40 protein-coding genes, 3 tRNA genes, 1 other RNA gene and 1 pseudogene are annotated in these 48866 nt (G+C 65.4%); 20 read left to right on the top strand and 25 right to left on the bottom strand.

Annotated elements, in window-relative coordinates; all coding sequences use genetic code 11:
• From cas3f to RBR29_RS01055, 4 genes and pseudogenes are all read right to left on the bottom strand, one after another.
• The coding region (gene cas3f, locus RBR29_RS01070) for a type I-F CRISPR-associated helicase Cas3f (RefSeq protein WP_320346375.1) at positions 1-1900 on the bottom strand (1900 nt) is incomplete at its 3' end.
• Positions 1897-2904, bottom strand: coding sequence for a type I-F CRISPR-associated endonuclease Cas1f (cas1f, locus tag RBR29_RS01065; protein WP_320346373.1), 1008 nt, complete (start codon positions 2902-2904; stop codon positions 1897-1899). The genes cas3f and cas1f, both read right to left, overlap by 4 nt.
• 125 nt (positions 2905-3029) lie before the next feature.
• Entirely contained in the window at positions 3030-3842 is an 813-nt protein-coding gene (locus RBR29_RS01060; protein ID WP_320346371.1) for an OPT/YSL family transporter, read from the bottom strand.
• A 76-nt stretch (positions 3843-3918) separates the two neighbouring features.
• Positions 3919-4323: pseudogene (locus tag RBR29_RS01055) on the bottom strand (OPT family oligopeptide transporter); the annotation flags it as partial.
• Positions 4324-4506: 183 nt separating this feature from the next.
• Between RBR29_RS01055 and mutS the strand changes: the two are divergent.
• From mutS to cysG, 5 genes are all read left to right on the top strand, one after another.
• The gene (gene mutS / locus RBR29_RS01050; RefSeq protein WP_320346369.1) at positions 4507-7104 is read left to right on the top strand and encodes a DNA mismatch repair protein MutS; all 2598 of its coding nucleotides are present in this window, start codon (positions 4507-4509) and stop codon (positions 7102-7104) included.
• A 62-nt stretch (positions 7105-7166) separates the two neighbouring features.
• Positions 7167-8366: a cupin domain-containing protein gene (locus tag RBR29_RS01045; RefSeq protein WP_320346366.1), complete on the top strand. Its 1200-nt coding sequence runs from the start codon at positions 7167-7169 to the stop codon at positions 8364-8366.
• A gap of 151 nt (positions 8367-8517) precedes the next feature.
• A complete protein-coding gene (locus RBR29_RS01040) occupies positions 8518-10323 on the top strand; it encodes an assimilatory sulfite reductase (NADPH) flavoprotein subunit (protein WP_320346364.1) in 1806 nt (601 codons plus the stop codon).
• Between the two features lie 60 nt (positions 10324-10383).
• On the top strand, positions 10384-12102 hold the full coding sequence (gene cysI / locus RBR29_RS01035) for an assimilatory sulfite reductase (NADPH) hemoprotein subunit (protein WP_320346362.1): 1719 nt from the start codon (positions 10384-10386) through the stop codon (positions 12100-12102).
• Positions 12099-13538, top strand: a complete 1440-nt coding sequence (gene cysG, locus RBR29_RS01030) for a siroheme synthase CysG (protein ID WP_320346360.1) — start codon at positions 12099-12101, stop codon at positions 13536-13538. Before cysI ends, cysG begins: the two co-directional genes overlap by 4 nt.
• A gap of 125 nt (positions 13539-13663) precedes the next feature.
• On the opposite strand, the gene bamC is transcribed toward cysG, so the two are convergent.
• The 4 genes from bamC to RBR29_RS01010 all read right to left on the bottom strand — a co-directional run bounded on the left by bamC (position 13664) and on the right by RBR29_RS01010 (position 17123).
• Positions 13664-14788 (bottom strand): outer membrane protein assembly factor BamC, encoded by a 1125-nt coding sequence (gene bamC, locus RBR29_RS01025; RefSeq protein WP_320346377.1) that lies wholly within the window; start codon positions 14786-14788, stop codon positions 13664-13666.
• A gap of 2 nt (positions 14789-14790) precedes the next feature.
• Positions 14791-15693, bottom strand: a complete 903-nt coding sequence (gene dapA, locus RBR29_RS01020) for a 4-hydroxy-tetrahydrodipicolinate synthase (protein ID WP_320346358.1) — start codon at positions 15691-15693, stop codon at positions 14791-14793.
• Positions 15694-15775: 82 nt separating this feature from the next.
• Positions 15776-16429, bottom strand: a complete 654-nt coding sequence (locus tag RBR29_RS01015; protein ID WP_320346356.1) for a site-2 protease family protein — start codon at positions 16427-16429, stop codon at positions 15776-15778.
• A gap of 67 nt (positions 16430-16496) precedes the next feature.
• Complete coding sequence (locus RBR29_RS01010) at positions 16497-17123, bottom strand: L-threonylcarbamoyladenylate synthase (protein ID WP_320346354.1); 627 nt, start codon at positions 17121-17123, stop codon at positions 16497-16499.
• 115 nt (positions 17124-17238) lie between these two features.
• Here RBR29_RS01010 and RBR29_RS01005 point away from each other — a divergent pair.
• From RBR29_RS01005 to RBR29_RS00985, 5 genes are all read left to right on the top strand, one after another.
• A tRNA-His gene (locus RBR29_RS01005) sits at positions 17239-17314 on the top strand.
• 88 nt (positions 17315-17402) lie between these two features.
• Positions 17403-17831, top strand: coding sequence for a multidrug/biocide efflux PACE transporter (locus tag RBR29_RS01000; RefSeq protein ID WP_320346351.1), 429 nt, complete (start codon positions 17403-17405; stop codon positions 17829-17831).
• 50 nt (positions 17832-17881) lie between these two features.
• Positions 17882-18106 carry a hypothetical protein gene (locus RBR29_RS00995; protein ID WP_320346350.1) on the top strand — a complete coding sequence of 75 codons (225 nt, stop codon included), beginning with the start codon at positions 17882-17884 and terminating at the stop codon, positions 18104-18106.
• The gene (cls, locus tag RBR29_RS00990; protein WP_320346348.1) at positions 18103-19557 is read left to right on the top strand and encodes a cardiolipin synthase; all 1455 of its coding nucleotides are present in this window, start codon (positions 18103-18105) and stop codon (positions 19555-19557) included. Before RBR29_RS00995 ends, cls begins: the two co-directional genes overlap by 4 nt.
• A 74-nt stretch (positions 19558-19631) precedes the next feature.
• A complete protein-coding gene (locus RBR29_RS00985; protein WP_320346346.1) occupies positions 19632-20843 on the top strand; it encodes an aminotransferase class I/II-fold pyridoxal phosphate-dependent enzyme in 1212 nt (403 codons plus the stop codon).
• A 27-nt stretch (positions 20844-20870) separates the two neighbouring features.
• Here the strand turns inward: RBR29_RS00985 and RBR29_RS00980 are convergent, their stop codons facing one another.
• Entirely contained in the window at positions 20871-22589 is a 1719-nt protein-coding gene (locus tag RBR29_RS00980) for a cation acetate symporter (protein ID WP_320346344.1), read from the bottom strand.
• Positions 22586-22894, bottom strand: a complete 309-nt coding sequence (locus tag RBR29_RS00975; RefSeq protein WP_320346342.1) for a DUF485 domain-containing protein — start codon at positions 22892-22894, stop codon at positions 22586-22588. Before RBR29_RS00975 ends, RBR29_RS00980 begins: the two co-directional genes overlap by 4 nt.
• Before the next feature lie 201 nt (positions 22895-23095).
• Between RBR29_RS00975 and RBR29_RS00970 the strand changes: the two genes are divergently transcribed.
• The 5 genes from RBR29_RS00970 (at position 23096) to RBR29_RS00950 (ending at position 26986) form a co-directional block, all read left to right on the top strand.
• Positions 23096-23172, top strand: a tRNA-Arg gene (locus tag RBR29_RS00970).
• Between the two features lie 91 nt (positions 23173-23263).
• On the top strand, positions 23264-24511 hold the full coding sequence (locus tag RBR29_RS00965) for a phospholipase A (RefSeq protein ID WP_320346340.1): 1248 nt from the start codon (positions 23264-23266) through the stop codon (positions 24509-24511).
• A gap of 12 nt (positions 24512-24523) precedes the next feature.
• Positions 24524-26416, top strand: coding sequence for an LTA synthase family protein (locus RBR29_RS00960; RefSeq protein ID WP_320346338.1), 1893 nt, complete (start codon positions 24524-24526; stop codon positions 26414-26416).
• 61 nt (positions 26417-26477) lie between these two features.
• Positions 26478-26554, top strand: a tRNA-Pro gene (locus RBR29_RS00955).
• 21 nt (positions 26555-26575) lie between these two features.
• On the top strand, positions 26576-26986 hold the full coding sequence (locus RBR29_RS00950) for a DoxX family protein (protein ID WP_320346336.1): 411 nt from the start codon (positions 26576-26578) through the stop codon (positions 26984-26986).
• Positions 26987-27077: 91 nt separating this feature from the next.
• Here the strand turns inward: RBR29_RS00950 and RBR29_RS00945 are convergent, their stop codons facing one another.
• Genes RBR29_RS00945 through RBR29_RS00935 form a run of 3 tightly spaced genes read right to left on the bottom strand, consistent with a single transcriptional unit; the run spans position 27078 to position 29460 of the window.
• Positions 27078-28445, bottom strand: coding sequence for an ATP-binding protein (locus RBR29_RS00945; protein WP_320346334.1), 1368 nt, complete (start codon positions 28443-28445; stop codon positions 27078-27080).
• Positions 28439-29107 (bottom strand): response regulator transcription factor, encoded by a 669-nt coding sequence (locus RBR29_RS00940; RefSeq protein ID WP_320346332.1) that lies wholly within the window; start codon positions 29105-29107, stop codon positions 28439-28441. Before RBR29_RS00940 ends, RBR29_RS00945 begins: the two co-directional genes overlap by 7 nt.
• Positions 29107-29460: a PepSY domain-containing protein gene (locus RBR29_RS00935; RefSeq protein ID WP_320346330.1), complete on the bottom strand. Its 354-nt coding sequence runs from the start codon at positions 29458-29460 to the stop codon at positions 29107-29109. Before RBR29_RS00935 ends, RBR29_RS00940 begins: the two co-directional genes overlap by 1 nt.
• 163 nt (positions 29461-29623) lie before the next feature.
• Here RBR29_RS00935 and RBR29_RS00930 point away from each other — a divergent pair, with 163 nt between their 5' ends.
• On the top strand, positions 29624-31258 hold the full coding sequence (locus tag RBR29_RS00930; protein WP_320346328.1) for an acyl-CoA synthetase: 1635 nt from the start codon (positions 29624-29626) through the stop codon (positions 31256-31258).
• On the opposite strand, the gene pstB is transcribed toward RBR29_RS00930, so the two are convergent.
• The 5 genes from pstB to ppk1 all read right to left on the bottom strand — a co-directional run bounded on the left by pstB (position 31239) and on the right by ppk1 (position 37188).
• Positions 31239-32027 (bottom strand): phosphate ABC transporter ATP-binding protein PstB, encoded by a 789-nt coding sequence (gene pstB / locus RBR29_RS00925; protein WP_320346326.1) that lies wholly within the window; start codon positions 32025-32027, stop codon positions 31239-31241. The two genes, RBR29_RS00930 and pstB, sit on opposite strands and share 20 nt — an antisense overlap.
• A gap of 13 nt (positions 32028-32040) precedes the next feature.
• Positions 32041-32901: a phosphate ABC transporter permease PstA gene (gene pstA / locus RBR29_RS00920; protein WP_320346324.1), complete on the bottom strand. Its 861-nt coding sequence runs from the start codon at positions 32899-32901 to the stop codon at positions 32041-32043.
• On the bottom strand, positions 32901-33842 hold the full coding sequence (gene pstC / locus RBR29_RS00915; protein ID WP_320346322.1) for a phosphate ABC transporter permease subunit PstC: 942 nt from the start codon (positions 33840-33842) through the stop codon (positions 32901-32903). Before pstC ends, pstA begins: the two co-directional genes overlap by 1 nt.
• Before the next feature lie 129 nt (positions 33843-33971).
• Positions 33972-35018 carry a phosphate ABC transporter substrate-binding protein PstS gene (gene pstS, locus RBR29_RS00910; protein WP_320346320.1) on the bottom strand — a complete coding sequence of 349 codons (1047 nt, stop codon included), beginning with the start codon at positions 35016-35018 and terminating at the stop codon, positions 33972-33974.
• A gap of 118 nt (positions 35019-35136) precedes the next feature.
• Entirely contained in the window at positions 35137-37188 is a 2052-nt protein-coding gene (ppk1, locus tag RBR29_RS00905; RefSeq protein ID WP_320346318.1) for a polyphosphate kinase 1, read from the bottom strand.
• Positions 37189-37286: 98 nt separating this feature from the next.
• On the opposite strand from ppk1, the gene RBR29_RS00900 reads away from it, so the two are divergent.
• A complete protein-coding gene (locus RBR29_RS00900; protein ID WP_320346316.1) occupies positions 37287-38777 on the top strand; it encodes a Ppx/GppA phosphatase family protein in 1491 nt (496 codons plus the stop codon).
• Positions 38778-38844: 67 nt separating this feature from the next.
• Here RBR29_RS00900 and RBR29_RS00895 read toward each other — a convergent pair whose 3' ends face one another.
• From RBR29_RS00895 to RBR29_RS00875, 5 genes are all read right to left on the bottom strand, one after another.
• On the bottom strand, positions 38845-39594 hold the full coding sequence (locus RBR29_RS00895) for a GNAT family N-acyltransferase (RefSeq protein WP_320346314.1): 750 nt from the start codon (positions 39592-39594) through the stop codon (positions 38845-38847).
• Positions 39595-39702: 108 nt separating this feature from the next.
• The gene (gene glmM / locus RBR29_RS00890; protein WP_320346312.1) at positions 39703-41043 is read right to left on the bottom strand and encodes a phosphoglucosamine mutase; all 1341 of its coding nucleotides are present in this window, start codon (positions 41041-41043) and stop codon (positions 39703-39705) included.
• Positions 41040-41879, bottom strand: a complete 840-nt coding sequence (gene folP, locus RBR29_RS00885) for a dihydropteroate synthase (RefSeq protein ID WP_320346310.1) — start codon at positions 41877-41879, stop codon at positions 41040-41042. Before folP ends, glmM begins: the two co-directional genes overlap by 4 nt.
• A gap of 17 nt (positions 41880-41896) precedes the next feature.
• Positions 41897-43798 carry an ATP-dependent zinc metalloprotease FtsH gene (gene ftsH, locus RBR29_RS00880; RefSeq protein ID WP_320346308.1) on the bottom strand — a complete coding sequence of 634 codons (1902 nt, stop codon included), beginning with the start codon at positions 43796-43798 and terminating at the stop codon, positions 41897-41899.
• A 96-nt stretch (positions 43799-43894) separates the two neighbouring features.
• Positions 43895-44596 (bottom strand): RlmE family RNA methyltransferase, encoded by a 702-nt coding sequence (locus tag RBR29_RS00875; protein WP_320346306.1) that lies wholly within the window; start codon positions 44594-44596, stop codon positions 43895-43897.
• Between the two features lie 17 nt (positions 44597-44613).
• Between RBR29_RS00875 and RBR29_RS00870 the strand changes: the two genes are divergently transcribed.
• Positions 44614-45183, top strand: coding sequence for a YhbY family RNA-binding protein (locus RBR29_RS00870; protein ID WP_320346304.1), 570 nt, complete (start codon positions 44614-44616; stop codon positions 45181-45183).
• Between the two features lie 85 nt (positions 45184-45268).
• On the opposite strand, the gene greA is transcribed toward RBR29_RS00870, so the two are convergent.
• Together greA and RBR29_RS00860 are read right to left on the bottom strand one after the other, a co-directional pair.
• Positions 45269-45745, bottom strand: a complete 477-nt coding sequence (gene greA, locus RBR29_RS00865) for a transcription elongation factor GreA (RefSeq protein WP_320346303.1) — start codon at positions 45743-45745, stop codon at positions 45269-45271.
• 313 nt (positions 45746-46058) lie between these two features.
• Positions 46059-47387 carry a solute carrier family 23 protein gene (locus RBR29_RS00860; protein WP_320346300.1) on the bottom strand — a complete coding sequence of 443 codons (1329 nt, stop codon included), beginning with the start codon at positions 47385-47387 and terminating at the stop codon, positions 46059-46061.
• Between the two features lie 138 nt (positions 47388-47525).
• Here RBR29_RS00860 and ffs point away from each other — a divergent pair.
• Together ffs and dnaX are read left to right on the top strand one after the other, a co-directional pair.
• Positions 47526-47623: signal recognition particle sRNA small type (ffs, locus tag RBR29_RS00855), an RNA gene on the top strand.
• A 24-nt stretch (positions 47624-47647) separates the two neighbouring features.
• Positions 47648-48866: DNA polymerase III subunit gamma/tau (dnaX, locus tag RBR29_RS00850; protein ID WP_320346298.1), on the top strand; the 1219-nt coding region annotated here is incomplete at its 3' end.

The following is a 48866-nucleotide window of genomic DNA, read 5'->3' as shown; positions in this document are numbered from 1 at the left end:
CGGGCTCGTCCAGCACCAGGTCACTGGTCAGCAGGCGCAGCATGGGCGCGATCTGGCGGCCGCCACGCAGGCTTTCGGTGGCGGGGGTGAGGTGGTCCACAGTACACACCAGCAGGGGTGCAGCAATCAGCGCGCGGGCCTTGGCGTCGTCGGTCAGGCGCTGCAGCAGCGGGTGCTGGTCGTTGCCCTCGTAGAGCACGGTGCCCGCTTCGTCCAGCAGCGCCTGGCTGGATGCGGAGCCAGTGGCTTCGGCCTGCTGTTCCCAGTATTCAAACAATGCCCGGCTGGCCGCGCCGCCGACCTGGATGGCCAGTTGCTCGTCGTTCAACTGCAGGTCGTTCTGGAACACGCGCCCGGTTTGCAGCGTGAGCGTGCGCAGCCCCATGGCAAAGGCGCATCGCAGGCCGGTGGCCTGGTCAGCCAGCGCGTTCATCACCCGTGCGTTGCCCAGTGTCTTGCCGCAGCCGGTGGAAGCCATGTTGACGATGAATGCGCCTTGCTGTGCCGCGCGGGCACGCACGCTGGCGGCCAGGTCGGCGGCCTTGTCCTGCCAGGCAAAGCGCGGGTCGGCGCTGCGTTTTTTCAGGGGCTTGTGGTTTTTGAGCGCCGGCAGGCTGTGCGTGAGGCTGGGCAGGGATCGCGCCACCAGCGTGGCGTGAGCCTGCACGCCCAGCAGGTGTTCGTCCAGCGTTTGATTGAAAATCGGGGCCTGGCGTCTATCCTGCAAGCACGGGCAGCTACCGTTGTGATAGTTGTTGCGGCACGTGTTGGCGTAGAGCGGGTAGTCTTTGCTGAGGTAAGGGGCGCGTGCGGCGGCGTCGGTGAGGCTGGAATAATGGTGATCGGCCAGCATGAGGCACAGGCGCACAACGTGCATGGCAAACGGGTCGTGCAGCACGGTGCGCTGCCCAGTGGCTTGCAACAGTTCCTGCAGCTTGCGTGCATAGCGGGCGGCTTGCTTGCGCCAGGCGGGTTGGATGACAGGCAACCCGTGCGGGAAGTACCAGTGGGCGGCAAGCGTCGAGGCAGGCACGTTTTCGCGGGGCTCGTTCCAGTCGGCACTGATACGCAGCAGTACGTCGTCCAGGGCGTTCTGATTCAGGGATCGAGGGCGTGCACCAAAGCGGTGGTGGACGCGCCTATCGTCATCCATGTCCTGCGCATCTACGTCCTGTGCTTTCTGTACTGGCAGGCAGGGCAGACGGTGGTGGGTGAACACCAGCCACGCCACCGCCTGAGCCAGCGGCGGCAGGTGGGCAAATGGCAAGTGCTGCCTGGCCTGGGGTTCATCCCGCCCATCGCGCAGCAGCCGCCCACTGGCATGGTCCAGCCACAGCGCTTCAAAGGCTTTCGCATCGGCACCCGGTGCTGCGCAGTCGGCCAGTCGCTGCAGCCAGCCCGTGTCGTCATCCTGCCCCACAAAGGCCTGGAACAGCCGCACCGACACCCACTCATGGCGGTAGTGATTGCGCTCGCGCAGTCCTGGGTTTCCGAGCCTGTCCTGAAACGCCTGCGTGGCTTTGCCCAGGTCGTGCAGCAGGGCAGCAAGTGCGGCCAGGGCGGTCATCAACGGCAGGTGGTGCCAGGCGTTTTCGTCACCGGTGCGCAGCACGTTGCTGGCGGTGGTGTTCGTCGGCACGGTGCCTTCAGCATTGAACTGCCGGGCATCGCCAACGATCCACAACAGTTCACTATGATCCCGGCCCCGGATCCAGTGGCAGGCCACGGCAGTGTTCTTGCGTGCGGTCTGGCGCAGCAGCCTTCTCAGGGTATCCAGACCCGCCTGGGTGATCGCCGTCTGCCAGGTCCGGTCGCCGCGCCGCTCGGCGAACTGATCCAGGATCCGGCGCGTTTCCGTCAAGGCCCGCTTGCTGCACTGGGAAACCAGCAGAACATTCATGCGCCGCCTTTCTGGCCAGAAGCGGCGGGAACGGCCTGGCGGGCAGTCGCCCTAGCGATTTCCTTGACCGTGTCGATCATGAAATCCAGGGATTCACTACGCGTCAACGCCTCGATGCAGTTGCGGCGGAACTGCTGCTCATCGTCGCCTCGCATGGCGGACAAGAAGGCCTGCGGCAGGATGCAAGCGTCCTTCACCAGATCAGCCACGTCAAACACCAGCCCGCCGCGCCGTGTCTTTCCGTGCAAGACCGCCAGGCCGTGCGGCAGGCCCAGCACCCAGCACGCCGTGGCACCCAGCCCATAGGCAAGATAATTGCCATGATCCAGAAAACGGTTGGCCGGATCGGTACCAGTCCCCCGTTTGGCACGGGTGAATTCATCGCCATAACCCACCGCGTCAACAGCCATCTTGAACAGTGCCTTGGTGAGCCTGGCTTCCTCGGTCAGCAACTCGACTGTTTCACCGGCTTGATCCACACGCCGCAGGCTCTGGGTCAGCAGACCATCCAGCCGTTCCACATCCACATTGAATCCGGCTTCCTTCAGGCTCGCCTGACGCCATTCTTCGCCCAGGCGCCGGATGCGAGCCTGCTGCAAGGCCTTGGCAGCAATCAGCCTGCGGGCATCATCAAACCAGAATTCCACCCACGCCTGCAGATATTCCGTCGGCCGATATTCACTTTGAGGGCTGAACCAGGCCACATCGACATCGACTTCATTGGCGGAAAACAAGGGCGTGCCACCGCCTCCGCAAAAACCAACCAGAACCCCGGCCTTGGCCAGTTCCCGCATTGCCGCCTGAGTGATGGATGTGCCTGTCCCCAGCAGAATGCTGGTGGTATTGGCGATCGGAATGTTCCAGTATAGAGAGCGCTTGCCCGCGTCTGTCACATACTCGACCCGACCACCGTTGACCAGCACCCGGCAATGCTCCAGGTAATAAATATTGGCCCGCTTGGAATGCAGAATCGTTTTGAGATCGGAAGCCGCAATATCGTCCATGAATCTTTTTGTAACACAAAGAATGTGGACCGTGTGGAAAAAGCAGGGCCGAGTGCATCACGCCGCCCCGCAAACTTCCATAATCGCCACTGGCCGATACGGCTTTTTCGGATGCCCCCGTTGAATTAGCCCTTTCCAGCCCCCGCCCCCAGCACGCGCCGCACGAATACGACGCACATCAGCACAAAAGCCAGCAGCCCAATCCCGGTCGCAATCGGCGCAAATCCAGGCCCGGCCACGGCCAGCGGCGCATCCCCGCCACCAGTCGCCGTGGAACCCACGATCACAATGGCCAGCACCACGCCTACCAGGCTCTCGCCCACGATCATGCCCGAAGCAAACAGCGTGCCCGTGCGCTCGCTGGTCTGTTCAGCCTGATCACGGGACACGGCATCCGGAAATGCCCGGACGCGAAGCCGGACCCGCACGAACCACGAAATCAGGGCGCCGACGAACAGTGCCGTCGCCACCGAGGGCGGCAGGTCGGCATCGGTACGGCCCTGCCCCACCCCGCCTGATCCGCGCTTGAGCACCGACAGCGAAATCCGCATGCCTTCGATCATCGGTTTGATCAGGGTCAGCAGCGTCCAGACCGCCGCGATGGCGATCATGCCGGCACCGATCAGGCGCACCTTGGAAACCCAGAGACCGGAGGCGAAGCTGCTCAGGCTGACGCCATCGGGCATGGGGGTAAGCGACGTCAACCAGGGGACGGCGATCCCCCAGGACAGCACCACGCCCAGCAGCATGGCCACGCCACCGACGATCCCGACCAGATAGCCAGCCCCCACCAGGGCAAAGGACAGGCCCAGGGGCAACTGGAATACGGCGCGTCCGATACTGAACCAATAGCCCACGCTGTCGCCGGCCACCCGCAGGCCGCTCGTCAGCAGGCTGAATCCCCCGGCCAGCACGCCGCCCGCCAGGATGTCTCGCAAGCCCCCCCGCCGGCGGCGTGTTGGCGCCGCTGTCCGGGGACTGTCCGACCTTGAGAATTTCGGCTGCGGCCACCCCTTCCGGATAGGGCAGATCGCTGTTGACGACCAGCGCGCGCCGCAGCGGCACGGTGAACACCACGCCCAGGATCCCGCCACAGGCGCAGATCATGGCGGTCTGCAACAGGGGGAACCCGGTCCAGTACCCCATCATCAACAAGGCCGGCAGCACGAAAATGACCGCCGACAGAGTGCCCGCCGCAGACGCCTGTGTCTGAACGATGTTGTTCTCCAGGATATTGGAATCCCGGAATGCCCGCAGGGCCGCCATGGAAATCACCGCCGCCGGAATCGAAGAAGCAAAGGTCAGGCCGACTTTCAGGCCCAGATAAACGTTGGACGCCGTGAACACCAGGGTGATCAGGGCGCCCAGCACCACACCACGCAGGGTGAGTTCCTTCAGGGATGTGTGCGATTCGGGCATGATGGGGGTCATTCCTTGCAAGAAAATCGATATCCGCGCATTGTATCCATCCATGGCAGGCCGGACGTGCAGTTTTCGTGCCCTGCTCAATGTCAGGAAAAGCACGGCCATTCACCTGACACCGCGCACCCCATGACCGATAATAAGAACCTTCCCCGTTTCACCCCTGCCAGCACCGCACCCATGTCCACCCCTGATCTGTCCGGCCACACCCCCATGATGCAGCAGTATCTCCAGCTCAAGGCCCAGGCCGGGTCGCATCTGCTGTTCTATCGCATGGGCGATTTCTACGAGATGTTCTATGACGACGCGGAACGCGGGGCGCGGTTGCTGAACCTGACGCTGACCAAGCGCGGCACGTCCAACGGCGCGCCGATCCCGATGGCGGGCGTGCCGCACCACGCCATGGAAGGCTACCTGGCGCGCCTGGTGGCGCTGGGTGAATCCATCGCCATCTGCGAGCAGATCGGTGATCCGGCCACCAGCAAAGGGCCGGTCGAGCGCCAGATCGTGCGTGTGGTGACGCCGGGCACGCTGACCGACGATGCGCTGTTGCCCGCCGACGATGATCGCCGCATCGCGGCCTGGGTCATCGGGCGCGGGCACGGACGCGAAACCGTGGGCCTGGCCTGGATGAACCTGGCCAACGGCGATTTCAAGGCCTGCGAATCGACACCGGAACTGCTGGACGCCGAACTGGGCCGGATCGCGCCCGCCGAACTGGTCTGCGCAGAACAGGCAGACATGCGGGCACTGGAATCGGCCGGACTGGACGCTGCGATCAGCCGGGTACCGGACTGGCACTTCGAGGCCGACGGCGCGCGCGACACGCTGCTGCGCCATTTCGGCGTGAACGATGTCGGCGCTTTCGGGCTGGACCACTTGCCGCTGGCCATGCGCGCGGCCGGCGCGCTGCTGCGCTACGTCGGGGCGACGCAGGCCCAGGCGCTCAGCCATGTGCACAGCCTGTCGGTGGACGCGGGCGGCGACTACGTGGTGCTGGACCCGGCCACGCGGCGCAATCTGGAAATCACCGATACGCTCAGCGGCGGCGACGGCCCGACGCTGTTCAGCACGCTGGACCACGCCCGCACGCCGATGGGCAGCCGCCAATTGCGCCGCTGGCTGCAGGCGCCGCTGCGCGACAATCCCCAGGCCCGCGCCCGCCAGGACGTGATCACGCAACTGCTGCAGGCGCCGGATGCCGACGGCGCGCTGCGCGCCCTGCGCGATGCACTGCGGCCCCTGCCCGATCTGGAACGCATGGCGACCCGCCTGGCGCTGGGCACGATCCGTCCACGAGAACTGGCCAGCCTGCGCGATGCACTGGGATGCCTGGACACGCTGGCCCAGACCACTACGGCTGCCTTCGATGCCCAGAGGCTGCTGGCCGATTGCCTGCGCGACGTCCCCGTGGACCCGGCACTGCATGCGCTGCTGGCCCAGGGCATCGCCGCCGAGCCCGCCCTGATGGTGCGCGACGGCGGGGTGATCGCAACAGGCTACGATGCAGAACTGGACGAACTGCGCCAACTGGCGGGGGACAACGGTGCGTTTCTGCTGGAAGTCGAAGCCCGCGAACGGGAACGCACCGGGATTGCCAACCTGCGGGTGGAATACAACCGCGTCCATGGTTTTTTCATCGAGGTCTCACGCGGCCAGGCCGACAAGGTGCCCGACGACTACCGCCGCCGCCAAACGCTGAAAAACGTAGAACGCTACATCACGCCCGAACTGAAAGCCTGGGAAGACAAAGTCCTGTCTGCCCGGGACCGCAGCCTGGCGCGCGAAAAACTGCTGTACGAACAGATCCTGGCCCAGGCAGCGGGGCACGCGGCGGCGCTGGCCCGCTGCGCCGCTGCCCTGGCGCAGATCGATGCGCTGGCCGGACTGGCCTATCATGCACGCGCCCACGGCTGGGTGGCGCCGGAACTGGTCGATGAGATCTGCCTGGACATCGAATCCGGCCGCCACCCGGTGGTGGAACACAGTATCGAATCCTTTACCCCGAACGACTGCCACATGAACGAAGAACGCCGCATGTTGCTGATCACGGGGCCGAACATGGGCGGCAAATCGACCTATATGCGCCAGGTGGCGCTGATCGCGCTGCTGGCGCGCGCCGGCAGCTACGTCCCCGCGACACGGGCGCGCATCGGCCCGGTGGATCGCATCTTCACACGCATCGGCGCGGCCGACGACCTGGCGGGCGGCCGCTCGACCTTCATGATGGAAATGATGGAAGCCGGCGTGATCCTGGGGGCCGCCACTCCATCCAGCCTGGTCCTGATGGACGAAATCGGCCGGGGCACGTCCACCTACGACGGCCTGGCGCTGGCCTGGGCCATTGCCCACCGGCTGCTGACGCACAACCGCGCGCTGACGCTGTTCGCGACGCATTATTTCGAAATGACACGTCTGCCGGAAAAGACCCACGGCGTGGCCAATGTCCATCTGGCAGCGGCCGACGCGCCCGACGGGGTGGTATTCCTGCACGAAGTCCGCCCCGGCCCCGCCAGCCAGAGCTACGGCCTGCACGTGGCCCAGCGCGCCGGCATCCCGCCAGTGGTGATCCGCCACGCACGCAAGGAACTAGCCGAACTGGAAGCCCGCAACCGGGCCGGATCCCAGCTGGCCCTGTTCGTGCAGCAGGCCGAAGAGGAATCCGACCACGACCCGGACGCGCCGTTGCGCGCCGCCTTGCAGGCGCTGGAACCGGACAGCCTGAGCCCGCGTGATGCGCTGGAACTCATCTACCAGTTGCGCCGCGACTTTCTCTGATGGCCATCGGCCCGGCAAGCCGGGCCGACAGGCCCACCCGACCCCGCAAGGACGCCCCTTTCATGATGACCTCATCGAACCCCGACATCGACCGCCCCACACCCCTGCTGGGCGGCCTGACGCCCCAGGAATTCATGCGCGACTACTGGCAGCAGAAACCCCTGCTGGTGCGCCAGGCGATCCCCGGTTTCCAGCCGCCGGTCACGATCGGCGACGTACGGACACTGGCCCGCCGCGACGAGGTCGAATCCCGCCTCATCACCCACGGCGAGCGCGGCTGGTCGCTGAAACACGGGCCGTTTCGCCGATTGCCGCCAGCCTCGCAGCCGAACTGGACGCTGCTGGTGCAAAGCGTGGACCTGCACGACGATGATTCGGCCGCGCTGATGCGCCAGTTCCGCTTCATCTCCGATGCCCGGCTGGATGATCTGATGATCAGCATCGCCACTGACGGTGGCGGTGTCGGCCCCCATTTCGACAGCTACGACGTGTTCCTGCTGCAAGGACAGGGCCGACGCCGCTGGCGCACCAGCCAGCAGGCGGACCGCACCCTGGTGCCGGGATTGCCGCTGAAGATCCTGGCCGATTTCCAGCCGGATGCGGATGACATCCTGGAACCGGGCGACATGCTGTACCTGCCGCCGCACGTCTGCCACGACGGCATCGCCATCGGCGGCGACTGCATGACGCTGTCCATCGGTTTTCGCGTCCCCAGCCAGGCGACCCTGGCCCGGGGCCTGCTGGAATCGGCCGCCGACCAGATCTCGGCCCAGCACCTGGGCAACCCAGGCCTGTACGGACACCCCTGCCTGCCCGGCCCGGACCTGGCCACGCTCTATACCGACGCCGGGGTGGCCGCCACCCGCACCCCAGCGGCCCTACCCGATGCGCTGGTGCAGTCCACGCTGGACACGCTGTCCAGGATTCGCCTGGACCGTGCCGTTGCAGCGCGGTTCCTGGGCCAATGGCTGACGTCCCTGCCCGACAGCGCCCTGTTCGACCCGGCCGCAGAACCACTCTCGCTGAGCACAGGCGTTCCGGCGGCGGGTCGCCTGACGCTGGACCGCTGCACGCGGCTGATGTATTGCGACCAGCAGGTCTTCATCAATGGCGAGGTCGCCCCCCTGGCGGCCGAGCCCGGCCTGGAGGCACTGGCCGACCAGCGTGCGCTGGATGCGGACGCGATCCGCCGCCTGGCCCCCGACACGCTCGCCCTGCTGGACGAATGGCTGCAAGAAGGCTGGCTGCACTGGGAAGACTGACCCCGATCCACCCCGCCACACGCAGACGACACGGTCTTTCCGGATGGGGCCATTTGCTTATATGCGCATAAAAACATAAGCATCGGTTCGTTCACGATCCGAAGCAAGCGGCCCAGAATGGACCCTTTCTTCGTTTCCACAAGACCGTGCCATGCTCGCGCCGAACTACCTGCCCGAAGCCCACCTCCCCCTGATCGCCGAACTGGCGGGCGCGCTGGAACCTGCCAGCCTGCACTGGCTTTCGGGCTATTTCGCCGGGGTCGCCCAGGCGCGCCAGCCCACGCGCGAGGCATCCCCGACGCTGACGGTGGCCAGCGCGCCCGCACCCGACACCGCCCAGCGCCTGACCATCCTGTACGGCAGCCAGACCGGCAATGCAAAGCGCGTCGCCAATGCGCTGCATGAGCAGGTGCTTGCCCAGGGGCTGGAAGCGCGGCTGATCCGTGCCGACCAGTACAAGACCAAGGAACTGAAGGACGAACAGCTGCTCTACGTGGTCATGAGCACGCAGGGCGACGGCGATCCGCCAGACGATTCGATTGCCTGGGTCGAATTCCTGCTGGGCAAGCGCGCGCCGAAGCTGCCCCGGCTGAAATACGCCGTGCTGGGCCTGGGGGATTCCAACTACCCCTCGTTCTGCGGCATTGCGCAGAAGATCGACGCCCGTCTGGCCGAACTGGGCGCGCAGCGCCTGCAGGACGCCGGCGCCGCCGATCTGGATATCGACACAGTCGCCGCCCCCTGGCAGGCCCGGGCGCTGGAACAGGCGCGCGAGGTCCTGCAGACCGCCAGTGCAGCCACGCCCCAGGCCACGGTGACGCCGCTGCGGCCCCAGACCGAAAAATTCACCCGCGACCACCCGTTCCAGGCGGAAATCCTGCTGAACCAACCCATCACGGGCCGCGACAGCGACAAGGACATCCGCCACCTGGAACTGTCGCTGGAAGGCAGCAAGCTGCACTACGAACCTGGCGATGCCCTGGGTGTCTGGCCCGAACAGGACGACACCCTGGTCGCCCGCATTCTGGCTGCCTGCGGCCTGAACGCCGCCGACACGGTCGAACACCAAGGTGCCAGCCGCCCCCTGGGCGAATGGCTGGGCCGCTACCGTGAACTGACGGTGCTGACCCGCCCATTCCTGGCCGCCCTGGCAGAACGCGCGCAAGATGGCGCACTGACGGCGCTGCTGGCGCCGGACGCCCGCGAACAGTTGGCCGCCTATCTGGGCACGCATCAGTTGATCGATGCGCTCAGGCAATGGCCAGTGCGCTGGAGCGGGCCTGAACTGGTGGCAGCCTTGCGGCCACTGGCCCCACGCCTGTATTCCATCGCATCCTGCGCTGCGGTGGCCGAAGACGAAGTTCACCTGACGCTGGCCCATGTCGCCTTTGAACGGCAAGGGGAATCCCGCTGGGGCGTGGCGTCGCATTTTCTGGCCGACCGCACCGAAGGCGATACGGTGCCGGTCTTCATCGAGGAAAACACGCGCTTTCGCCTGCCGGCCGATACCGCCCGCGACATCATCATGATCGGCGCGGGCACCGGAGTGGCGCCGTTTCGCGCCTTTGTCCAGGCCCGCGCCGAGGCGCAGGCACCGGGGCGCAACTGGCTGTTTTTCGGCAATCCGCATTTTTCCAGCGATTTCCTGTACCAGATCGAATGGCAGCAGGCGCTGAAGGACGGCCACCTGAACCGCATCGACCTGGCGTTCTCGCGCGACCAGGCAGACAAGATCTACGTCCAGCACCGGCTGCTGGCGCAAGGCGCGGACGTCTACGACTGGATTCAGGCCGGCGCCCACGTCTATGTCTGCGGGGATGCCGAACGCATGGCCCGCGATGTGCATGCCGCCTTGCTGGATATCGCCCGCGACCACGGCGGCCTGAACGACGAAGGTGCCCGCCAGTGGCTGGATGACCTGGCCGCGCAGGGCCGTTACGCACGGGACGTGTATTGACCGGCTTCGCTTGCGGGCGGCGTCCTGCTCTTCAAACAGCAATTTCCATTTGATCCCGACATGAGTGTTTCCCCCCTGTCTCCCCTGGAAGACATCAAGACCGGCAGCCGATTCCTGCGCGGCACCATCGCCAAGGAACTGGAAAACCCGGTGACCGGCGCCATCCCGGAATCCGACACCCAGCTGCTGAAATTCCACGGCAGCTACATGCAGGATGACCGCGACATCCGTGACGAGCGGCGCAAGCAGAAACTGGAGCCGGCCTACGCCTTCATGGTGCGCGCGCGCCTGCCGGGCGGCGTGATCAGCCCGGACCAATGGCTGGCGCTGGACGCACTGGCACAGCAATACGCCACGCGCGGCCTGCGCATCACCACCCGCCAGACTTTCCAGTGGCACGGCATCCTGAAACGCCATCTGCGCGCCTTCATGCAGGGCATCCATGCCGCCCGCGCCAGCACGATCGCGGCCTGCGGCGACGTGAACCGCCAGGTGATCAGTTCGGTCAACCCGCACCTGTCCAGCCAGCACGCGCTGACACAACACTGGGTGCAACGCCTGTCCGAGCATTTCCTGCCGCGCACCCGCGCCTACGCCGAGATCTGGCTGGGCGGCGAACAGGTCGGCGAGGCGGCCGACGAAGAACCGATCTACGGCAACGATTCCGCCTATCTGCCGCGCAAGTTCAAGATCGGCATCGCCATTCCGCCGACCAATGACTGCGATGTCTTTGCCAATGACCTGGGCCTGATCGCCATCATTGAACAGGGCGAACTGCAGGGTTTCAACGTTGCGGTGGGCGGCGGCATGGGCGCCACGGCTGGCGACCCGAGCACCTACCCCCGGCTGGGCACGCTGATCGGTTTCACCCGGCCCGAACACGTGATTGCCGTGGCCGAGGCCGTGGTCACGCTGCAACGCGACCACGGCGACCGCCAGGCACGCCAGCATGCCCGCCTGAAATACACGGTGGACCGCCTGGGCGTGGACTGGTTCCGCGAACAGATCGGCCTGCGCACGGGGGTGCCCCTGGAACCCCTGCGCCCCTACCGGTTCGAGCGCAACGGCGACCGCTACGGCTGGGCTCGGGGCGAAGACGGCCGCTGGCACCTGGGGCTGTATATCGCCTCGGGCCGCCTGTGGGATCGGGACGGCCTGCGCCTGCAGACCGGGATGCGCGCAATCGCCCGCGTCCTGAAGGGCGAATTCCGCCTGACCTGCAACCAGAATCTGGTGATCGCCAATGTGGACGAGGCCGACCGCGCCACCATCGACGCCCTGGTCGCGGAATACGGGCTGGACGGCTACAAGGCACAGAGCGGCATCCGCCGCCATCACATTGCCTGTGTCGCGCTGCCCACCTGCGGCCTGGCCATGGCCGAAAGCGAGCGCTACGCCCCCGTCCTGTTGCCCAAGCTGGAAGCCTTGCTGGACTCGCATGGCCTGCGCGATGCGCCCATCCTGCTGCGCCTGTCGGGCTGCCCGAACGGCTGCTCGCGCCCCTACCTGGGCGAGATCGCGCTGGTGGGCCGCGCCCTGGGGCGCTACGACCTGCGCCTGGGGGCCGATTTCATCGGCGAACGCCTGAACGTCGTCTACCGCGAAAACATCACCGAAACCGAAATCCTGTCCAGCCTGGATGCCCTGTTCGGACAGTACGCCCGTGAGCGCCAGGCGGACGAGGGTTTCGGCGATTTCCTGGTTCGCGCCGGCGTGATCCAGGCAGACGCGCGCGACCCGCACAGCGCCGGATCCCGCCGCAAGGCAGATGCCGCATGAATCATTTCCCGCTGTTCGCCGACCTGCGGGACCGCACGGCCGTCGTCGTGGGCGCGGGCCTGGTGGCCGAACGCAAGATCACGCTGCTGCGCGCGGCGGGCGCCCGGGTCATCGTCTGCGCGCATGCCGCCCACCCCCAGGTACTGGCGCGCGCCCAGGCAGGCGAAATCGAACTGCGGCTGGGGGAATTCGATCCCGCCCTGTTGGACCAGGCCTGGCTGGTCGTCGCCGCCACCAGCGATCGCGCGCAGAATCAGCAGGTCGCGGACGCCGCCGCAACCCGGCGGCTGTTCTGCAATGTCGTGGACGATCCGGCGCTGTCCAGCGTCCAGGTGCCGGCCATCGTGGACCGGTCTCCGATCACCATCGCGATTGCTTCGGGCGGTGCCGCGCCGGTGATCGCCCGGCGCCTGCGCGAGCGCATCGAATCGATGTTCGATCCGGCCCTGGGCGCCCTGGCGGATCTGGCCCGGCGCCATCGGGTGCGGATCCGCCAGGCCCGGCCGCATTTGCGCCCCCGCCGGGACTTCTATGACTGGCTGCTGGACGGCCCCGTCCTGGGCGCCCTGCGGCGCGGCCAGCCCTGCCAAGCCGAAGCTCTGCTGGATCAGGCCCTGGCCACCCCCAACCCGCCTCCGAAGGGCAAAGTGCTGCTGGTCGGCGCCGGCCCCGGCGACCCGGGCCTGCTGACCCTGCGCGGCCTGCGCGCCCTGAACGAAGCCGATGTGATCCTGGCCGACCGCCTGGTCAGCCCCGCCGTCCTGGCGCTGGCACGGCGCGATGCGCACGTGATCGATGTAGGCAAGGCCCCGGGCGGGCCGCACGCAACGACCCAGGCCCGCATTCACGCGCTGATGGTCGCGCATGCACGCCAGGGACGCTGCGTGGTGCGCCTGAAGGGCGGCGACCCCCTGGTCTTCGGGCGCGGAGGCGAGGAACTGCAACATCTGAAACGGCACGGCATCGCCTACGAAGTCGTGCCCGGCATCACCGCTGCCCTGGCCTGCGGCGCCTACGCCGGCATTCCGCTGACGCACCGCAACCATGCCCAATCCCTGACCCTGGCTACGGCGCAGCAGCAGACCGGCGAGACGGTCGGATCATCCTGCCCGGATGGTGCCGACAGCCGGACCCAGGTCTACTACATGGGGGTGCAACGCCTGCCCGCGCTACGTGCACAGCTGCTGGCCGCAGGCCACGATCCCGGACTGCCGTGCGCACTGGTGGAACATGGTTCGCGGCCAGAGCAACGCACCCTGCATGCCACACTGGACACGGTCGTGGACGCAGCGCGCCGCCATGCGATCCAGGCGCCCGCCTTGTTGATCGTCGGCGCAACCGCTGCCCTGGGCATGGACCTGGCCTGGTTCGGCGAGACGCTGCGCACGCCATCGGCGCATCATCCAGAAAACATCCGGCCGCAGGCAGTTGCCTGAGCCCGGCGTGTGCCGGCATCGGCCTTTCTGAGTGCAGCAGGTCTTGGATCCACGGCCTTCAAAGCCACAGGGCCGGGATTTTCAGTCCCGGCCCTGTGTTTGCTGCGACGGCATGCAATGGGGAATTACTGGGCCTCGCGCAGATTTTTCGCCAGCACCGACAGGATGCGTTTTGCCGTGGCGTCGGTCTTGGGTTGACCGTTTTCGTCGCGCACGCTGACCTGGGTGCCATCGCCCTGCTGGGCCAGATGGATGCGCAGTTTCTGGGGTTCGGCCGTATTGCGGGTACCGAACAAGCGACCAAAGAACGTCTGCTGCTCGATCTTTTCGCCCGTATCGGTATCCAGGTAGCGGATGTAGTAATCGCCCTGTTCGCGGTTGCGATCCTCGACCGTGAAGCGGGCCGAATCGATGGCCACGCCCACACGGCGCCAGGCCCGGTCGAAAGGTTCGCCGACCGTCAGGAAATCCTGCTCCTGGGAAATCCGGGCGGCGACGTCCTGGCCGGCACCAGCCTCGGCCGCCTTGACCTTCTGGGCGGCCTGCTGCTGATCGGTACCCAGGTAGACCATCAGGCGCGCCAGCATGGCGGCGTTCAGGCCCGGGTCTTCTTTGCCGAAGACCCATTTGAAGGCCGTGCCGTCTCCCGTGGGGGTTTCTTCCATGTGCTGGTGGCTGATGTAGACCTCGGTCTTGCCATTCATGCGTTCCAGGCGCGTCGTGAAACGGTCGCGTTCACCGCTGTCGAAGACCTGATCCAGCACGCTGCCCAGGGCGCTGCGCAGCCAGCCTTCCGGGATCTTGGCGCGGTTTTCGGCCCAGTCGGTTTCGATCAGGCCCGCCTGTGGATTCTGGGAATGGATGGTGAAGCCCTGTTCACCCCAGAATTCGATGATCTTGGGGTACAGGTTTTCAGCGGCTTCGCTGACGACCAGCCAGCGCAGCGTGCCATCGCGCATGACTTCGATGCCGGGCGTTTGGGGCAGCACCCGGTCGGCCGGGTTCGTGCTCTGCGCGCCCTGGCTGGCCCGGTAGTCGCTGAGCCGCGCGACCCCTTCGGGCGCGACGTAATGCGTGTTCTTGTTGGCCTGGGTCAGATCGGGCGGAATCGACAGCGGTTCACCCGTGACCGTGCTCTTGTATTCGATGGACTCGGTCTGGCCAGTCAGCTGGCCAATGGTCGAGCAGGCAGACAGGAACAGCAGACCCGCCAGCATCAGACTGGTCCGGGCAAACGGCATGCGTTTCATCATCACAGGGAACCTGCTTCAATCAGGGCTTGGCGCACGACGGCGCGAAGCGAATCGGACAAAGGGGTCAGTGGCAGGCGGTAGCCCAGCTGGGTCAAGCCCATTTCGGCAACCGCCCATTTGACGGGGATGGGGTTGGCTTCCAGGAACAGCACACGGTTCAGGGTCGCCAGCCGGTTGTTCAGGTGCCGCGTCTGGGGCACATCGCCCCGCAGCGCGGCGGCGCACAGTTCGTGCATCAGGCGCGGTGCGACATTGGCGGTCACGGAAATATTGCCCTGGCCACCCAACAGGATCAGCGCCGCAGCGGTGGGGTCATCGCCGCTGATGACGTGAAAGCCTTCTGGTGCCGCCGCAATCAGCTGGGCACCCCGGGCGATGTTGCCAGTGGCGTCCTTGACGCCGATGATTCCGGGCACCTGGGCCAGGCGCAGGATGGTCTCGTTGGACAGATCCGCGACGGTGCGGCCCGGCACGTTGTACAGGATGCTGGGCAGGTCGCAGGATTCGGCGATGGCGCGGAAATGCTGATAGAGGCCTTCCTGGGTGGGCTTGTTGTAATAGGGCACGACCGTCAGGCCGGCGGCCGCGCCGGCGGCATAGGCATGGCGCTGCAGTTCGATGGCCTCGGCCGTGGAATTGCCCCCGGTGCCCGCGATCACGGGAATGCGGCCATCGGCATGGCGCACGGCCAGTTCGATGAGTTCTGCCTGTTCCTGGATGGTCACCGTGGGCGATTCACCCGAGGTGCCGACGACCACCAGCGCGTCGGTGCCCTGTTCGACGTGCCAGTCGATCAGTTTCCGGAAGGCTTCCAGGTCCAGTTGCCCATCGGGATGCATGGGCGTGACCAGGGCAACCATGCTGCCCTGAAAGACTGGGGTCGATGAATCCGAGCCGGCCATGATGAGGGATGTCTCCGCAAGACGCCCGGGCAAGCCCCCGAGCGGAACAAAACGCCAAGTTTACCGGATTCGGACCGCCAATCTACAAAAATCCGCCAACGACCCATTGCCCCAGTTTCAGGAGCGGCAGCATCAGGGGCCAGAGCCAGCCAAGCATCATCAGCACGATCAGGATCACCAGCCCGTAGGGTTCGATGCGGCCATAGCGCCAGGCCAGGCGCGCAGGCAGCAGGCTGAAGACGATCCGCCCCCCATCCAGTGGCGGCAAGGGCAGCAGATTGAGCGCCATCAGGATCAGATTGACCTGAACCCCGGCCTGGGCCATCAGCGCCCAGAAATCCTGCGGGCCGACGATCAGTTCCAGCGACAGCATGAGCCGCAGGAACAGCACCCAGCCAATGGCCATCAGCAGATTGGATGCCGGCCCGGCCAGCGCCACCCACAGCATGTCGTGCTTGGGCCGGCGCAGGCGTCCCCAGTTGACCGGCACGGGCTTGGCCCAGCCGAACAGCAGCCCACCGCCCATGAGCTTGGTGGCAAACAGCAGGACCAGCGGCACGACGATGGTGCCCATCGGATCGATGTGCCGCAGCGGGTTCAGGCTGATGCGGCCGGCCTGGGCAGCCGTAGGATCGCCAAAGTAGCGCGCAACGTAGCCGTGCGCGGCTTCGTGCAGGGTAATGGCAAACAGGACCGGCAAAGCGTAGACCGCGATGGTCTGGATCAGATTGTCCACAGGGATTCGAACGTTTCAAATGCCGGCCGGCGGCCAGCTGGGCCGACAAGCATAACCGTTTGGACGGTCAGGACAACCCCAGCGTGGCCGGATCACCGCGTCCCACACGCACGACCTGGGGAATATCCGAGGTCAGGTCGATGACCGTGGTGGGTTCGAAGGGGCAGGATCCGCCATCGACGATGGCCGCCAGATCATGCTGGTAGCGGCTGACGATATCCTGGGCATCATTCAGGGGCAGGGTCTCGTCGCGGGGAATCAGGGTGGTCGACAGCAGCGGCGAACCGGCGGCCTCGATCAGGGCGAGCGCCACCCGATGGTCGGGCACGCGGATGCCGATGGTCTTGCGCGAAGGGTGCGAAACGCGCCGGGGGACTTCCCGGGTGGCTTCGAGGATGAAGGTCCAGGGCCCCGGGGTGGCCAGTTTCAACAGGCGGTACTGGGGGTTGTCAACCTTGGCGAAATGGCTGATTTCGGCCAGATCGCGGCACAGCAGCGTCAGGTGGTGACGTTCGTCCAGCCCGCGCAGCCGGCGCAGACGTTCGGCTGCGTCCTTGTCGTCCAGACGCGCCACGACGGCATAGCTGGAATCGGTGGGAACGGCCACCAGCCCGCCCTGGGCCAGCAGGTCGCCAGCCTGCTGCAGCAGCCTGGATTGCGGATTTTCGGGATGAACGACGAAGATCTGTGCCATGAGCGGGCTCCTTGTTCGCAACCGATAACATGACCTAAAACGCAGCAGCGATCAAGCGCCGAAACGCAGTCTGCAAAAGGATTTCAGGCATGCTAGAATTCCTTTTCTCTGAGTGGTGACCGTAGCTCAGTTGGTAGAGTCCCGGATTGTGATTCCGGTCGTCGTGGGTTCGAGTCCCATCGGTCACCCCACATTTCCCTTCATGGGCTGGCGGGGACGACCCTGTCCGATCGCATCCACGCGGTGACGACACCGCCGCAGCGAACCCGAACCGCATTCATGCAGATCCACGACCGCCCGTTGTCCGAACGCGTCTTTCACGCGCTGGCGTTCGAAATCCTCGCCATCGGCATTTCCGCGCCCCTGGCCGCCTGGATCACCGGGCACGGTCTCTTTGACATGGGCGTGCTCACCGCCGTCGTCGCCACCATCGCCGTCCTCTGGAACATGCTCTACAACTGGCTGTTCGACCGCCTGCAGGCACGCGTCGGATTCGACCGCACCTATGGCATCCGGGTGGCGCACGCCTTTGGTTTCGAAGGCGGCCTGATCCTGATCGCCATCCCCTTCGTGGCCTGGTGGCTGCACATTTCGATCTGGCAGGCCCTGCTGCTGGACATCGGTTTCGTGCTGTTCTATCTGCCCTACGGCTTTCTTTTCAATCTGGGGTATGACAAGATTCGGCAGAATCTGATCGCAGCCGACTGACGGCCCGGCACGCCACCGGGTGCGCGGGCGGCCGCAGCCCGGAACACGCCATGAACACCTCTCTCGTCCCCGACACCGCCCCCGACTGGTCCCTGGCCCCCGCAGGCTGGGACTGGTGTGCGCAGGACGCTGACGGGCGCTGGTACTGGTACCGCACCGAACCCGTGCCCGGCATCGGCGGCGGCGTCTGGCGTTCGAATTCCCGCAACCAGCAATATGCCGCCACCGGTCGGCCGAACCCGGACTGGTTCGATTCCCTGCGCCACCGGCCATGAACATCCTGACCGACTTCCTGCGCGAATACTGGCCGCACCTGGCGGCGCTGCTGTCCCTGGCCTTCAGCCTGGTCGTCGCCGCCCAGGCGGCCATGCAGAAAAACGACGTGCGCGCGGCCATCGCCTGGGTCGGCGTCATCCTGATGTCGCCATTCGTAGGCGCCTTCCTGTATCTGGTCGCAGGCATCAACCGCATCCGCCACGACCAGATGTCCGCCCAGCGCAGCCGCCTGATCAAGGACTACGTCAACAGCGCGCACCCGACCTTCGGCAACGTCGGCCCAGTGTCCGCCCCGCAGTTCGCCTCACTGCGCGTCCTGTGCGATCAGGTCAGCCGGTTTCCCCTGCAGGGCGGCAACCACATCACCCTGCTCGACAGCGGCGACCAGGCCTATCCGGCCATGCTGCAGGCCATCGACGAAGCCCAGCACTGCATCGCGCTGCAAAGCTACATCTTCGACCACGACCGCATCGGCCTGCGTTTTGTCGATGCCCTGCGACGCGCACAGGAACGCGGCATCGAAATCCGGGTGCTGATCGATGCCGTCGGCGCGCGCTATTCCCGCCCCCCCATTCTGCGCCTGCTGGAACGCAACGGCATCCGCGCCGACCGCTTCATGACCAATCCGCTGGGCCTGCGTTCGGCCTACGCCAACCTGCGCAGCCACCGCAAGATCCTGTTCGTCGATGGCCATCTGGGCTTCATGGGCGGCATGAACATCCGCGAAAGTTTCATGGCATCCCTGGCAGGACGGCGGGCGGACATCGACACGCATTTCCGCATCGAAGGCCCGCTGGCGACCCAACTGTTCGCCGTCTTTGCCAATGACTGGGAATTCGCAACCGGCGAACGCCTGCTCATCGAAGACTGGACTTGTGTCTCTTCCCTGCCCCCAGAGCCCCGGGTGCCGGCGCGCTGCATCCGCAGCAGCCCCGACCGTTTCATGGCGGCCACGCATCGTGTGCTGCTGGGCGCCCTGGCTGTGGCGCAGCACCACGTGCGCATCCAGTCACCCTATTTCCTGCCCGACCAGGTCCTGATCGGCGCGCTGAACACCGCCGCGCGGCGCGGCATCCAGGTGGATATCGTGATCCCGGGACGCAACAACCTGCGGCTGGTGAACTACGCCATGACCGCCCAGCTCGCCCAGGTCCTGGAAGGCGGCTGCCGCATCTGGCGCTGCCACAAGAACTTCGATCATTCCAAACTGCTGACCATCGACGGCGCCTGGTCCTATGTCGGCTCATCCAATCTGGATCCCCGCAGCCTGCGCCTGAATTTCGAACTGGACATGGAAATCTACGACCGCGCCCTGGCCACGCAAATCGCGCAGCGCATCGACGCGGACATCGCGCAATCCGAACGCGTGACCCTGGAAGCCCTGAACGCCATGCCCTACCTGAAACGGCTGCGCAACCGGGTCATCTGGCTGGCCAGCCCCTATCTCTGACCCCTCGGGCAGACCGCAACGGCGGCCTGGGCGTATGATGGGCTCCCGTCCCCACTGCGCAGGAGCCCGCTTCCATGAACCCGTCCCGGCCCGATTCCAGCGACACGCCCGCCTGGCGTGAACAGACTCTGGTGCTGCACGGCGATGCCGTCTGCAGCCACGGCGCCGACGTCGTCTCGCCGATCCACTACAGCGCGACCTTTCGCGCCGAAACCGCCGAGCAGTTCTCGGCCATGGCAACCACCGCCCGGCCCGCGACCTTCTACACGCGCCACGGCAACCCGGTGCACAAGCGCGTCGAGGCCATCCTGGCGGGCCTGGAAGGCACGGAAAGCGCGCTGCTGACGGGTTCAGGCATGGGTGCCATCTGCACCACCATCCTGGCGCTGCTCCAGGCCGGCGACCATGTCGTGGCCCAGCAACGCCACTACATGAGCACCGCCAAGCTGTTCTCGGAAATCCTGCCCCGCTACGGCGTGCAGGTCAGTTTTTTCGATCAGACGGATCTGGACAGCCTGCGCGCCGTGCTACGCCCGGACACGAAACTGATCATGGTGGAAACGCCGGTCAACCCCAGCCTGTCCATCACGGACCTGGCCGCCGTCGCCGAGATCGCCCGCGCGCGCGGCATTCTGACCGTGGCCGACAACACCTTTGCCTCGCCGCTGAACCAGCGCCCCCACGATCTGGGCATCGACATCGTGGTGCACAGCGCCACCAAATACCTGGGCGGGCACCACGACCTGATGGCCGGCGCCATCTGCTGCAGCAATGCACTGGCGGAGACGATCTGGAAAATGCACGTCACCCTGGGCGCCGTCCTGTCGCCCATGGACGCCTGGCTGCTGCTGCGCGGCCTGCGCACGCTGTCGCTGCGCATGGAACGCATCAATGCCAACGCCCTGGCGCTGGCGCAATGGCTGGAAACCCGTCCCGAAGTCGAACAGGTCTTCTATCCCGGCCTGGACAGCCATCCCCAGCACGCCCTGGCGACCCGCCAGATGCGCGGCTTCGGCGCCGTGGTGGCCTATTCGATCAAGGGGGGCTACGCCGCCACCCAGCGTTTCGTGACCGCGCTGCGGCTGGCGACCCAGGCCGTCAGCCTGGGCGGGGTCGAAACCCTGGCGGTGCATACCGCGTCCATGTGGGCCAGTTCCATGACCGAGGACGAGATGAAAACTGCCGGTATCGAGCCGAATTTCATCCGCATGTCCGTGGGGGTCGAACACGTGGACGACCTGAAGGCCGACCTGGCCCAGGCGCTGGAACAAGCCGCCCGGGCCTAGTGTCCTGGTTCAGAGGCTCCCCAGGGATCAGTGCGCGCTGGCAGCCGCCGCACCGATGCCGGTTTCGCTGCGCACGGTCTGCGCCTCGAAGCCGGCCCGGTCGATGCGGGCGCGTTCGCTGCGGTCAGTGACCGAGAACAGCCAGATCGACACGAAACCGATCGTCATGGAAAACAGCGCCGGGGACGCGTAGGGAAACCAGGCCGATCCGGCCGGATTGCCCAGGGTCGCTTCCCAGACCGACGGCGACACCACCGTCAGGGCCACCGCGCTGATCAGGCCGGCAAAACCGCCGATCATGGCGCCGCGCGTGGTGCAGCCTTTCCAGAGCACCGACATGAACAGCACCGGGAAATTCGCCGAGGCCGCCACCGCAAAGGCCAGTGACACCATGAAGGCGATGTTCTGCTTTTCAAAGGCAATGCCCAGCACCACGGCCACGATCCCCAGCACCACCGTGGTGATCTTGGCGACCTTCATTTCCTGTTCGCGGGTGGCGTTGCCGCCCTTGACCAAGGTCGCGTAGATGTCGTGCGAGACGGCCGATGTGCCCGACAGGGTCAGCCCGGCCACCACCGCCAGGATCGTGGCAAAGGCCACCGCCGACATGAAGCCCAGGAACACATTGCCGCCCACGGCATCGGCCAGGTGCACCGCCGCCATGTTGCCGCCGCCGATCAGGGCGCCCGCCGCATCCAGGAACTGCGGATTGGTGGACACCAGCACGATGGCGCCAAAACCGATGATGAAGGTCAGGATGTAGAAATAACCGATCCAGGACGTCGCCCAGAATACGGATTTGCGGGCCTCGCGCGCATCGGGCACGGTGAAGAAACGCATCAGGATGTGCGGCAGGCCAGCCGTGCCGAACATCAGCGCCATGCCAAAGGAAATCGCGCTGATCGGATCCTTGATGAAATTGCCCGGCCCCATGATGGACTGCCCCTGCGCACTGGCCTGGGCCGAGTCCTGGCCGGCGTTCAGGGCCGCCAGCGTCTTGACCTCGACTGCCGCAGCAAACAGGCGTTCCGGCGAAAAGCCATAATGCGCCAGCACCATCAGGGCCATGAAGGTCGCGCCGCCCAGCAGCAGGGCCGCCTTGATGATCTGCACCCAGGTGGTGGCCGTCATGCCGCCAAACAGCACGTAGATCATCATCAGCACCCCGACCACGACCACGGCGACCCAGTATTCCAGGCCGAACAACAGCTTGATCAGCTGGCCAGCGCCGACCATCTGGGCGATCAGGTAGAACGCCACCACGACCAGGGTACCCGAGGCCGCAAAGGCCCGGATCGGCCCCTGCCTGAAGCGATAGGCCGCCACGTCGGCAAAGGTGAATTTGCCCAGGTTGCGCAAGCGCTCGGCCATCAGGAAGGTCAGGATGGGCCAGCCCACCAGAAAGCCGATGGAATAGATCAGGCCATCGTAGCCATTGATCATCACGGCGGCGGAAATGCCCAGGAACGAGGCGGCGGACATGTAGTCGCCGGCAATTGCCAAGCCGTTCTGGAAGCCGGTGATGCCCCCGCCGGCGGTGTAGAAATCGGCAGCGGAACGGGTCCGGGCCGCCGCCCATTTCGTGATCCACAGCGTCAGGATCACGAACAGGCCGAACATGGCGATGGCGGTCCAATTGGTGGGCTGCTGTTGCAGTTCGCCCAGATCGCCGCCAGCAGCCTGGGCCGTCGAGACCAGGGACACCAGGGTCAGCGCGCCCAGCGCGCGGGTCATCTTGCGATTCATTGGCCGGCCTCCTGGACGATTTCGCGGGTCAGGCGATCGAATTCCCCATTGGCGCGGCGCACGTACAGGCCGGTGATCAGCACGCTGAACACGATGACGCCAAAACCGACCGGGATACCCCAGGTCATGACGCCTTCGCTCAGCCGCAGGGCGAACAGTTCCTTGTCAAACGCAATCACCCCGATGAAGCTGTAGTAGACCACCAGCATCACCACCGCCAGCGTCCAGCCGTAGCGCAGCCGTGTCCGCCGCAGATACTGGTATTTCGGGTTCGACACGATGGCTTGTGTCTGCTTGTCTCCCATGTTTGTCTCCTGATGGGTCGTATAGTGCAGAGCACGATAAAAACCCGACCTTACGGGGGCCTTACAGCCACCAGAATCTGTTTCGCCCTCAGGGAAAATACCGAGCCTCGGGATGCACGTTAAAATCCTCGCTTCGCACGCGCGCCGCGCGCACGGGCCATCGCCCAGGCGGGGCAGAAAACCCTCAAGCGCGTGATCCGACCGCCCTTAGCTCAGCTGGATAGAGCAACGGCCTTCTAAGCCGTAGGTCGCAGGTTCGACTCCTGCAGGGCGGGCCACCCCCGGCCTGCCGCAGACACACCAGGAAACGTGCGTCCGGCGCGCAAATGCTAAAGTTCCGGGCACGTCCCTGCTCTTGATTTCAACATCATGCCTTGCCTTCGCCACACAGGTCTGCGCCCCTTTGTGTTCTTCGCTCTCGGCAGCCTCTGCCTGGCGGCCAGCACGGCCCACGCGGGCCTGTCGTACCGGCTGACCCAGACGCAGTCCCAGCCCGGCGTGCAGATCGAACTGGAAGGCCTGTTGACGAACGACACCGGCGCGGCGCTGTCCAGCCCGGTCGCACGGGAACTGACCGGGCAATGGGTGGATGCCCAGGGGCAGGTCACGCCCGCGCGCTTTCAGTTGCGGACCTCGCCCGACGCCATCGACCTGCCCGCCAATACCTTCACCCGCATGGCCTGGAGCGGCCAGGTCCCCGCCGGCGCGCACGGCCTGCTGACCCTGCGCCTGGACGGCGCGGCCGACACATTGCTGGCGCTGCAAGTGGGGGCTGGCGCACTGCCTGGCACGCAGGTTGCCGCGCTGGGCACAGACACCCCCGGAACAACCGCCATTCCATCTGCCCCTCCCGCGACCGGTCCGGCAGCAGCCACGTCCACCAACGGCCTGTCGCCCTTTGACACGTTCCGCAACGCGATTTCCCCTTACGAGCCGATCTATTTCGCCGTCGGCCATCGTGATGGCGCCAATGCCCGTTTCCAGGTCAGCTTCAAATACCGCCTGTTCAGCCCGGACGATCCCGCCCATCCCGGTTTCATGGACAACTGGTATTTCGGCTATACCCAGACCGCCCTGTGGGACCTGCATTCCGATTCCATTCCCTTCGTGGACACCACCTACAACCCCAGTCTGTTCTGGGCGCGAGACGCGATCTGGTCCACAGCCGACAAGCGCTGGTCCTTGGGGCTGAACACGGGTTTCGAACATAAATCCAATGGCAAGGACGAAGAAGATTCCCGTTCCCTGAATGATCTCTACATCCAGCCACAGGTCGATTACCGCTTCGACGGCGGCAGCACGCTCAGTTTCATGCCGCGCTTCAAGTATTACGTCTGGACCGACCGCGACATGGATTACCGCAATGCACTGGGCTACGTGGACTGGAAACTGCGCTGGGCCCAGGATGACGGCCTGGTCCTGTCGGGCCTGTACCGCCAGGGCACCCAGGGTCGCAACGCCACCCAGCTGGAAGCCGCCTGGCCGCTGAAGCGCACCTTTCTGCACATGAACGGCCATCTGTACGTGCAATATTTCCGAGGGTACGGCGAAACCCTGCTGGACTATGATCGGAAACTCTCTCCGCAATTGCGCATCGGCCTTGCACTGGTCCCCTGAGGAAACCATTCCATGTTGACCCAGATCGGGGTTTTCGCCCTGGCATCCCTGGCGCTGCTGACCCTCAGCCGCCTGCTGCTGACTCTCTGGCTGTGGCCCCGGGTACGGGCGGCGGGCGGCCCCTGGCCGATCTTTCGCTGGGGCCTGCGCATCGACCTGAACCAGATTGCCATGTGGGCCGGAATCCCGCTGCTGCTGGCGCCCTGGCTGGGTGACCGTCCCGGCGCCATCTTCCTGACCGGCCTGTGGCTGCAAGCGGTCTGGCTGCTGTTCGTGCTGCTGGAAATCTCCACGCCACAGTTCATCCTGGAATACGACAGCCGTCCCAACCGCCTGTACGTCGACTATCTGAAATACCCCAAAGAAGTCTTCGGCATGCTGTGGAAAGGCTACAAACTGGTCCTGCTGACCGCTGCCGTGGGGCTGGGGCTGGCCGCCTGGCTGGGCCATACGCTGTTTGCCGCAGCGCCGCCCGACACCCTGCCCGCCTGGCCCTGGCGAATCCTGGCCACGCTGGTCTTTGCGGCCGCCATCGTCCTGGCCATCCGGGGGACGCTGGGCCACCGGCCGATCAATCCCGCCTCGGCGGCCTGGTGCGGCGACAGTCTGCTCAATACCCTGCCCCTGACATCCCTGTACAGCGTGCTGTTCGCCCTGTACGCCATCAAGAACGAACGCTCGGCTGCCGATGTCTACGGCGATCTGCCCGATGCCGAACTGCAGGCGATCATCCAGCAACAGGCCGGTATTCCGCCCGGTCCGGCGGATATCCCGACCCTGCATGTCCAGCACCCCAGCCAGCGGCCGGCACGCCCCCGCAATCTGGTGCTGATCGTCGAGGAAAGCCTGGGCGCCCAGTACATCGGCAACCTGGGCGGCGCGGGCTTGACGCCCTGCCTGGACCGGCTGGCCGCCGAGGGCTGGAATTTCACCCGCGCCTACGCCACCGGCACCCGCTCGGTGCGCGGCCTGGAGGCCGTCACCGCCGGTTTCCCCCCCACGCTGTCGGATGCCGCCCTGCGCCTGGGCGATGCCCAGAGCCGGTTCTTCACCCTGGCCCAGTTGCTGAAACGACATGGCTATCGCTCGCGCTTCATCTACGGCGGCGAAGCCCATTTCGACAATATGAAAAGCTTTTTCCTGGGCAACGGCTTTGACGAACTGCACGACCTGCCGACCTTCGATGCACCCGCTTTCGTCGGCACCTGGGGCGCCAGCGACGAGGACATGTTCAACAAGCTGCACGCCCTGCTGTCGCAAGGCGGCGAACAGCCCACCTTGCACCTGGCGTTTTCCGTCAGCAATCACACGCCCTGGGAATATCCCGCCGGCCGCATCCCGGTCGAAGGCGACCCTGCCACGGTCGAAAATACGGTGCGCTACGCGGACTGGGCCATCGGCCGTTTCTTCGAACAGGCCCGCACCAGCACCTACTGGAACGACACGGTGTTCCTGGTCGTGGCCGACCACGATGCCCGCGTCGGCGGGGCCCAGCGCATCCCGTTGCGTCATTTCCACATCCCGGCCCTGATCCTGGGCGCCGGCATCGAACCGCGCCGCGACACCCGCATCATCAGCCAGATCGACCTGCCGCCGACCCTGCTGTCGCTGATCGGCATCGATGACGCCCACCCCATGATCGGCCACGATCTGACCCACGCAAACGGCGGCGGGCGCGCCATGATGCAGTACGAGGAACACTACGGCTACCTGCGGGACGACATCCTGGCCGTCCTGGAACCGCACCAGCCGGCGCATTTCTACCGCTACGCCGCACCGGACAGCTACACCCCGCTGGCCCCGGACCCGGCACTCGGACGCATCGCCCTGGCCCACGCCCTGTGGCCGACCTGGGCCTACCGCCACCGCGCGCACACCCTGCCGGAACTGCGGCTGCCCGACTGAATCGACCTGGGGCCCAAACCCGCCAGGACCGGCCGCCCCATGGTAGAATTTGCGGTCCAGTCGGGGCGTAGCGCAGTCTGGTAGCGCATCTGCTTTGGGAGCAGAGGGTCGCATGTTCGAATCATGTCGCCCCGACCATTCACGATCAAGGACACCACCATGCCTTCTTCCACGTACGACGATCTAGGCAGGCTGGTCCTGCGCCTGGGGCTGGGCATCCTGCTGCTGTTGCACGGTCTGTCCAAGCTGGACGGCGGCGTAGGCTGGATCGTGAACCTGCTTGGCCAGCGCGGCTGGCCAGGTTTCCTGGCTTACGGGGTCTACATCGGCGAAGTCCTCGCCCCGGTCCTGATCATCCTGGGGCTATTCACCCGCCTGGGTGGCCTGCTCGCCGTGGTGAACATGCTGTTCGTCTTCGGCCTGGTCCATATGCATCAGCTGTTCGACCTGGGTAAAGGCGGCGGCTGGGCGCTGGAACTGCAAGGCCTGTACCTGACCGCCAGTCTGGCCGTCACCCTGTTCGGCGCAGGTGCCTACAGCCTGGGCGGCCGCAACGGCCGCTGGAACTGACCCCCGCGCGGACGAATCGGACGGGCCGCGTTGCGCAAGGACGCGCCCAGCGCTGCGCTAAGGAACCTCTGATCCAGAGGTCAGGTTCCCCCTAAGCCGCCGGCAGGGTGATCACGACCCGCGCCCCACCCAGGTCCCCGGCTTCGATCCGTGCCCAACCACCATACAGATCGGCCAGATCGCGCACGATCCCCAATCCCAGCCCGGATCCAGGCATGCGTTCATCTGCACGCCGGCCCCGCTCGAACACCATTTCGGCCCGTTCCGGACTCAGGCCAGGGCCATCGTCCTCGACCCAGATCGACAGTGCGCCGTCCTGGCGGCGGGCCGTGACCCGCACCTGCCGGCGCGCCCATTTACCCGCATTGTCCAGCACATTGCCCAGGATTTCCTGAAAATCCTGGGCCTCGCCACGAAATGCCAGATCACCGGACACGCCGCTCAGGTCATAGACCAACCCGCGCTCGGCATGGACACGATCCATGACACGCACCAACCCCTGCAACAAGGGCAGGATCGGACTGCGCAAGCCGGTCACGCGCACGGCCGCTGCAGCACGGGCGCGGGCCAGATGGTAATCCACCTGGCGGCGGGCGGCTTCGACCTGCTCGGTCACCAGGCGCGGCAGCGCGGGATCATCCGCCCGGGCGGCATTGGCCATCACGGCCAGCGGGGTCTTCAGGGCATGCGCCAGATTGCCGGCCTGCATGCGGGCCCGTTCCAGGCTTTCCGTGTTGCGGCTGAGCACCAGGTTGAAATCCTCGACCAGCGGCTGGACTTCCATGGGGAACCCGCCCTCGATGCGATCTGCCCGACCTTCGCGCAGCGCAACCAGCCGTTCGCGCAACCGCGCCAGGGGACGCAGCCCGAAACTGACCAGCATCCAGGCAGCCGCCGCCATGCCCAGCGCCAGAATGCCCAGCGCCACCGCCAACATGCGATCGAAATGGCTGACAGGTTCGGCCCACAGGGCCTCGTCGGCCGCCACCGACAGAACCAGCGTATCGAGCGGACCTTCGGCAGGGCGCACCACACGCAGCCGCATCCGCAGCGGCTTGCCGCCGGGGCCAGGGACCTGCGCCACCACATCATGCCCAGGCTTCAGGCCACTGACCCTGTCCAGCAGATGGGCATCCCACAAGGAACGCGAGCGCATCAGCTGGGCAAAGCGCGCGGCTTCGCCCGGAACGGAAATCTGCCAATACAGGCCAGAAAAAGGATGACTGAAACGCGGGTCGGTCGGCTGGTTTGCCAGGGACACCTGTCCCTGTTCATCTACCTGCAGCGCGGCAGTCAACTGGTCCAGATGGATATTCAGTTCGGACTGCAGCTGCGACAGGATATGCTGGCGGAACAGGCGCTGGATGCCCCAGCCGGCCAGCGCCACGCTCAGCAGCGTCCAGGCCAGGGTGACCGCCAACAGGCGCAGGCGCAGCGAACGCTGCTGCTGTTTCAACATTGGGGCGAGGCCGACAGGCGGTAGCCCAGGCCGCGCACGGTCTGGATCAGGTTCGGGGGGATCTTGCGCCGCAGGCGGGCGATGAAGACTTCGATCGTGTTCGAATCGCGGTCGAAATCCTGGGCATAGATATGTTCCACCAGCTGGCTCCGGGACACGACTTCGTCCTGGTGCATCAGCAGATAGGCCAGCACCCGGTATTCATGGCTGGTCAAATCCAGCGGCACATCGTCCAGCAGCACGCGGGACTGGCGCGTATCCAGCACCAGGGGACCGCAACGGATGTCGGCCGAAGCATGTCCGCCAGCGCGGCGCAGCAACGCACGCACGCGGGCCTCGAGTTCTTCCTGGTGAAAGGGCTTGGTCAAATAGTCGTCGGCACCGGCGTCGATGCCGGCCACTTTGTCGTGCCAGTTGTCACGCGCCGTCAGAATCAGCACCGGCATGGTCCGATCCGCCCCGCGCCAGGACCGCAGGACCGAAAGCCCATCCCGCCCGGGCAGGCCCAGATCCAGCACCACCAGATCATAGGGTTCGGTCATCCCCAGATGCTCGGCATCCAGGCCATCGGTTGCCGTATCGACCACATAGCCGGATTTTTCCAGCGCGGCCTTCAGCTGCGCAACCAGCAAGGGTTCATCTTCGACCAGCAGCAGTCTCATCAGCGCCTCCCGCCGCGCCGCAGCGGCCGCGTACCCACCCACAGGGTTTCGCCAGTGCGGGCATCGATCTTGAGTTTAGCCAGCTGCCCCTGGTCCAGCAGCAGTTTCAGTTCATAGATCCAGAGGCCACGGCATTTGAGGCAGCTGTCGTCTTCGTCTTCCTGCTCGAAAGAGACTTTCAGGACCTGCCCCGGATAATCACGCGCCACCTGCGCGAGCACATCCTGCAGCGGCTTGACCTCGCCCAGGGCCTGCAGGCGTTCGGCCATGTCCCGGTCGTGATTGTGCGCGCCGGCCCCCGAGGCCCAGAGCCCCAGGGCCAGGGCGACCGCCCACATAGCGTGGCGAAGCATTGCGAAATCCCCATGTTCGATCGATGACCCCTACGATATCAGGAAGCGCATGAACCGGAAATGAATGTCGCAATCCGCGCTGGCGAGCGGCATGGCCCCGCTGTACCATGTTCTGGACAGAATCCCCCGCCCAGACTGCGGGGCATAACGATGAGGAGACATCATGCTGCACCCGCAAGGCGACTACCGGCGGACCCGGGACGCATTCACCTGGGCCGTGCCGGAGCACTACAACATCGGCGTGGACGTCTGCGACCGCTGGGCCGATGGCCGCGGACGCACCGCACTGATCGTGGATCGCGGCGACGCGCCGGCGCGGCACTATACCTTCGACCAGCTCAAGCACTGGTCCGATCGACTGGCGCTGGCGCTGCGCGCCCGGGGCGTGTCCCGGGGGGATCGGGTGGGCATTCTGTTGCCGCAGTCGCTGGAAACAGCGCTGGCCCACCTGGCCGCGTACAAGCTCGGCGCCATCGCCGTCCCCCTGTTCACGCTGTTCGGCACGGACGCATTGCAGTACCGTCTGAGCCATTCGGGCGCGCGCGCACTGATCACCCACACCGAGGGCCTGGGCAAGATCGCCACGATCCGCCAGGATCTGCCGGATCTGGGCTGTGTGCTGGACATCGACGCGCCGGCGGGTGACGCCTCGTTCTGGGGTGCCATCGAGGCACAGGATGATCTGGGCTTCATCCCCGAACACACGGCCGCCGACGACCCTGCGCTCATCATCTATACCTCTGGGACCACCGGCAAGCCCAAGGGCGCGCTGCACGCCCACCGGGTGCTGCTGGGCCACCTGCCGGGGGTGGAAATGTCCCATAATTTCTTTCCCGCGCGCGCCACCCTGATGTGGACCCCAGCCGACTGGGCCTGGATCGGCGGGCTGCTGGACGTCCTGATGCCCGCCTGGCACCACGGGGTGGCCGTGCTGGCCTGCCGTTTGACGAAATTCGACCCCGCCGTCGCCTGGCAATTGATGTCCAGGTACAAAGTCAGCCACACTTTTCTGCCCCCCACCGCCCTGAAGATGCTGCGGACCCTGCAGAACCCTGCCGCTCATGGCCGCCTGGGCCTGGTCTCGGTGGCCAGTGGCGGCGAATCCCTGGGGCCGCAGCTCATCGACTGGGGCCGCCACACGCTGGGCGTGACGATCAACGAATTCTACGGGCAGACAGAATGCAATATGATCGTCTCGTCCTGCGCCGCCCTGTTCGAACCGCGCATCGGTGCCATGGGCCGGCCCGTGCCCGGCCATGAAGTCCGCATCATCGACGAACACGGCCATGTCCAGCCGCCCGGGGTCGAAGGCCACATCGCCGTGCGACGGCCCGACCCGGTGATGTTCCTGCAATACTGGCGGAATCCTGAAGCCACGGCAGGGGCTTTCATCCATGACTGGCTGGTGACGGGCGACCGCGGCCTGTGCGACGAAGACGGCTACCTGTGGTTCAAGGGCCGGGGCGATGATGTGATCACCAGCGCCGGCTACCGCATCGGCCCGGGACCGATCGAAGACTGCCTGCTGGGCCACCCCGCCGTGCGCCTGGCGGCGGTGATCGGGGTGCCCGATCCGGAACGCACGGAAATCGTCAAGGCCTGCATCGTGCTGAACGATGGCTATACGGGCGATGCCGCGCTGGTGGCGGCATTGCAGGACCATGTCCGCCAGCGGGCCGCCGCGCACGAATACCCCCGGCTGATCGAATTCATGGACAGCCTGCCGATGACGACCACAGGCAAGGTGCAGCGCGGGCAGCTACGGGCGCAACATCAGGTCACCCGAAACGACCGGTGATGTAGTCTTCGGTTTCCTTGCGGGACGGCTTGATGAAGATCTGGTCGGTGGGGCCGAATTCCATCAGTTCGCCCAGGTACATGTAGGCGGTGTAGTCGGAACAGCGCGCGGCCTGCTGCATGTTGTGGGTGACGATGACCACGGTGTAGTCGGATTTCAGTTCCGCGATCAGTTCCTCGATCTTGGCCGTAGAAATCGGATCCAGGGCGGAACAGGGTTCGTCCAGCAGCAGGACTTCAGGCTTGATCGCCACACCGCGCGCAATGCACAGGCGCTGCTGCTGCCCGCCGGACAGGCCGTTGCCGTTTTGCCCGAGCTTGTCCTTGACCTCGTTCCACAGGGCAGCCTTGGTCAGGGCCCATTCCACCCGCTCATCCATTTCGCCCTTGCTCAGGCGCTCGAACAGCCGCACGCCAAAGGCAATGTTGTCGTAGATGCTCATGGGAAACGGCGTGGGTTTCTGGAACACCATGCCCACCTTGGCGCGGATCAGGGAAATATCCAACCGGGAATTGAGCAGGTCTTCGCCATCGAGTTCGATGGTGCCCTCGGCGCGCTGGCCCGGATAGAGTTCGAACATGCGGTTGAAGGTGCGCAGCAGTGTGGACTTGCCGCAGCCCGACGGGCCGATAAAAGCCGTGACCTTGTGTTCTGCGATATCCATGTTGATATCGCGCAGGGCATGAAAGCCACCATAGTAGAAGTTCAGGCCGCGCACGGCCAGCTTCGTGCGTTCTTGGGCGGCAGGCGGAGGCGAATTCGGGTTCATGGTCAGCATCGGATTATTTGCGGAACAGGCTGCGCGCAGCAATGTTGATCCCCAGCACCAGCAGGGTGATCAAGGCGGCACCCGCCCAGGCCAGCCGGTTCCAGTCCTCGAAGGGGCTGGCGGCATACTGGAAGATCACCACCGGCAGATTGGCGATGGGGGCGTTCATGTTCAGCGACATGAACTGGTTGTTCAGGGCGGTAAAAAGCAGGGGCGCGGTTTCCCCGGCGATGCGGGCCACGGCCAACAGGACGCCGGTAATGATGCCCGAGCGCGCGGCCCGGTAGCAGATGAAGACAATGATGCGCCACTGCGGACATCCCAGGGCGGCAGCGGCTTCGCGCAGGCTGTTAGGCACCAGGCTGAGCATATTGTCCGTGGCCCGGACCACCACGGGAATGACCAGGATCGCCAGGGCAAAGGCCCCGGCCCAGCCTGAATAGTGGCCGACCTGCGCCACATAGATGGCATAGATGAACAGGCCGATGATGATGGATGGCGCCGACAGCAGCACATCGTTCAGGAACCGCGTGGCCGGTGCCAGCCAGCCCCGGCGGCCGTATTCGGCCAGATAGGTGCCCGCCAGCACGCCGATGGGCGTGCCGATCAGCGTGCCCACGGCCGACATCAGCACACTGCCGATGATGGCATTGAGCAAGCCGCCGTCGGTTCCGGGCGGCGGCGTGCTGTCCAGAAACAGCGACAGCGACAGCGCCGAACCGCCCTTGAGCAGCAAGGTCAGGATGATCCAGGCAAGCCAGAACAGGCCCGACCCCAACGTCAGGCCCGAAAGCCCCAGCATCACGCGGTTGAACCGGCGCCGGCGCCGGTAGATCGGATTGCCCTGGGCGATGAAAGAATCGGAGATGGCCATCAGTGGTTCGAGCCTTCTTTGCGCGACAGTTTCAGCAACATGAATTTCGACAGGGCCAGCACCACGGTCGTGATCAGGAACAGGATCAGGCCCAGTTCCAGCAGGGCCGATTTCTGCAGCCCACCGGCCTCGTTGAATTCATTGGCCAGGGCCGAGGCGATCGAATTGGATGGCGAGAAAATCGAAGAGGGCAGGTTGAACGCATTGCCGATCACAAAAGTGACCGCCATGGTCTCGCCCAACGCGCGGCCCAGGCCCAGCATGATCCCGCCAATGACGCCGTGCTTGGTGTAGGGCAGCATGATCTTCCAGACGACTTCCCAGGTGGTGCTGCCCAGGCCGTAGGCGGATTCCTTCAGCATGGGCGGCACCTGTTCGAACACATCACGCATCACCGCCGCGATGAACGGGATGATCATGATGGACAGAATCAAGCCCGCCGTGAACAGGCCGATACCCATCGGCGGCCCGCCAAACAGATGCTCCAGCACCGGGATGCCCTCGAAGAAATCCACCAGGTGCGGCTGGACATAGGCCTGGAACAGGGGCACGAACACGAACAGGCCCCACATGCCATAGATGATGGACGGAATCGCGGCCAGCATCTCGATGGCCACGCCCAGCGGACGGCGCAGCCAGACGGGAGCGAGTTCGGTCAGGAACATGGCGATGCCGAAAGACACCGGCACGGCAATCAGCAGCGCGAGAAAAGCGCTGATGACCGTGCCCAGCATCGGCACCAGCGCTCCATAGCTGTGTCGCACGGGATCCCAGTCGTTGGTCCACAGGAACGGCAGGCCGTAGGCAGCCAGGGAATCCCGGCTGCCATAGATCAGGGATATCAGAATCCCGGCCAGCAGAATGAACACGAGAAACGCAAACAGGCGGGTCAGGTGCCGGAAACCGGCATCCACCAGAAAACTGCGCTGTGTATTGGCCATGAGGGACTCATCCGTGGCGACAGGCTCCCCGGCACACCGGGGAGCCGCATCGGAATTCGAAAACCGCTATTTTCCCATAAACAGGGCGGCGCACTCCCGCGCCGCCCTGCCAGGGAATGACGTTCCAGCTTACTTCCAGACGGCCGATCCGTCCTCGCCGCGAATCTGTTCGGCCCAGACGCTGCGGATCTTGGCAGTCACGTCATCGGGCAGCGGCACGTAGTCCAGTTCGCTGGCCATGGTCCCGCCCTCGCGCCAGGCCCAGTCGAAGAAAGCCAGGACTTCACGGGCACGCGCAGGGTCAGCCTGCTTGCCATGCACCAGGATGAAGGTCGCTGCCGTGACCGGCCACGAATCCGCGCCCGGTTCGTTGTTCAGGACCAGGCCCATGCCCGGCGCCGCATCCCAGTCGGCATGCGAAGCAGCAGCCGCGAACGCCTTCTGCGAAGGTTGGACGAACTGGCCATCGCGGTTCTGCAATTGCGCCCAGGCCAGGCCGTTCTGATGGGCGTAGGCGTATTCCACATAACCGATCGAATTGGCCAACTGGCGCACGTAAGCGGCCACGCCCTCGTTGCCCTTGCCGCCCTGGCCGGTGGGCCATTTGACCGCCTTGCCCTGGCCGACCTGATCCTTCCAGGCGGGAGACACTTGGGACAGGTAGTTGGTCCAGCCGAAAGTCGTGCCCGAACCGTCCGAACGATGCACCACGACGATGCTCTTGGCCGGCAGATTCAGATCCTTGTTCAGGTCGGCGATGGCCGGGTCATTCCATTTCTGGATCTTGCCCAGGAAAATGTCCGCCAGCACCGGGCCGGTCAGCTTGAGCTGGCCTTCTTTGATGCCTTCGATGTTGACGACCGGCACGGTACCGCCGATGACGGCGGGGAACTGCACCAGGCCATGCTTGGCCAGATCGTCCGGCTTCATCGGGTCATCCGAGGCACCGAAATCGACCGTCTTGGCAATGATCTGCTGCTGGCCGCCGCCCGATCCGATGGATTGGTAGTTGATGCGATGGCCCGTGACTTCCTGGTATTTGGCGGCCCATTTGGCATAGATCGGATAGGGGAAGGAAGCACCCGCGCCCGTCAGGTCGGCGGCGTGCGCCGCGACGCCCGCAGCAGCCATCATCGTCAGGCCGGCGGCGCATTGCGTCAAAATTCGTTTGAACATGTCTTGAACCCTTTGTGGTTTCCAATGGTCGGCGGTTTCGGGCAGGCCCTGGACCGTCAGGACGACATGGTAAAGAGCGGAAGTGACAGTTTCATGACAAGCGGCCCGCGTGCCGATCTCACCCGAGCCTCGCCATCAGGTGCTGGTGCAGGTTGAACGGCGCGCGGCGGTTGCGCACGCGCAGGTAGCGGCCGTCGGGCTGGGCGGCCCAGGCCAGCTGGTTGTCCCGCCAGGCGAACGTGAAGGCCTCGTCGATGACCCGGCGCCGCAGGGTCTTGTCGAGCACCGGAAAAGCCAGTTCCACCCGGCGCAGGAAATTGCGATCCATCCAGTCGGCCGAGGACAGGTACAGCGGCTCGGCGCCATCCTGGTAAAAATAGAACACCCGTGAATGTTCCAGGAAGCGGCCGATCACGGAACGCACCCGGATGCGTTCCGACAGCCCCGGCACCCCGGCCTGCAAGGCGCAGGCACCGCGCACGATCAGGTCGATGCGCACCCCCGCCTGGCTGGCCTCGTACAGAGCACGGATCACCTCGGGTTCGAGCAGGGAATTCATCTTGGCGCGGATGCGCGCCCGTTTGCCCGCACGCGCGAATTCGGCCTCGGAACGGATCAGGTTCAGCACGGTCTCGTGCAGGGTAAAGGGCGACTGCAACAACAGTTTCAGTTCGCGGCGCGCGCCCAGGCCGGTCAGCAGGGAGAACACCTGGTCCATGTCCTCGCAGATCCCCTGGTTGGCCGTCAGCAGGCCAAAGTCCGTATACAGCCGTGCCGTGCGCGGATGGTAGTTGCCCGTGCCCAGATGGCCGTAGCGGCGGATGCGGCCATCCTCGCGGCGCAGCACCAGGGCCATCTTGGCGTGGGTTTTGTGCCCCACGACCCCATAGCTGACATGGGCGCCGACCTCTTCCAGGCGTGCCGCCCAGTTGATGTTGGTCTGTTCGTCGAAACGCGCCATCAGTTCGACGACCACCGTGACCTCTTTGCCCGCCCGCGCAGCCGACAGCAGCAAACCCATCAGTTCAGAGTCCTCGCCGGTGCGATAGATGGTCTGCTTGATGGCCACGACCTGGGGGTCCAGCGCCGCGCTGCGCAGAAACATCAGCACGGGCTGAAAGGACTGATAGGGATGATGCAGCAGATGGTCGCGCGCCGCGATGGCGGCGAACAGTTCATCGGGCCGTTCCAGGCCGCTGTCAAACGGCGCCGGCATGCGCGGCCGGAAGGCCGGATATTCCAGATCGGGCCGATTGACCTGATTGCACAGCTGCATCAGCCGCCCCAGGTTGACCGGACCGTTGACGCGATAGGTGTCGGCCGCCCCGAGACTGAATTCGCGCTGCAGGAACAATTCCAGATCAGGCGGCATGGCGTGCGCAATTTCCAGGCGCACCGACGCGCCAAAATTGCGCTGCGACAGTTCGCCCTGGAGCGCCTGGCGCAAGTTGGTGATTTCCTCTTCGTCGACGAACAGATCGCTGTTGCGCGTCACCCGCCACTGGTAGCAGCCCTGGACGTTCATCCCCGGAAACAGTTCACCGACAAAGGCGTTGATCAAGGTGGTGAGCAGCATGAACCCGTCCGGAATGCCGGCGATCTCGGCGGGCACCTTGATCATGCGAGGCAGCGCGCGCGGCGCCTGGACGATGGCAATGTGGCCCTCGCGGCCAAAGGCGTCCTCGCCGCTGAGGGCGATGATGAAATTCAGGCTCTTGTTGTAGACCCGCGGGAAAGGATGCGCGGGATCCAGACCGATCGGGGTCAGCAGCGGCATCACGTCACGGCGGAAAATGCCATGGGCCCATTCCCGCTGCAGATCGGTCCAGCCGGTCGAATAGATCAGGCCCACCCCGTGTTCCATCAGCTTGGGCATGACCTCGCCAGTCAGCAGGCGGTTCTGGCGATCCACCAGCGCGTGCGCGGCCCGTTGCACCCGGTCGAAGGCCTCGTCGGGCGTCATGCCGTCCACGCCCCTGAGTTCGGGGGTCTGGCGTTGCTGTTCCTTGAGGCTGGCCATGCGGATTTCAAAGAACTCGTCCAGGTTCGAACCGACGATACACAGGTAGCGCAGGCGTTCCAGCACCGGCACATCCATGCGCTCGGCCATGGAAAGAACCCGTTCGTTGAATTTCAACACCGACAATTCCCGGTTCAGGAGAACCGGCATGCCTTCGCCAGCCTGCATGCACGCCTCACAAATCTGTCATGGATCGACCACTATAATCGCACAGTGTGACATTTTCTGGTAAGGACAGATCCCTAGCCATGGACAACCGGCTCGCCTCGATCGACCTGGGCTCAAACACTTTCCGGCTGTCCATCGGACGCGTCGTGCGCCAAGGGGGCACCGTCCAGATCTACGCCGAGGACAAACTGCGCGAACTGGTTGCCCTGGCCAACGGCCTGGACGAACACCAGCGCATCAATGCCGCCACCGTAGAACAGGCCCTGGCGGCACTGCGGCGTTTTGGCGAACGGCTGCGCGGCTTTCCGCCTGCCAACGTCCGCGCCGTGGCCACCAACACATTCCGGGTGGCGCGCAATGCGGCCGAAATCCTGCCCGCCGCCGAACGCGCCCTGGGATTCCCCATTGAAATCATCTCCGGCCAGGAAGAAGCCCGCCTGATCTACCTGGGCGTCATCCAGGACCTGCCGCCATCGGACCAGCACAGGCTGGTGATCGACATCGGCGGCGGTTCCACCGAATTCATCATCGGCCAGGGCGACCAACCCCTGGAACTGGCTTCGCTGGAACTGGGCTGCACCACCTGGACGCGCCAGTTCTTTCCCCAGGGCCGCATCACCGGCGCCCGCATGCGGCAGGCGGTGCTGGCCGCGCGCGGCGCCCTCGAATCCATCGCCAGCCGCTACCGCCGCACGGGCTGGCAGGAAGCCTACGGGTCATCCGGCACCGCCAAGGGCCTGCTGGCCGTCCTGACCGAAAACGGTTTCAGCCCCCGCGACATCACGCTCGACGGCATGGAACGGCTGCGCGATGCCCTGGTGCACGCCGGCCAGGTCCGCCTGCAGGACTGGGCGGGCCTGAAAGCAGAACGCGTGCCGGTACTGCCCGGCGGCCTGGCCATCATGATCGCGGCCTTCCAGGAACTGGGCATCAGCCGGATGCGGGCCGGGGATGGCGCCCTGCGCGTCGGCGTGCTGCACGATCTGCTGGGCCGGGACTTGCAGCAGGACCGGCGCGACGAGACCGTGCGCCAGATGCGCAGCCGCTATCAGCTCGACACGACCCAGGCCGGCGCCGTCCGCCGCCTGGCGCTGCAACTGTTCGACCAGATCGGCCTGGAACCCAGCCCCGAGACGGACGAACTGCGCCGCGCATTGGGCTGGACCGCCGATCTGCACGAGATCGGCCTGGCCATCGCCCGCAGCGACTACCACAAGCACAGCGCCTACATTCTGGGGCATGCCGACATGCCCGGTTTTTCGCGCGATGACCAGCAACTGCTGGCGTTCCTGGCCCTGGGCCACCAGGGACGGCTGGCCAAGGTGCGCGACTACGCCCCCGACCGCGCCCGCTGGCTGGCCCTGTGCTGCCTGCGCCTGGCCGTCCTGCTGATGCGGCGCCGTGAACCGCTGGATACCCTGCCCCTGCGCCTGCAGGTCCAGGCGCAGCACGTCGGCCTGCAGGTCCAGTCAGAATGGCTCGCCGCCCGCCCTCTCAGCGGCTTTCAGCTGAAAAAAGAAGCCTCGATCTGGCGCAAGGCCGGCTTCTCGCTGGAAATCATCGAGCATTGACCCATCCGCAAGCCGCCGTCTGGCCGACGGAACACGATGGCATCAGCAGCGACCCGTGCGCGGCAGATCAGTCGATGCCGAAATGGCGCCGGTAACGGGCATCCAGCTGTTCCAGATCCAGCAGGATCGGAAAATCGGCCGTGTGAAAATCGGGGTCCCAGGCCGGTGCGCCACAGATCGTCGCCCCCAGCGCCAGATACCCCTTGATCAGCGGCGGTACCCGGGCGGGCAAGGTACTGTCCAGGCGGTCCACCGGATAGGGGTGCAAAGGCTGGACCTGCGGCCCGTGCGGGTTGCGTGCCATCAAGGCCCGCGCCCGACGCCAGACTTCCGATGCCGTGGCTCCTCCATCGCGCAGGCTGACGCTGGCGCAGCCCAGCATATAGCGGTAGCCCCCCTGTTTCATGACCTGGGCCAGCCCCGACCACAGCAGCATGATGGCCGTGCCATGGCGAAATTCCGTATCGATGCAGGAACGGCCGACCTCGACCAGCTGCGGGCGCAGGGCCGCCAATGGCGCCAGATCGAATTCTGATTCGGAATAGTAGCCGCCCGCCTGGCGCGCCGCTTCGGGCGTGAGCAGACGATAGGTGCCCACCACCCGCCCGGTGCCCGTTTCACGCACCATGAAATGCACGCACCAGGGGTCGAAACGATCCACGTCCCGATCGCCCACCGCATGGGGGAATACCGCCCCCATGTCTTCCGTGAACACGCGGAAGCGCAGGCGTTGCAAGGCTTCCAGGTCGGCCTGGGCATGCGCGACCGTCAGCGCCAGTCCGCCGACTTCAGCCCCGGGCCAATCTATGCGTTTCATCGATTCCGCAGACAGGGAAGGGACGAGAGCGAGCATGGTGAGTTCCCGAAAATGACGATATCGGGGATATTCTGCCGATGCTCTGTGTGAATCATGTGACAGCGGCGTTCAAGTCAGATTGACCGCCAGAAGCCGGCGCACGCCATCCTCGGCCAGGGCTTCGTCGTCGGCTTCGACCATGAGACGCAGTTTCGGTTCGGTCCCCGAAGCCCGGATCAGCACCCGACCCCGGTCCCCCAGCAGGGCGCGCACCGCGTCCGCAGCTTGTTGCAGGCCGGCATGCGCCTGCCAGTCCAGCCCGGGCGCCAACGGCACGTTCACCATTTTCTGGGTATACATGGACAGATCCGCCACCAGCTCCGCCAGGGATGCCCCTGCATGCCGCATGGCGGCCAGCACCTGCAGGGCCGCCACAATGCCATCGCCCGTGGTGTGGCGGTCCAGACACAGCAGGTGACCGGAACTTTCGCCGCCATACAGCCAGCCATGCCGGTGCAGGACTTCCAGCACGTAGCGATCGCCGACCTGGGCGCGCTCGAACGGGATGCCCAGTTCGCGCATGCGGCGCTCGAACCCGAAATTCGTCATCAATGTGCCGACCACCCCCTGGATGGGCTGCGTGCGGGCGCGGTCCTGGACAATGGCATAGAGCAGTTCGTCGCCGTTGAACAGGCGACCGGATGAGTCCACCATCTGCAGGCGATCGGCATCGCCATCCAGGGCGATCCCCAGGTCTGCGCCTTGGGCCGCCACGGCGGCCACCAAGGTCTCGGGGTGGGTGGCGCCGACCTTTTCGTTGATGTTGAAGCCATCGGGTTCGCAGCCGATCGCCGAAACTTCGGCGCCCAGTTCGCGGAACACGTGCGGCGCGATGTGGTAGGCGGCACCGTTGGCCGCATCCACCACGATCTTCAGGCCCTGCAGGTCCAGTTCATTGGGAAAGGTGCTCTTGCAGAATTCGATATAGCGGCCGGCGGCATCATCGATGCGCCGCGCACGGCCCAGGCCGGCCGAATCGGCACAGCCCAGCGGTTCGTCCAGCAGGGCCTCGATGGCGGCCTCGGTCTCGTCGGGCAGTTTGGTGCCAGCCCCGGAAAAGAATTTGATGCCGTTGTCGTAGTGCGGGTTATGCGACGCGCTGATCACGATTCCGGCCGCCAGGCGCCAAGCGCGTGTCAGATAGGCCACCGCCGGCGTCGGGATCGGCCCCGCCAGCATCACGTCCACCCCGGCAGCCGACAGCCCGGCCTCGAGCGCGGATTCCAGCATATAGCCGGAAATGCGGGTGTCCTTGCCAATGACCACGGTCGGCCGCCCGGAAGACACCGCGCCGCTCGCCAGCACGCGGCCTGCTGCATAACCCAGCCGCAGGGCGAATTCCGCATTGATCCGATCCCCGCCGACGATGCCGCGCACCCCGTCGGTCCCGAAATATTGACGTGCGCTCATGCACGGACTCCTTGTTCGACGGCCGCCCACACCCGCAGGGCATCTACGGTATCGGCCACATCATGGACACGCAGGATATGCGCGCCCCGTATCGCCCCCGCCAGCGCGGCTGCCACGCTGCCGCCCAGACGCCGGGACGCGGGACGCCCCGTGACCGCGCCAATCATGGACTTGCGCGACAGGCCCAGCAAGCTGGGATATTCCTGTCCGACCACCTGCGGCAACTGCCGCAGCAGGGTGTAATTGTGCGCTGCGGTCTTGCCAAATCCAAATCCGGGATCAAGCACGATGCGATCGGCGGCGACCCCTGCCTGGCGCAGGCGCCGCGCGCCCCGATCCAGGTAGTCATGGATTTCCGCGACCACATCCTGATAGACCGGCGCATCCTGCATGGTGCGTGGTTCGCCACGCATGTGCATCAGGCACAAGGCGCAATCTGCATCGGCCACGGCCTGGATCGCACCCGGCGCTGAAAAGCCGCCGATATCATTGATCATGTCGACGCCCGCATCCAGGACCGCCCGCATCACGGACGGCTTGCAGGTATCCACGGACAAGGGGACACCACAATCCCGCAGGGCCTCGATCACCGGCAGGATACGGCGCAATTCCTCGGCCACGGGAACGGCCTGGGCACCAGGCCGGGTGGATTCGCCGCCGATGTCGAGCAGGTCCGCGCCTTCGTCGATCAACAAACGCGCATGAGCGACGGCCTCGTCGGCCTGGAAGTGGGCGTTGCCGTCGGAAAAGGAATCCGGCGTGACGTTCACGATCCCCATGACCAAGGGGCGTGCCAGGGACAAGCGGAACCGCCCGCACTGAAGAAAGTCAGGCATAAGAAGCCGTGGTCGGGTCAGACCGGCGTCGCGGCGGGACCCTTGTCGCTGCTGGCAGCGGGCTGTCCAGCCGACGGCGTCTGCGGCGTGTCGCCCCCCGAGGACGGCGGCTGTGGCGCGCGCGGCGGACGGCCGGCCATGATGTCGTCGATCTGCTCGGCATCGATGGTTTCCCATTCGAGCAGGGCCTGGGCCATGGCGTGCATCTTGTCCTGATTGGATTCGATCAGCCTGCGCGCCACGCCGTACTGCTCGTCGATGATGCTGCGGATTTCGGCATCGACTTTTTGCATGGTGGCCTCGGACACATGCGTGGTCTTGGTCACGCTGCGGCCCAGGAAGACCTCGCCTTCGTTTTCGGCGTAGACCACGGGCCCCAGCGAATCGGTCATGCCATAGCGCGTGACGATGTCGCGGGCAATGGCCGTGGCGCGTTCGAAATCGTTGGATGCGCCCGTCGTCATCTGGCCCATGAAGACTTCTTCGGCGATGCGCCCGCCGAACAGCACCGCGATGGTGTTCAGCAGGCGTTCTTTATCCATGCTGTAGCGGTCACCTTCGGGCAGCTGCATGGTCACGCCCAGTGCGCGGCCGCGCGGGATGATGGTGACCTTGTGTACCGGGTCGGTCTTGGGCAGCAGGCGCGCCACCAGCGCGTGCCCGGATTCATGGTAGGCCGTGTTGCGGCGTTCTTCTTCGGGCATGATCAGCGAACGGCGTTCCGCGCCCATGATGATCTTGTCCTTGGCCTTTTCCAGGTCGGCCATGTCCACCGTGCGGCCATTACGGCGCGCAGCGAACAGCGCAGCCTCGTTGATCAGGTTGGCCAGGTCCGCGCCGGAAAAACCCGGCGTGCCACGCGCCAGCACGTTCGGATCGACATTCTGGGCAATGGGAACCTTGCGCATGTGGACTTTCAGGATCTGCTCGCGGCCACGGATGTCGGGCAGAGACACGACCACCTGGCGGTCGAAGCGGCCCGGACGCAGCAGCGCCGGATCCAGCACATCGGGCCGGTTGGTGGCAGCGATCACCAGCACGCCCTGCCCGGTCTCGAAACCGTCCATTTCGACCAGCAGCTGGTTCAGGGTCTGTTCGCGTTCGTCATTGCCCCCGCCCAGGCCGGCGCCGCGCTGGCGCCCCACCGCATCGATTTCGTCGATGAAGATGATGCAGGGCGACTGCTTTTTGGCGTTTTCGAACATGTCGCGCACACGGGCCGCGCCCACGCCAACGAACATTTCGACGAAATCCGACCCCGAAATGGTGAAAAACGGAACCTTGGCCTCGCCGGCAATGGCCTTGGCAAGCAAGGTCTTGCCCGTGCCCGGGGGGCCGACCATCAGCACACCGCGCGGAATCCGCCCGCCCAGACGCTGGAATTTGGTGGGATCCCGCAGAAAGTCGACCAGTTCCTGGACGTCTTCCTTGGCCTCGTCGCAGCCGGCGACGTCCGCAAAAGTGACGTTGTTGCTGTTTTCGTCCAGCATGCGCGCGCGCGACTTGCCAAAGCTGAACGCCCCGCCCTTGCCGCCGCCCTGCATCTGGCGCATGAAAAAGATCCACACCCCGATCAGCAGCAGCATCGGGAACCAGGAAATGAACAGGCTGGTCAGGAAAGAAGGTTCTTCGCGGGCCTTGCCAGAGACCTGGACGCCATTCTTGACCAGTTCGGGCACCATCCACAGATCACCCGGCGAGGTCAGGCTGTAGGAACGACCGGATTCCGGGGTCACGTAGATCGTGTCGCCCTGGATGTCGACCTTGTTGATGCGGCCGGCACGCGCGTCGTTCATGAATTGCGTGTAACTGACCGAATCCCCGCTCGTGACCGGGTGTCCGTCGAACTGCTTGAACACCGTGAAAAGCACGAGCGCGATCACCAGCCAGACCGCAACCTTGGAAAACGAGTTGTTCAAAGCCAACCTCCTGGGTAGGTACCGCTGCCAGCCCGCCCACTGCACATCGCGCCCGGCGACCCGCAATTACAACAAGCTGACAGATACGTCAATGTTTCATTCTACCTGAATCCGCTGCGCGGACGCAGCGTCCGTCGCGCCATCCAGGTCCTGGGTGGCCGGCGGTTTTTTCAGGCGGCGGCCCACCAGGAATGTCTCGGAAGATTCATCCCGCGAGGCCTTGGGCTTGCGTTCGACCACCCGGACGAAATGCTGCTTGAACAGCTGTACGATCTGCGAGAACCCGCTGCCATGAAAGGCCTTGACGATCAGCGCGCCGTCCGGCTTGAGGTGATCGCAGGCGAATTCCAGCGCCAGTTCGCAGACATGGGCAATGCGGGCCGAATCGGCCGAGGCCACACCGGATAGATTGGGGGCCATGTCGGAAATCACAAGGTCCACCGGCTGCCCCGCCAGGCGTTCGCGCAACTGCGCCAGCACGGCGTCCTCGCGAAAATCGCCCTGGATGAATTCGACCCCGGCGATGGGTTCCATGGGCAGCAGATCCAGCGCCAGCACGCGGCCATCGATTGCTCCGCCCGAAGCCAGCAGGCGTTCGCGCACGACCTGCGACCAGCTGCCCGGGGCCGCGCCCAGATCCACGACCACATCACCGCGCCGCAGCAGTTTTTCTGTGTCCAGGATCTCGGTCAGCTTGAAAGCGGCGCGGGCGCGGTAGCCCTTCTGTTGCGCCATTTTCACGTAAGGATCGTGAATATGCCGTTGAACCCAGGCTTTGGAGAATTTTTTCTTGGCCATTCTCGTACAATTCCAGTATGCCGAAACTCGAACTGACCTCTCAGCAGCGCAGCGCTTTGCGCGCCGCCGCTCATCCCCTGCATCCCGTCGTCCTGATCGGCGACCGTGGCCTGACGGCCGCTGTGCTGGAAGAAATCGACCGCACCCTGGCGGCCCATGAACTGATCAAGATCCGTGTCGCCGGCGCCGAGCGCGACGAGCGCGATGCGATGCTGACGGAAATCTGCGAAACGCTATCCTGCGCCGCAGTGCATCATCTCGGCAAAACGCTGATTATCTACCGACCCGATCCGCTTGCGCAACAAGCAGCCCAGGCGGCAGAAAACACCACCCGGGCCGTGCGCCGGAAATCCGAACCCTATGTGCCCAAGAAACAGGCGGCGCAAGCGCGTGCCGATCGCCCGGCGGGCACGGGCCGCAGCGACACCGCAAAAAAACCGGTCGCCGCAGCCGATCGCAGGCCACGCACGACCGAAGACCGCTCTGCCGGCAAGCGCCCTCGCCCAGTCCATGGCATCCCGCGCCGCAGCGGCGGCAGCGCGCTGTCCCTGCGTGCCGGGGCCCGGCGCGGACGCACAAGCCGGTAATGTTCTGAACAATCCGCCTGGCCAGTCACCGCCGCGCGCCCATCACGGGGGGCACACCTGCCCGGCGCACTGGCCACCGCCAGCGTCATTCGTAGCTGACTGAGCAGACTTCGTATTCGCGCACACCGGCCGGGGCGCGGACTTCGACCACATCGCCTTCGCTCTTGCCGATCAGCGCCCGGGCCACCGGGCTGGATACGGAAATCATATTGGCGCGAATATCGGCTTCGAGGTCGCCGACGATCTGATAGGTCAGGCGTTCTCCCGATTCCAGATCTTCGATCTGTACCGTGGCACCAAAAACGGCCTGGCCGTTGACGTCCAGATCGGCTGGATTGATGATCTGGGCATTGGACAAGGTGCCTTCCAGTTCCTGGATGCGGCCTTCGATGAAGCCCTGGCGTTCGCGCGCGGCATCGTATTCGGCATTTTCGGACAGGTCGCCCTGGGCTCGCGCCTCGGCGATGGCGTTGATGACCTCGGGGCGGTCAACGGTTTTCAGGCGGTGCAATTCGGCCCGTAAGCGTTCTGCCCCGCGAGCTGTCAAAGGGATCGCAGACATGGTTCTGACTCAAAGTAAAAGACGCCCCATGCGCGGGGCGCCTGACAACGAAAGAGAGGGGGCGAAGTGTGGTGGTTCCGGCCCGCTGGGGGCTGCCTGGCATCTGCGCCCGATCCGGGCTTATCCAGGATGGTGGCGGTTGGTACCCCCCGCATCCCGACCAGGTGGCCTGCCGGCTCGCCCGTGAAAAACCCCGGCCGGAACCGGGGTGTGTTGAGTTATTGTGGTCAATCCAAGGGAAAAAAGCAAGCCCCGCAATGGCCTCGGAATGCCGAGGCTGCACCGGGATCTCCGGTGCAGCCCGGTCCTGCGTTCAGATCGCAGCCAGCGATTTCTTGCGCCCGCGCAGCAGCGCATGCAGCAGGATGGCGCCAAACGTCGCCGTGCCGATACCGTCGAGCTTGAAACTGCCGATGGCAATGGAAAAATTGCCCGCGCCCAGGATCAGTGTCACGGCGGCGACGATCAGATTGCGGTTGTCGCTGAAATCGACCTGGTTGACCACCCAGATGCGGGCACCGGCGATGGTGATCATGCCGAACACCACGACCGACATGCCCCCCAGCACAGGGCCGGGGATGGCCTGGATGACCGCCCCGAACTTGGGCGAGAAGCCCAGCATCAGGGCGACCAGTGCCGCCACCACGAATACCAGGGTGGAATAGATTTTGGTCGCGGTCATCACACCGATGTTTTCCGCATACGTGGTCACGCCCGTGCCGCCCAGGGCACCGGACACCATCGTCGCCACACCATCGCCCACAAAGGCGCGGCCCAGGTAGCGGTCCAGATTCTGGCCCGTCATGGCGCTGACCGCTTTGATGTGGCCCAGGTTTTCAGCCACCAGAATGATGGCCACCGGCGCAATCACGCTGATGGCATGGGCTTCGAAGACCGGCGCGGTCAGCTTGGGCAGTCCCAGCCAGGGGGCGGCGGCGATGGCGGAAAAATCGATCGGCTGGCCCAGCCCCAGGCCATTGGCCAGGATCACATAAAACACGCAGGCCACCAGCAGCCCCACCAGGATCAACAGGCGCTGCATCAGGCCGCGCGTATAGACCGCCACACCGCCGACGCACAGGACCGTCATCAGCGCCATGGCCGACTCGAACAGCGATCCGCCCATGGCGCCCTTGGCCGCAATGGGTGCCAGGTTCAGGCCGATCACGGCCACGACGGCGCCGGTGACCACCGGCGGCATCCAATGATCGATCCAGTCCGCACCGCCGCCTGGCCGGGCATTGAGCAGCATGGTCAGCAAGCCGATGCCGGTGTAGATCAGCCCACAGACGACGATGGCCCCCAGCGCCACCCCCATGTTCAGGTTCGGCCCGCTGCCCGCATAGCCGCTGACGGCGATCACGCCGCCGATGAAAGCAAAACTGGAGCCCAGGTAGCTGGGCACCCGTCCCCCGACGAACAGGAAAAAGATCAGGGTACCCACCCCTGACATGAGGATGGCCATATTGGGATCGAAGCCCATGATGAGCGGTGCCAGGATGGTGGAACCGAACATGGCCACCACGTGCTGGGCGCCCATGGCCACGGTTTGCGGCCACGCCATGGTTTCGTCGGGCTGAACGACCGCGCCATCGGCGGTGCCGGAGACACGACGCCACTGCGGGAAATAGGAAGTTTTCATGAAGGGAGCACGGCTGCGGGAAAGCCGCCCTGGAAGAAATGGTGGAAGGGTGAAATTTCGCCGCAAGTGTACGGCGGTCTTTCGTGCGCCGGCAAGACGGGGACGCGACAGGTCGCCGAACCCTGCTAAAATCCCCAGGGCGGGCCCCTTCGCATGGTTCGGCGGTGAACCTGGTCAGGTCGGGAACGAAGCAGCCACAGCCGCGCGGAACCAGTGCCGAAGTCAGGCTCGCCTTTCCTTTTCCCCCTCCAGGGCGGCCTATGAGCTATCTCGTCTTGGCGCGCAAATGGCGCCCCCGTTCATTCGATACGCTGATCGGCCAGGATCACGTGGTGCGGGCCCTGACCCACGCGCTGTCGTCCGGCCGGCTGCATCATGCCTGGCTGTTCACCGGCACGCGCGGCGTGGGCAAGACCACCCTGTCGCGCATCCTGGCCAAATCCCTGAATTGCGCCCAGGGTGTCACCGCCACCCCCTGCGGCCATTGCCAGGCCTGCACGGAAATCGACGCGGGCCGCTACGTGGACTACATCGAACTCGACGCCGCCTCGAACCGGGGGGTCGACGAAATGACCCAGCTGCTGGAACAGGCGGTCTACGCGCCATCGTCGGGCCGTTTCAAGGTCTACATGATCGACGAAGTCCACATGCTGACCGGGCATGCGTTCAACGCCATGCTGAAAACCCTGGAAGAACCGCCCGAGCACGTCAAGTTCATCCTGGCGACCACTGATCCGCAGAAAATCCCGGTCACGGTGCTGTCGCGCTGCCTGCAATTCAACCTGAAACAAATGACGGTGCCCGCCATCGTCGGCCACCTGCAGGACATCCTGGCCCAGGAATCCGTGCCGGCAGAACCCCAGGGGCTGCGCCTGATCGCCCAGGCCGCCGCCGGTTCGATGCGCGATGCCCTGTCCCTGACGGACCAGGCCATTTCCTTTTCGGCCGGCAACCTGACGGCTGCCGCCGTCGGCGAAATGCTCGGCACCCTGGACCAGCGTCATCTGCTGGATCTACTGCGGGCGCTGGCCGCCGCCGACACCCCCGGCATCCTGGCCGTGGCCGACGACCTGGCCGCACGCGGCCTGTCGTTCCAGGCCGCGCTGGGCGACCTGGCCGTGCTGCTGTCGCGGGTGGCCATTGCCCAGCGACTGGGACATGCCCAGACCGACGATCCACTGGCCGAAGACATCACGACGCTGGCCGGCGCCCTGACGCCCGACGACGTGCAGCTGTTCTACGCCGTGGCAGTACACAGTCGCCAGGAACTCGCCCTGGCACCGGACGAGCAGGCCGGTTTCATCATGGCCTGCCTGCGCATGCTGGCCCTGCTGCCGGAAGGCCGCGTGCCGCCCGTGATCATGGGGGCGCCTCCCGTCGCCCAGCCCGGCACGGCTCCCATGACCAGCGCGCCTTTGCATAGTGAAACCGCGGCCAAGGCAGACGCCACCCCCGTCGAGCCCCCCGCCTGGGAAGCCG

This window comes from Castellaniella sp., assembly GCF_034007085.1.
Lineage (GTDB): Bacteria > Pseudomonadota > Gammaproteobacteria > Burkholderiales > Burkholderiaceae_B > Castellaniella.
The sequence above is the reverse complement of the archived record's forward strand: the minus strand, read 5'-3'. Positions and strand labels throughout refer to the sequence as shown.

What these genes read in the sequence shown, in the direction of transcription:
- cas1f (WP_320346373.1), bottom strand. Translation starts at nt 2,904, where the DNA reads ATGGACGATATTGCGGCTTCCGATCTCAAAACGATTCTGCATTCCAAG.
- mutS (WP_320346369.1), top strand. Translation starts at nt 4,507, where the DNA reads ATGTCCACCCCTGATCTGTCCGGCCACACCCCCATGATGCAGCAGTAT.
- RBR29_RS01045 (WP_320346366.1), top strand. Translation starts at nt 7,167, where the DNA reads ATGATGACCTCATCGAACCCCGACATCGACCGCCCCACACCCCTGCTG.
- RBR29_RS01040 (WP_320346364.1), top strand. Translation starts at nt 8,518, where the DNA reads ATGCTCGCGCCGAACTACCTGCCCGAAGCCCACCTCCCCCTGATCGCC.
- cysI (WP_320346362.1), top strand. Translation starts at nt 10,384, where the DNA reads ATGAGTGTTTCCCCCCTGTCTCCCCTGGAAGACATCAAGACCGGCAGC.
- cysG (WP_320346360.1), top strand. Translation starts at nt 12,099, where the DNA reads ATGAATCATTTCCCGCTGTTCGCCGACCTGCGGGACCGCACGGCCGTC.
- bamC (WP_320346377.1), bottom strand. Translation starts at nt 14,788, where the DNA reads ATGAAACGCATGCCGTTTGCCCGGACCAGTCTGATGCTGGCGGGTCTG.
- dapA (WP_320346358.1), bottom strand. Translation starts at nt 15,693, where the DNA reads ATGGCCGGCTCGGATTCATCGACCCCAGTCTTTCAGGGCAGCATGGTT.
- RBR29_RS01010 (WP_320346354.1), bottom strand. Translation starts at nt 17,123, where the DNA reads ATGGCACAGATCTTCGTCGTTCATCCCGAAAATCCGCAATCCAGGCTG.
- RBR29_RS01000 (WP_320346351.1), top strand. Translation starts at nt 17,403, where the DNA reads ATGCAGATCCACGACCGCCCGTTGTCCGAACGCGTCTTTCACGCGCTG.
- RBR29_RS00995 (WP_320346350.1), top strand. Translation starts at nt 17,882, where the DNA reads ATGAACACCTCTCTCGTCCCCGACACCGCCCCCGACTGGTCCCTGGCC.
- cls (WP_320346348.1), top strand. Translation starts at nt 18,103, where the DNA reads ATGAACATCCTGACCGACTTCCTGCGCGAATACTGGCCGCACCTGGCG.
- RBR29_RS00985 (WP_320346346.1), top strand. Translation starts at nt 19,632, where the DNA reads ATGAACCCGTCCCGGCCCGATTCCAGCGACACGCCCGCCTGGCGTGAA.
- RBR29_RS00980 (WP_320346344.1), bottom strand. Translation starts at nt 22,589, where the DNA reads ATGAATCGCAAGATGACCCGCGCGCTGGGCGCGCTGACCCTGGTGTCC.
- RBR29_RS00975 (WP_320346342.1), bottom strand. Translation starts at nt 22,894, where the DNA reads ATGGGAGACAAGCAGACACAAGCCATCGTGTCGAACCCGAAATACCAG.
- RBR29_RS00965 (WP_320346340.1), top strand. Translation starts at nt 23,264, where the DNA reads ATGCCTTGCCTTCGCCACACAGGTCTGCGCCCCTTTGTGTTCTTCGCT.
- RBR29_RS00960 (WP_320346338.1), top strand. Translation starts at nt 24,524, where the DNA reads ATGTTGACCCAGATCGGGGTTTTCGCCCTGGCATCCCTGGCGCTGCTG.
- RBR29_RS00950 (WP_320346336.1), top strand. Translation starts at nt 26,576, where the DNA reads ATGCCTTCTTCCACGTACGACGATCTAGGCAGGCTGGTCCTGCGCCTG.
- RBR29_RS00945 (WP_320346334.1), bottom strand. Translation starts at nt 28,445, where the DNA reads ATGTTGAAACAGCAGCAGCGTTCGCTGCGCCTGCGCCTGTTGGCGGTC.
- RBR29_RS00940 (WP_320346332.1), bottom strand. Translation starts at nt 29,107, where the DNA reads ATGAGACTGCTGCTGGTCGAAGATGAACCCTTGCTGGTTGCGCAGCTG.
- RBR29_RS00935 (WP_320346330.1), bottom strand. Translation starts at nt 29,460, where the DNA reads ATGCTTCGCCACGCTATGTGGGCGGTCGCCCTGGCCCTGGGGCTCTGG.
- RBR29_RS00930 (WP_320346328.1), top strand. Translation starts at nt 29,624, where the DNA reads ATGCTGCACCCGCAAGGCGACTACCGGCGGACCCGGGACGCATTCACC.
- pstB (WP_320346326.1), bottom strand. Translation starts at nt 32,027, where the DNA reads ATGAACCCGAATTCGCCTCCGCCTGCCGCCCAAGAACGCACGAAGCTG.
- pstA (WP_320346324.1), bottom strand. Translation starts at nt 32,901, where the DNA reads ATGGCCATCTCCGATTCTTTCATCGCCCAGGGCAATCCGATCTACCGG.
- pstC (WP_320346322.1), bottom strand. Translation starts at nt 33,842, where the DNA reads ATGGCCAATACACAGCGCAGTTTTCTGGTGGATGCCGGTTTCCGGCAC.
- pstS (WP_320346320.1), bottom strand. Translation starts at nt 35,018, where the DNA reads ATGTTCAAACGAATTTTGACGCAATGCGCCGCCGGCCTGACGATGATG.
- ppk1 (WP_320346318.1), bottom strand. Translation starts at nt 37,188, where the DNA reads ATGCCGGTTCTCCTGAACCGGGAATTGTCGGTGTTGAAATTCAACGAA.
- RBR29_RS00900 (WP_320346316.1), top strand. Translation starts at nt 37,287, where the DNA reads ATGGACAACCGGCTCGCCTCGATCGACCTGGGCTCAAACACTTTCCGG.
- RBR29_RS00895 (WP_320346314.1), bottom strand. Translation starts at nt 39,594, where the DNA reads ATGAAACGCATAGATTGGCCCGGGGCTGAAGTCGGCGGACTGGCGCTG.
- glmM (WP_320346312.1), bottom strand. Translation starts at nt 41,043, where the DNA reads ATGAGCGCACGTCAATATTTCGGGACCGACGGGGTGCGCGGCATCGTC.
- folP (WP_320346310.1), bottom strand. Translation starts at nt 41,879, where the DNA reads ATGCCTGACTTTCTTCAGTGCGGGCGGTTCCGCTTGTCCCTGGCACGC.
- RBR29_RS00875 (WP_320346306.1), bottom strand. Translation starts at nt 44,596, where the DNA reads ATGGCCAAGAAAAAATTCTCCAAAGCCTGGGTTCAACGGCATATTCAC.
- RBR29_RS00870 (WP_320346304.1), top strand. Translation starts at nt 44,614, where the DNA reads ATGCCGAAACTCGAACTGACCTCTCAGCAGCGCAGCGCTTTGCGCGCC.
- greA (WP_320346303.1), bottom strand. Translation starts at nt 45,745, where the DNA reads ATGTCTGCGATCCCTTTGACAGCTCGCGGGGCAGAACGCTTACGGGCC.
- RBR29_RS00860 (WP_320346300.1), bottom strand. Translation starts at nt 47,387, where the DNA reads ATGAAAACTTCCTATTTCCCGCAGTGGCGTCGTGTCTCCGGCACCGCC.